This is a genomic window from Pseudomonas sp. Leaf129 (assembly GCF_001423465.1).
Taxonomy (GTDB): Bacteria; Pseudomonadota; Gammaproteobacteria; order Pseudomonadales; family Pseudomonadaceae; genus Aquipseudomonas; species Aquipseudomonas coleopterorum.
The window spans coordinates 569,061-625,903 of sequence record NZ_LMOC01000001.1; the positions used below are offsets into that span (position 1 = coordinate 569,061).

A 56,843-nucleotide genomic window follows, 5' to 3' on the forward strand; every position below is an offset into this window, starting at 1 on the left:
ACGTCATGCGTCGTTATAGCGAAGCCGATCGTTTCGTGCGGGCAGGCAAATGGACCCAAGGCAAGTTTCCGCTGGCCAGCAAGATCGGCGGCAAGAAGATCGGCATCGTCGGCCTGGGCAACATCGGCGAGTCCATCGCCAAACGCGCAGCCGCCTTCGACATGGAAGTGCTTTACCACAACCGCAAGCCCAAAGCCGGCGTCAGTTACCACTACTACGCCGATCTGGACGCGATGATCAGCGATTGCGACGTGTTGGTTCTGGCGGTACCAGGGGGCAAGTCGACGGAGGGGCTGATCGATGCCAAACGTATCGGCTTGTTGGGCAGCAAGGGGTTCCTGGTCAATATCGCCCGAGGCAGCGTTGTCGATCAGCCGGCCTTGATCCAGGCGTTGCAGGAGAAACGTATCGCCGGTGCGGGTCTGGATGTCTACGAGGACGAGCCCAACGTGCCGCAGGCGCTGATCGACCTGCCCAACGTCGTACTGCTGCCACACCTGGCCAGCGGTACCCACGAGACGCGCCAGGCCATGGGTGATCTGGTGTGGGGCAACATCCAGGGTTATTTCCACGACGAGCGCAAGGTACTGACCCCGGTGGGTTGACCTCGGCGAACCCTGCGGCAGGCATGCAATGTGACCTGCCGCGATTCTCTCCTGCATGCGTCGAGCGCCTGATCGCGCTGCTCGACGCGAGCCGGGTCGCAGGTCAGGCAGCGCCCGCCGTTTCACTGGGCTTGCTCGCCGCACGGCGCAAGGCGATGGGCGCACTGGGCAGGTGGATGTCCGGATTCGCCACGCCACTGGGCGACAGTTCATGGGTCATCTCGAACTCGGCCCGCACTGACCAACCACAGATTTCGTTCGTGCATTGCAGGTAAGCCACGCGCAGGAACACATGCGTACCTTCGCTGGTGCGGATGCGCATTCTGTTCTTGCAGTGGGGGCATACCATCTTGTAAGTGCTCATTTTTCAAACCTTATGATCCGCGCGTGCTCTTGAAACCGAGACGTGCGAGTCAACTACAAAATTTAAGTAAGTCTTCCCTGAATGAATTGCTGATGCTGCCTGCGTCTTGCCATTGCACAATGAGCGGATAAAAGGCTTTGAGTCCAAGTCACCGCGTCATGTAGGAAATTTCGTTATGATGGATGTAAGCTGTAGGACTGCATCTTGAATATCCTTGATTTGAGAACTAGGGTTAATATTTATATTCAATTCGAATAAATTAATATACTCAAATTGAGTGGGTCAAGCGGAACTTATCAACGTGTGTACCTCTGAAGCAACCCAAGTGCTGGACCGGCTCAAGCACTTAATGGCAGCCCCCAACGATGCAGCACTGGCAAAGGCATTGGGTATCAGCCCGCAAACGCTGGGGAGTTGGCGCGCACGCGCCAGCATTCCCTATGCTGTGTGCATGGATCTGGCACGCGCCGATGGCATCTCTCTGGACTGGCTGTTATTGGGCCGTGGCGCCATGCTCTGCGAACCGCAAACCGTGGTGGAAGACGATGCGCTGATTGCGATTCTGACCACATTGCAGGGACTCGACGCCCAGGACCAACAGCACGTTCACAAGGTTGCACTGGATCGGAAGTTGCTTCGCCAACTTCAACGCGAAGTTGCCAGGCTGCGTAATCACAGCTGACTCACGGACCTTTCAAACGACGCAAGATCTGTTCGATGTCGAGTCGCCGAACCCAGCTTCTCAACTTCAGGCTCAGGGGAATCACCAGCAACGCGCAGCCGAAAGCGGCAATGCCGCAGGTGAGCTGGGGGATGTGGGCCTCTGCCATTGGCGCAAAAAGCAGGCCGACACCGATCGCCATCAACAGATCGCACAGCCTTCGCTCAGCGCTCCTGGCTCGCTGCTGGCTGACCACCAGGCAGGCGCCGAGTACCGCGCCTACCACGTGATCCAAGGACATCCACAAAGCGGATACGCCCAGAGCAAGCTCCGATAATGCCGCAGCATCAGCGGCCAGCGTTTCAAGATTCATGATCCGGCCGTACGCGCGTCGATTCCCTGGGCCGATGACCCATGGCAATGGAACGCTCCTTATTCTTCAAGCACATGGCACTGCTCCTCAGGTCTCGAGCCGCGACCGGCGGCGTTGAAACCATCCTCACTCGATGCCTCTCAAGGCTCAAGAACGCGGCCTTGTAGGAAAGCCGCGCAGAGGTGCGGTGCTGGACAGCAGTGTTGTGTCTGACGCAGGTGCAGCGGGCTCAGGCGATAGTGACGGCCGCGTGAGCCCGTTCCAGCAGGCGCTGGTTACGCGCAGACAGCTGACGAAGTTGCAGCTGCTTGCCGAACTTGCCGTAGCGCGCTGCCAGGTTTTCCATGGCGGCGATGGCCGAATGGTCGACCATGTGCAGGTGACGACAGTCGATATAGACCTGGTCCGGGTCGTTCTGCGGATCGAACAGCGCCTGGAAATGCGTGGTCGAGGCGAAGAACAGGGTGCCATGGGGCGTGTAGACGCGGGCGTCGTCGCTGTCATGGACATCGCTGCGCATGTCGCGCGAATGCTGCCAGGCAAAGGCCAGCGCGGCGATGAGGATGCCGCACAGCACGGCGGTTGCCAGGTCAGTGAAGACGGTGATGATGGTCACCGCCACGATGACCACGGCATCGTTGGCGGGCACTTTGCCCAGCACTCTCACCGAACCCCAGGCGAACGTCTGCTGGGCAACCACGAACATCACCCCGGCCAGCGCGGCCAGCGGAATGCGCTCGATCAGCGGCGACAGGAACAGGATGAACAGCAGAATCATCACGCCACTGACCACCCCGGACAGGCGCCCGCGCCCGCCGGAGCTGAGGTTGATCACGGTTTGCCCGATCATCGCGCAACCGCCCATGCCGCCGAACAGGCCGGAGGTGATGTTGGCCACGCCCAAGGCCACGCACTCCCGATTGGGCTGACCGCGGGTCTCGGTGATCTCGTCGGCGAGGTTGAAAGTCAGCAGTGTTTCCAGCAGTCCAACCATGGCCATCAGGGCGGCATAGGGTGCGATGATCTTCAGCGTCGCCAGGTCCAGCGGCACGCTGGGCCACGTGAAGCTGGGCAGGCCGCCGGCGATGGTCGCCATGTCGGCCAGGGTTCGCGTAGGCAGGTGCAGCCACTGCACCAGCAGGCTCACGCCGATGATCGCCACCAGGGCGCCAGGCACCGCTTTGGTCAGGCGCGGCAGCAGGTACACCACGGCCATGGTCAGCAGCACCAGGCCGGCCATCACGCCCAATTCATTCATCGGCAGCCATTGACCGTCGTGGGTCTTGAAGTGTTCGAGCTGCGACAGGGCGATGACGATCGCCAGCCCGTTTACGAACCCCAGCATGACCGGGTGCGGCACCATGCGCACCAGCTTACCGAGCCGCAGCAAGCCGAAGAGCGCCATGATCAAACCGCTGAGCACTACCGTGGCCAACAGGTATTGCACGCCGTGCTGCACCACCAGCGCGACGATGACCACGGCCATCGACCCGGCAGCACCGGAAATCATCGCGGGTCGCCCGCCGAGCAAGGCGGTGAGGGTACAGATGATGAATGCGCCATAAAGGCCCATCAACGGATTGACCTGGGCCACCAGTGCAAAGGCGATACATTCGGGCACCAGCGCGAAAGAGGAGGTGAGACCTGCAAGAACGTTGCGACGTATATCGGTTAAGGACATGCAATACCTTTCAGCACAAAAACACCCCAAGGCAGGAAGCCATGGGGTGTGTCTATCGATTTTTTGGAAGGCGATCAGTTTAACAGCTGTTGCGGAGTGTGTCTGTCATGCGCCCATGTCGAAGGTGTCTGGGTTGGGGCCCAGACGACCGGTTTGCGGGATATGGGCAATGGCTTGCAGGTCCTGATCGTCCAAAGTGAAATCGAACACATCCAGGTTCTGCGCGATGCGCTCCGGGTTGCTCGAGCGTGGAATCACGATGTGTTGATTCTGCGTATGCCAGCGCAGGATCACCTGAGCCGGTGTCTTGCCGTGCTTCTCGGCGATCTGCGACAGCACCGGCTGCGAGAGCAGGGCACCGCCCTGGCCCAAAGGGCTCCACGATTCGGTGACGATGTTCAGGCCTTTGCAGAACTTGACCAGCTCGACCTGAGAGAAATCCGGATGCAGCTCGATCTGATTCACCGACGGTGTGACGCCGGTGTCGTCGATGATGTGCTGCAGGTGGTCGGGATGGAAGTTGGACACGCCGATGGAGCGCACCCGGCCTTCTTCCTGCAGACGCACGAAGGCCTTCCAGGTGTCGCGATAGGCATTCTTCTTGGGCAGTGCCCAGTGGATCAGGTAGAGGTCGAGCTGCTCCAGGCCGAGTTTGGCCATGCTCGCATCGAAGGCGCGCAGGGTACTGTCGTAGCCCTGATCGGTGTTCCACAGCTTGGTGGTGATGAAGATCTCGTCGCGATCCAGTTCGCTTTCGGCCACGGCGCGGCCCACGCCGGCTTCGTTGCCGTAGATCATGGCGGTGTCGATGTGGCGGTAGCCCGCTTTCAGGGCGGCGACACTGGAGTCATAGGCCTGGTCGTCGTCGAGCTGCCAGACGCCCAGACCCAGTTGTGGGATCTGGATACCGTCGTTGAGGGTGATCAATGGCGCATGTGGCATGAGGTAGCTCCTGGTAGCGGTGAGTCGATGGGATGTCGACCCGCCGCTACCGGGCATAGTTCATGTCAACGGATCAGACGAAGAGCATCGCCGGTTGCTCCAGCAAACGCCTCACTGCCTGGATGAAGCGCGCCGCATCCATACCATCGACCACGCGGTGGTCGAAGGAGCTGGAGAGGTTCATCATCTGCCGGATCGCGATCTGCCCATTGACCACCATGGGCCGCTCGACCACTCGGTTGACCCCGACGATGGCCACCTCGGGGCGGTTGATCACCGGTGTCGAGGCGATGCCGCCCAGTGCGCCCAGGCTGGTCAGGGTGATGGTCGAGCCGGACAGCTCGTTGCGCGCCGCCTTGCCGCTGCGCGCGGCGTGCGCCAAACGGTTGATCTCGCCTGCGGTGAACCACAGGTCGGCAGCCTCGGCGTGCCGCAACACCGGCACCATCAAGCCATTGTCGCTCTGGGTAGCGATGCCCATGTGCACCGCACCGTAGCGCGTGATGACCTGCTGCTGATCGTCGTAGTGCGCGTTGATCTGAGGAAAATCACGCAACGCCACTACCAGGGCACGAATCAACAGGGGCAGCAGCGTCAGCTTGCCGCGGGTGTCGCCGAACTGGGCATTGAGGTCGGCGCGCAAAGACAGCAGGGCGGTGACGTCGATTTCTTCGACATAACTGAAGTGTGCCACCTGCCGGGTGGCTTCCTGCATGCGCTGGGCGATCTTGCGGCGCAGGCCGATGACGGCGATGCGCTCTTCGTCGGTGCGAGGTGCGCCGGTCGTCGCGGCCTGTGCCGTGCGGCTGCCGCTGAGGAAGGCGTCCAGGTCGGCGTGACGAATGCGCCCGGCCGGACCGGTGCCGCGCAGCAGGGCAAGGTCGATGCCTTCGTCACGTGCCCGCTGACGCACGGCGGGCGAGGCGAGCGGACGGGCGCTGGCCTCGAAGGTGGGTTTGCCTGAGGCGGCGGTGGCCTGTACTTCGGCTTTGGCCGGCGTTGCGCTTGGCGGCGCCGCAGGCGCGGCTGCGAACTCGACGGAAATGTCGGGTTCGGCCGCGACCACGGGCGTATCGGCCTGGTGATGATTGCCGCTGCCGTGCACCTCGATGCGGATCAGCTCCGCCCCGACTGCCATCACCTCGCCCGGCACGCCACCCAGAGCGACCACGGTGCCCGCTACCGAGCTGGGAATCTCTACCGTCGCCTTGTCGGTCATGACGTCGGCCAAGACCTGGTCTTCACTGACGGCATCGCCGACCTTGACGAACCACTCCACCAGCTCGACCTGCGCGATGCCTTCGCCGATGTCCGGCATACGAATCACATGCGTGCCCATTCAGACCTCCATCACACGTTGCAAGGCAGCGCCGACACGCGTCGGGCCAGGGAAATAGGCCCATTCCTGGGCATGCGGATAGGGTGTATCCCAGCCGGTGACGCGCTCGATGGGCGCCTCCAGGTGGTGGAAACAGTGCTCCTGCACAAGGGCCACCAGTTCGGCGCCGAAGCCGCAGGTGCGGGTCGCTTCGTGGACCACCACGCAGCGCCCGGTTTTCTTCACCGAGGCGACGATGGTGTCCAGGTCCAGCGGCCACAGGCTGCGCAGGTCTATCACCTCGGCGTCGATGCCGGTTTCCTCGGCGGCGGTAACCGCCACGTAGACGGTGGTGCCGTAGGTCAGCACCGTGACATCGCTGCCCGGCCGGACGATGGCGGCGCTGTCCAGTGGCACGGTGTAGTAGCCCTCGGGCACGGCGCTGGCGGCGTGCTTGGACCACGGCGTGACCGGCCGGTCGTGATGACCGTCGAAGGGGCCGTTGTACAGGCGCTTGGGCTCCAGGAAAATCACCGGGTCGTCGTTCTCGATGGCCGCGATCAACAGGCCCTTGGCGTCGTAGGGGTTGGACGGCATCACGGTGCGCAGGCCGCACACCTGAGTGAAGATCGCCTCCGGACTCTGGCTGTGGGTCTGTCCGCCATAGATACCGCCGCCGCAGGGCATGCGCACGGTCATTGGCGCGGTGAACTGCCCGGCCGAACGAAAGCGCAAGCGTGCGGCTTCCGACGCCAGTTGGTCGTAGGCCGGGTAGACGTAGTCGGCGAACTGGATCTCCGCCACCGGGCGCAAGCCATAGGCGCCCATGCCCACGGCGATGCCGACGATGCCGCTTTCCGAAATCGGCGTGTCGAACACCCGGGAGCGTCCGTATTTGGCCTGCAGCCCTTCGGTGCAGCGGAAGACCCCACCGAAGTAGCCGATGTCCTGACCGAAGGCGACTACCTTGGGGTCTCGTTCGAGCATGACGTCCATGGCCGATCGGATAGCCTGCACCATGCTCATGATGGCCGTACTGTTGTGCTGCTCGATGCGTGTTTCTGTAGGCATGTTCATGGTGTCAGACTCCCATCTGCTGACGTTGCCGACGCAGGTGCTCGGGCATGTCCTTGTAGACGTCTTCGAAAATCGTCGCGGCGCTGGCCACCCGACCGCTGACCAGAGTGCCGAACTGCTCGGCCGCTTTCAGCGCGGCGCTCACCTGGGCTTCTATCTCCCCATGCAGCGCGGTGTGCTGATCCTCGCTCCACACACCTCTGACGATCAGGTGCTGCTTGAGCCGTGCGATCGGATCGCCCAGCGGAAAGTGCTGGCCATCGTCGGCAGGGCGGTACTTGGAAGGATCGTCGGAGGTCGAGTGCGGGCCAGCACGGTAGGTGACCCATTCGATCAGGGTCGGGCCATGATTGCGTCGGGCGCGTTCGGCGGCCCAGCGCGAGGCGGCGAACACGGCGAGGAAATCGTTGCCGTCCACCCGCAGCGAGGCAATCCCGCAGCCCACGCCGCGGCCGGCGAAGGTGGTCGCTTCACCGCCGGCGATGCCCTGGAACGAGGAGATCGCCCACTGATTGTTGACCACGTTGAGAATCACCGGCGCGCGGTACACGTGGGCGAAGGTCAAGGCGGTATGGAAGTCGGCCTCGGCGGTGGAGCCGTCCCCGATCCACGCCGAGGCGATGCGCGTGTCGCCCTGGATGGCCGAGGCCATGGCCCAGCCTACGGCCTGCACGAACTGGGTCGCCAGGTTGCCGGAGATGCTGAAGAAACCTTCGTCCTTGTAGGAATACATGACCGGCAGTTGGCGGCCCTTGAGCGGGTCTTTCTCATTGGAGAACAGCTGACAGATCATGTCGACCAGCGGCAGCTTGCGCGCCATCAGGATGCTCTGCTGGCGGTAGGTGGGAAAACACATGTCGTCGTTACGCAGCGCCAGCGCATGGGCGCTGCCGATGGCTTCCTCGCCTAGGCTCTGTATATAGAAGGACATTTTCTTCTGGCGCTGGGCGGTGACCATCCGCGTGTCGTAGATACGGGTGGTCAGCATCGCCCGCAAGCCGTCGTGCAGCACCTGCTCGGGGATGTCCTCGGACCACGGACCCTGGGCCTGGCCGTGTTCGTCGAGGACCCGCACCAGGCTCGCGGCCAGGTCGGCCGTGGCCTGCGGCTCTATGTCGACAGAAGGTTTGCGCACGGCGCCCGCAGCGCTGAGTTGCAGGTAGGAGAAATCGGTCTTGCAGCCGGGGCGGCCGCTGGGTTCAGGCACATGCAGCCTGAGGGGAAGATAGTCGTTCACGTCGTCACTACCCTTGATCTTGTTGTTGTGGGTGCAGCGCTAGGGTTGAGTCTAGTCGGCCTTGGAAGGCCGCTCGGAACTTATGCTACGGCGCGGCGATGGCGAAATCATGTCCAAAACGCGGCTTGGCAGCGCACGTCTTGCATGAATCATGCGTCGCGGTCAGACATTCAAGAGAGTTCATGCGCAATCCCTGCAAGTGCGTTGCGCAGCCCGGAAACGCAAAAACCCGCCGAAGCGGGTTTTTGTGATGAAGCGGGCAGGGCGTCAGCCCAGAACGGCTTCCGCGCCAGCGAACAGCGGCTGCGCGGCGGAACGACCGGTCACCAGGGACAGGTCGTCGACCAGAATGCGCGGCCCCTTGCGCTGCTGCATAACGATGTCCAGCGCACGGCTAGGCTGCAGCTCGACGTCGTCGAAGGTGATCATCTGACCTGGCTCCACGGCGCGCTTCATGATGGCATGGCTCATGAGGCCGATCGGAACATGATCTTCGTGACGGTCGATGATCACGCTCTCGCCGCGCAGCTGGAAACCGCCGATGCCACGGCTGATCAGCTCGCCCGCCGGCATGGCATGCTTGGCGATGGCCGCGACGCCCACGGTGGGGTTGGTCGAGTTGTTCAGCAGGATGCCGCCACCGTTGAGTACCCGACGCAGGGTCTTGCCCACTTCCAGCGAGCACAGGTGGAACGGGCGCAGCAGTGCGTAGTAGGGACCGGCGCCCAGTTTCAGGTACTGCAGGGCCTGGCTCTGGATGCGGTCGTGGCGACCGACCAGGAACACACCGCCGGCGGCGTAGCCGCTGGGGATGACGTAGTCGACGATCGATTGACCCAGGCCGTCGGCCAAGGCGCCGAGCACGGCGGCGCTTTCATCGAGGTTGGTCGATGGCAGACCTTCCATGCCCTGGCGGGTGATGGTGGCGCCGAAACCGTTGGCGACCAGCGCCTGTTCGATCTGTACTTTGGTGCCGTCGGTGAAGGAGGTGGTCTGCTCGATGCTGATGCCCTGGCGCGAAGACCAGTAGGCCATGTCCGCGTGGGTCGGATTGTGGTTCAGATAACCCTTCATGTTGCCGTACACCAGCGGTTCGAAGCCCATCATGATGGCCTCTTCACGCAGCGCAGCCAAAGAGCCGGGCTGATCGCCTTCGGCTTCGGTGATGAAACCCTGGCCAGCCAGGTAGGAACCCGTCGTTACCTGCAGTTCGGCGTTCACCGTGATGACCCGCAGACCGGCACTGAACGCACGCTCGATCACCACCGTCCCGTGGCACACATCGCCGCTGCACTCGATCACCAGGTCGCTGTGGTCGATCAAATCGTCGAGCGAATTGGTGAGGACGCCGTCCAACGGAAAATTCGCCAACTCCCGTACCGGGCGACGGGTCAGGACCCGCGTCACCTGTACGTCCTTGTAATGCTTGGCCAGAAGCAGGACCAGGGCGCGTGCAATCATGCCGGTTCCGCTCACACCAATTCTGGTAACAGTCGTTTTGTCCATGGGGCGTACTCTCGAATAGTTGAACAGCAGGAAACGGCTAGGCACAACAGGCCGTCCGCGATCCCTGGTCGGGGACGGCGCCTGGGGTGTGCAGGTCCATCAGGGCACAGCAAAATCAGGTACAGGCAGCATCAGCGCAGCGGGAACGTCGAACTCATGCCCAGCTTCGAGTTCTCGCCGTCATGAATGGCCCGCTGCAGCAGTGCCAGGCGATCCTGAGCATTGCGACGACGGGCGAAATAAGTCAGTAGCGAATTGAAGATCTTGCGGTTCAGGCGGTACATCCAAGGCGATGCCAGCCACACGTGTTTATCGAACCAGGCCTGGTTGCGCGCCGAGTAGTAGGCGCGGAAATCCGAGTTTCCTAGCAGGAACGACTCATAGATGTTGCGAGTGTTGGCCTTGTTGTTCCAGGAGTCCTCCAACTCGTCGATGACCGCATCGGTAAGCAGGTACAGGTGTCCGCCGTTGGCAGTGATGCGCCGGGTGTACTCGGTGTCGTCGACATACAGGACCAGCTCGCGGCGCGGCACGCCGATGCTTTCGTACAGGCTGCGGTGGCCGAGCATGCCGCCGTAGGGTGCGAAAGGCAGGCTGAGCATGGCCGCCGGTTTGCTGCCGCGCTTGCCCCAGGGGCGACGACGCCACAGCTTGTAGGGAATCTGCGCGACGTGGAAACCGAAGTAGCTCGACGGCCGCTGGGTGGCGAAACGCAGTGGCACGCCTTGGGCGATGTCTTCCTGCTGGCCGGGGCGAAAGCCCAGCACCGCGACCTGGGCGCTGCCGTGTACGCCTTCCAGGCGCTTGAGCTCGGCGTGCAGCAACTCGACGGCGGCCGGTGTCGGGGTATTGTCGTCGTCCATCATCCAGATGTATTCGGCGCCATTGGCCAGTGCAGCTTCTATACCCACCGCGTAGCCATTGGCCGAGCCGCTGTTTTCCGCCAGCTGGATCACCCGTACCCGGCCGGGCCAGCGTTCGGCCAGCTCGTCCACGGGGGCGGTCGCGGCATTGCTGACGATCAGCACTTCGTCGATTTGAGCGAAGCTCAAGGCGTCGGCAACCAATTGTTCGAGGTAACCCAGGCGATCGCCATAGGTCACCGTGACAATGGTCGTACCCTCTCTTGGGCAGGGCTGCTCTCCAGAAAACACTTCGAGGTAAGAGTAGCCATCGATGAGGATCGTCGAGTGTTGTTGATGTGTATCGACCATGTGGATGCCTTCGCTTGAAAAGAGGAGGGGGTTTGCACCGCCTAGGGGTTAACGCTGTTTTCCGCGTGTTGCAGCGGAACGCATTGAAACGAATTCCAAGCGAGGCAATAACACTGCATGTTCTGTACTTGCACTCAACGACACGTCTGACACTGTTCTCGATACACCGCACCCACGCGATACCGGACTTAACTTCTCGCTATCGAAAGTTAAAGCTACCGCCGGTCCATGCCTAAGCAGTGGGTCAACTCATTCATGTGCCTAAACGGCGCTTTCGCCAGAACGGCTAAACGCTCTTCTTGCCTTCGAAAAGTCTCTGGAGCGAGGTTTTACGGGCGTTGAAGCGAATTTAAGGTGGCGTTGCCATGTAAGTCAATGCGCGGTGTCGCGATTTTTGACAAAAATTTTACATTTGACCTTATATTTTCATAAGTCATTGATTTATAAGGCAGTCAATGTTTTGTCGTGGCGATCTGTCAATAATCCGCGCGCCAAATCGGCCGCGTCAAAAAACTAATTGGCGGTATTTAAATAATTTTCCGGCGGTGCTGTAAGTAAATAATCAGGTACTTTCACGAGGACTTGCACGGCGCCAAAGTTTGAGAGATGCTTATTTCCGTTCGTCAGAGGCAGTGAACTTTTTTCGCGCCTTGCACATGACTGCGTTTGTACGTGATCCACTTCCTGGCGTGGCCATTGGCACCCCAAGAGCGTGGGGCGCCTGGCTGTGTGCACCGTGAGCGAGCACCGAACTTCAAAAGACTTATCAATCGTCGCGCCATGCCGCGGGGTCATACCGATGTTGTTCAACTCGATGGTATTCATTGCCGGTTTTCTACCCGTGGTCCTGCTGGGGTTCGTGATGCTGGCCGGGACCGGGCGCAGGCGCCTGGCGGCGGTATGGCTGACCCTCGCCTCGCTGGTGTTCTACGGCTGGTGGAATCCGGCCAATGTCCCCCTGCTGTTGGGGAGCATCGTGTTCAACTACGTACTGGCGGGGCAATTATTGCGCACCCGTTCCAAGGCACTGCTTATCCTGGGGGTAAGCGCCAACCTGTCGCTGTTGCTGTACTTCAAGTACACCGGTTTTCTGTTCGGCAGCCTCAACGAAGCGTTCGGCCTGGGCTGGACATTGCACAACATCACGCTGCCGCTGGCGATCTCGTTCTTCACCTTTCAGCAGATTGCCTATCTGGTGGACACCCATGACGGCGAGGTGGTCGAGCACGACTTCGTCAACTACTGCCTGTTCATCACCTTTTTTCCGCACCTCATCGCTGGGCCCATTACCCACCACAGGGAAATGCTCGAGCAATTCCGCGACGGCGACAACTTCCGGCCGCGACTGGTCAATCTGTCCATCGGCGCAACTGTTTTCTTCATGGGCTTGTTCAAGAAAGTGATCATGGCCGACCCCATGGGCGAGAAGGCTGCCCCGGTATTTGCCATGGCCGCCGACGGTACGTTGCCTGCTCTGCATGATGCCTGGATCGGGGCGCTGAGCTACACCCTGCAGATCTACTTCGATTTTTCCGGCTATACCGACATGGCCATCGGGCTGGGGCTGCTGTTCGGCATCAGCCTGCCAGCCAACTTCAACAGCCCGTTCAAGGCGCGCAACGTGATCGACTATTGGTCGCGCTGGCACATGACGCTGACCCGCTTCCTCACCAGCTACATCTACAACCCGATCGTGCTGCGCATCACCCGTCGGCGCATGGCCGCCGGTTTGCCCATGCCCAAGCGCGGCAAGATGAGCCTGGGTACGTTCTGCATGGTGGTGGCTTATCCGACCGTGCTGACCATGTTCATTTCCGGTGTGTGGCACGGCGCGGGTTGGCAGTTCGTGGCCTTCGGCCTGGTGCACGGTTTCTACCTGGTGGTGGCCCATGGCTGGCGCGCCTGGAAAGCGCGTCGTGGCTGGGCGGTGGACAGCGATCGCTGGATCCATCGGGTACCGGCGGTGCTGTTGACGTTCGTCTGCGTGGTGGTGGCGATGGTGTTCTTCCGCGCGCCCAGCCTGACCGGCGCTTTGGCGGTGCTGGGCGGCATGCTGGGTATGAGCGAACTGCCCACCCAGTTGGCACCCCAGCACCTGCGCAGCTCGATCATGATCGCGGCCCTGCTGGCGTTCGTCTGGTCGCTGCCCAACCTCCAGCAGTGGATGGGGCATTTCCGCACGGCGCTCAATGCCAAGCCGGATCTGCACTGGCTGCAGCGCCGAGTGCCTGCCAGCGCCTGGCAGCCCAGCGCCGCGATCGGTGCTGGGATCGGCGTGCTGGCCTTTTTCGCGCTGGCCACCGCGTTTTCGGTGGCCCCCAGCGAGTTTCTCTACTTTCAGTTCTGACAGATCAAGGTGCCGACGATGGAACAGTTAGCCTGGCTTGCACAACACCCCGACCTGGGCGCGGCGATCACTTCCGCCAAATCATTGAGCGATCCTGTAGCGCGCCTGCGCGAAGCCGCCCGGCTGGCCGGCTATCGTCGCGATTTCACCCTGACCCTGCGCCTGGATCGCCTGGCCAGGGAGGGCATCGATCTGCTCGCTGGTGACGGGCAGTCGGCAGCGCCCGGTTTCACCGCGTTGCGCATGGCCGTGCTGGCGTCGCACACCGTTGACCACTTGCTGCCAGGGATCCGCGTCGCCGCGCTGCAACGTCAGGTCGGTGTGGCGCTGTACCTGGCGCCTTATGGTCAGTACCGCCAGGCGTTGCTCGGCGACGATCCGGCGTTGAAGGCTTTCGCTCCGCAAATCATCCTGCTGGCCCTGGATGCCCTCGACTCGCCTCCCGATTGCCCTCTGCATGCCAGTGCGCAAGAAGCTGAAAGCGCCGTGCAGGTGCGCGTCGCCGAATTGCGCGGGCTCTGGCGCAAGGCGCGCGAGCGCTACGCCGCTCAAGTCATCCAGCAGACAGGGGTGCCTGCCGGCCCGGCGCTGTTCGGACACTTCGACGCGCAGGTGCCGGGCTCGCCGCGGGCCTTGCTCGAGCGCCTGAACAGCGAGATTCGCCGCGCGGCCGCCGAGGATGGCGTATTGCTCATGGACCTGGCCTGGAGCGCCGCCTGCGGCCAGTACGGTGACGGCTTGGCCAACCCGGTGCGCTGGCATCAGGCCAAGCAGTTGGTCAGTCCGGTCTGGGCACCGCTGTATGGCGACCAGTTGGCGCGCATCGCCGCCGCCGTGGTCGGTCGGTCGCGCAAGTGCCTGGTGCTGGACCTGGACAACACCCTGTGGGGCGGCGTGGTCGGCGACGATGGCGTGGACGGTCTGTACCTGGGGCAGGGCAGCGCCACCGGCGAAGCCTTTCTGGCTTTCCAGCACTACGCGGTGCAACTGGCACGTCGCGGCGTGATTCTGGCGGTGTGCAGCAAGAACGACCAGCAGGTTGCCGAAGCGGCCTTCGATCACCCGGAAATGGCCCTCAAGCGCAGCGATATCGCGGTGTTCGTAGCCAACTGGGAAGACAAGGCGAGCAACCTGCGGCGCATTGCCGAGCAGTTGAACATTGGCCTGGACAGCCTAGTGTTCGTTGACGACAACCCGGCCGAACGTGACATCGTGCGCCGCGAGTTGCCTCAGGTGGCCGTTCCGGAACTGCCCGATGACGTCGCCGATTACCCGGCGCGGGTCGCGGCTGCGGGTTACTTCGAGGCTATCGCCTTCACCGCCGACGATGGTGCGCGCGTGCAGACCTACCGGGCCAACAGCGAGCGTCAGGCGGCCATGGCCGAGGCCACCGACATGGCCGGCTACCTCAAGGGCCTGCAGATGGTCATGCAGGCGCGGCCCATAGGCACTGCCGAGCGGGCCCGGGCCACGCAACTGATCAACAAGACCAATCAGTTCAATCTGACCACCCGGCGCTACAGCGAGGCAGAGGTGCAGCAATTGGCGGACAGCCCAGGCGCACTGGCGTTGAGCCTGCGCTTGACCGACAAGTTCGGTGATAACGGCCTGATCAGTGTGGTGCTGGCACGTGCCGATGCGGCCTGCGCCAGCGACGAATTGTTCATCGACACTTGGCTGATGAGTTGCCGCGTGCTGGGGCGCCAGGCTGAACAGGCGGCCTTGCAAGTGCTTGCCCACTACGCCACGACCGCTGGCTACAGCGCCTTGATCGGCGAGTATCGCCCGAGCGAGCGCAATGCGATGGTCGCCGAGCATTACCCGCAACTGGGTTTCGTTCACCAGCCGAACCCCGATCCTGCCTCGACCGCCACGTTCTGGCGTTACCCGCTGGTGACCCCACCTCACTTCAACCACCACATCGAGATACGTCATGACTGAAACCACTACCGTATTGCAGGAACTGACCGAGCTGTTCCGTGACCTGTTCGACGACGAAAACCTGGAGCTGAGCGACGACACCACGGCCGATCAGGTCGAGGGTTGGGACAGCCAGATGCACGTGATGCTGATCGTCGCCGCAGAGCAACGCTTCGGCATCAAGTTCCGCACGGCGGAGCTCGAGTCATTGCGCAACGTCGGACAATTCGTCCAGTTGATCGAAAGCAAGCGCTCCGGGAGTTGACCTATGCAGCCTACCGCACAGCCACAAGCGTCGCCCGCCGATCGGGCGGCCATGGGCCCTGCCTATTTGATCTGGATAGCGGTCGGGCTGTTCGGCAGTCTGGCGCTGTTCGCCAGCCTGATCATGGGTCTGCGCGTCACCGGCAACCTGCCGCCGCCGGCGTTCTCCAACAGCCTGTGCGCAGACGAAAAACTGGGGTTCATGCGTGAGCACCCGGTGCCGGCGCCCAACGTGCTGGTGATCGGCTCCTCGGTGGCCTGGCGTCACTTCGACGGGCAGACCGTGGCTGAACGAGCGCCCGGCGTGCGGCCACTCAATGGCGCGTTCTGTGGGCTGCACGCCAACCAGTCGGTGTACGTCGCCAACTGGCTGCTGGACCGCGAAACCACGGTCGAGCAGGTCCTGATGATCGTCGATCCGCTGGATTTCGCGGGGTGCAGCACGGTTGCGATTGCGGTTTTCGATCGCCGCGACGCCGATGCCTATGTGTATGGACAAGGCTCGGCGTGGCTGCCCTACATGCGTTATTTCACCCCCGGCTCGCTGCTGCGCAATGCCCGCACGGTCAAGGCCCAGCGTGCCGGGCAGGTCGAGTTCGATCCACTGGTGTTCAACCGCTATGGCGACGGCCCGCTCGACACGCAGAATTCCCGGGATTTGCTCTACGGTCAGCCCGAACCGCTGGACCCGACCTGCTTTGCGGCGCTGGACAGCCTGGCCCAGCGCTTGAAGCGTGAAGGGCGCCAGTTGACCGTGGTGGCGACGCCGCTGCATCCGCAGTGGAAAGCCGAACACGAAAGCCGCGGTCAGTTACTGGCCGAGTTCGACAGCCGATTGCGCCAGACCCTGGCGCACAGCGGCGCGCAGTTCTGGAACGCCGACACTGACCATCGGATCAGCGAGACAGCCTTCGTCGATGCCATCCACCTGCGCTGGAGTGCGGCCCAGGCACTGTCCGTCGATATTGCGGCGCGCCTGGCGCCGGCCTCACAGATGGCTGTGGTACAGCGCCAGTAGCCTTTGCTGCCGGCGCTTCGAGCGGCATGCAGGTCGCTGAAAAAATCCTTGCACAACCCGCCGAAACGTTAAAAACCTGTCACGGTTCGGCGCTGCTAGTCTGCCCGTACGCACCTTACGGGCAATTGCATCATGAAAGCTTGGGTCATTTCCCTGATCGCGCTGGGCTGCAGCGTTGCGCTCGATGTCCAAGCGCTGGCGTTGACTGACTCCGAGCGCGCCTGGATACGCGACAACCCGGTGGTGGAGTACGCGGTCGATCCGTATTGGCCCATCGAGTATGTAGAAAATGGCCAGCACCGCGGCTTGACCCGTGATTACATCGATCACATTCAGCGCACCACCGGCCTGCGCCTGGTTCGAGTGCCCAGCGCCAACTGGCAGGCGACCCAGCAGGCCTTGGCCACGGGACGATTGATGCTGGCCTCGGTCGTGTCCGAGCGGCTGCTGGGCGCGCAGCCCCGCAGCCAGATGCTGTTGACCCAGCCGTATTTCTTTGGCGCAACGGTGGCCATCACTCGCGCCAGCACGCCGATGCTGTTCACTGCCAGCCGCCTGGCCGGGCAGACCGTGGCGGTGAAGGGCGGGGGTGGCTATGAAAACTACCTTCGCCAGCACCATCCCGATGTTCACCTGCTGCTGATTGCCGATGCCGAGCAGGCCCTGGCCGCCGTGGCCGAGCAGCGCGCCGATGTGGCGATCGGCCTGGATGCAGTGCTGCAACCCATGCTGCGCCGCAAATATGCCGGTCGCCTGCACTTGGCGGGGGTGGTGACGGACATGCCTGTGGTGCTGGCCATGGGCGTGTCACCCAGCGAGCCGCTGTTGCTGAGCATTGTCGACAAGGCGCTGCAGAGCCTGACGTCCAAGGCTACCGACGACATCTACGAGCGCTGGTTGGTGCAGACCGATTTCGGCGCGCCGACCTGGCAGACGCTGGCCCAATACTACTGGCCGGAAATCGTCGCCGGTGTCCTGCTACTGCTGCTACTTGGGGCCTTGGCTCGCCGTGCTCGTTTGGCGCAACGCCGCGCGCAACGCAGCGAGCGACGCATGGCGGGTTTTCTGGCCATGCTCAGCCATGAGATCCGCACGCCGATGAACGCGGTGCTGTCGGCCATCGAATTGCTGTCGCGCAGCGCTCTGGGTACCCGCGAGCAGCAATGGGTCGGCCTGGCCAACGATTCGGCCGTGAACCTGCTCGAGCTGCTCGACGATGTGCTGGAGATCACCCGCCTGGATGCGGGCGCCGTGCGACTGGACCCGCAACCCACCGATCTCGTCGAATTGGGCCGCAGCGTCGCCGAACTGTATCGCCTGCAAGCACACCGCAAAGGCCTGACCCTCGAGTACCGCGCACGAGGGTTGGATCATGGGTCAGTCAGGATCGACCGGCTGCGGCTGCGCCAGATCCTGTCCAATCTGTTGTCCAACGCAGTGAAGTTCACCCACCAGGGTAAGGTCGGCCTGTCCCTGGACTGCAGAATGCTCGACAACGGCTCGGCCGCAGAGCTCACCATCGAGGTCAGCGACAGCGGGGTCGGTATCGCATCGGATCGCCAGAACGAGGTGTTCGATGCTTTCACCCAGGCCCACGACAGCACGGCCGAGCGCTACGGTGGTAGCGGGCTGGGCCTGGCCATCTGCAAAGAACTGGTGCAGCTCATGGGTGGCAGCATCGCGCTGCACAGCATCGTGGGCCGGGGTACCGAAATCACCTGCCGTCTGCCCGTGGTGCTGGAAGCGCTTGCACCGGTAGTGTCGCCAGCAGCGGCGCCGGCTTTGCAGGACGAGCCGCTGGCGTTGCGGCAGACGGTGCTGGTGGTGGAAGACCACGCACTCAACCAACACGTCATCGCCCAGCAACTGGAGACGCTCGGCTACCCGAGCACCGTGGCCGGGACCGGTGCACAGGCCCTGGCCGCCATCACCGAGCAGGACGAGCTCGGCCTGATATTACTGGATTGCCAACTGCCGGACATCGATGGCTACACCTTGGCTCGGCGGATCCGGCGACTGTCCGGAGCCAGTGCGCACTTGCCCATTGTCGCCATCTCCGGCGCCAGCGACCCCGAGCACGTCGAACGCTGCTACGCCAACGGCATGAACGATGTGTTGCTCAAACCCCTGCAACTGGCAGCTTTGGCGCGAGTGTGCAGTCAGTTTCTCACCCTGGACCCGCAATGGGCCGCTCCACCTGCATGGACACTCGATGCGACAACCCAGGCGGCCCTCGATCGACTGCTGGTTGTTACGTGCCGGGACGACTTGCGCGGGCTGACCCAGGCCTTGGAGAACCAGCAGTTGCCTCCGGCGTTTGCTTTGGCGCACCGCATGCAGGGCGCTGCACGCATGACCGGCGCCATGGACCTGGCCGAGGCCCTGCAGCGTCTGCAGCAACGCCTCGGGTCAATCGCGCTGCCGTCGATAGGCTGGCAGCCATGGATCGAGGAGGTGTACCAGGCGCTGGACGACCATGAGCGGTCGGCGCTGCGCTGAACGAATGGGCAGCGAACGTGCAGTCAAGTTGAACCCGCATGGAACCACTGGGCTCAGAACAGACACTGTTTCCCAAGATACGCTTTCCAATCCCACGGGTGATGCATGATCGAAATCAACAGCTATACCACTGTCAAACGTCGACCACGGGTACCGCACGACGTTTTCGCTCATTACTGGCGCGATGTGCACGGCCCTCTGTGCGCGCGCCTTCCAGGGCTGGGCTTGTACATTCAGCACCATCTTTCCCGCGAGCAGGATGCCCACTTGTGGCCCCTGGCCGAGGGCATCCAGGAAATCAGCGACTACGAACTCGACGGCGGCGTGGAAATCGGTTTTCTGTCTGCAGCGGATCAAAAGCAGTTCCAGGACGCCAGCTCGCTGCTGTTCAGCGACGAGCAGAACATGTTCGAGGAAACCCTGGCCTATGATCTGCCCGAAGGTTCGATCAATCTGGTCAACCGCACCGGCGATGAAGTGATGAATGGCCTGGACCAGGCGGATCGCATTCATCTGCACCTGAGCCCGCGCGGCACCCTGGAAAGCCTGCACAACTACCTGCGCGACGAGCTGGGCCCATTGCTGGCGGCCAGCGACGCGGTGCGCAAGGTGCGTCTGCACCTGTGCGCGCCCTTCAACAACGATGGTATGCATCCGCCGGCGCCGGATGTCGCCCACACCGCGACACCGGTACGTGAGCAACTGGCCGTGCTGGAGATCGCATTCATCAGTCCGCTGGCGCGTCGGAAGTTTTTCCTGAGCGATGAATTCCAGCAGTCGCAAGCGGCCCAGGCCCGGCATATCGCTCAACTCAAGGCCTTTGCGGTGTCCGGTGTGTATACCTATGTGTATGACGGCGAGATCACCACGGCTGGCCTGCGTGGCAGTCGCGCTGCCGAGCTGATCGACTACCTGGGCGCCAACAACCAGATCACCGCCGACATCAACGCGGTGTTCTCACCCGAGCGCAGCTGACCACTTGACTGGACTGGCACGAGGGCGTGCGCCTGCACGCCCTTGGCCGATCCTTCAGCTCTGCTTGGGCGGCGTCCCACGGAAGTGATCCAGGCCCGGCACCGGTTCCAGCTTCACTGGCTGACCAGTGCGTGCGCTTTCGTAGATCGCTTCCATCAGCTTGTGGTCCTGCACGCCTTCTTCCCCGGGCGTCCAGGGCTGCTGGTCGTGCAGCACGCATTGGGCCATATGGTCCAGCTCCTGGGCGAACTGGTTCTTGGGTTGCAGGGTCAGGCGACCGTTGCGGGTCGCGTCACCGTCGCGCTCGATGATGGACAACTGCTGGCCCTGATAGAGAAATGCATTGGGCATGTCGACGCAGGCGCTTTCCAGATTCAGGCGCTGGTACTTGTCGTCGCGCGCACCGTAGCTGGTGAGGCAGTTGGCGAAGGTGCCCGAGGGAAAGCGCAGGGTGAATTGAACGGTTTCCTCCACCTGCGCGTAGCGCGGGTCACCGGCCGGTGAGTACAGTTGCGCGAACACTTCGACCGGCTCTTCGCCGGTGATGAAGCGGGCGGTGTTCAGGCAATACAGACCGATGTCCGGCAGCGAACCGCCGCCGGCCATGTCCTTCTTGTGCCGCCACTGTCGCTCGCCGTCCGCGGCCACCGTCTGGGTGTTGGTCGCGGTGTAGGCAACCAGGCGACCGTGCTGCCTGTCCTGCACCAGTTTGCGCGCGCGCAGGTTGTAGGGTTCGTACTGAATTCGGTAGGCGACCATCAGCCTGACCTTGGCCTGACGGCAGGCTTCGACCATCGCCTGACCGTCCCTGGAAGACACCGACATCGGCTTTTCGGTCAGCACATGCTTGCCTGCGGCCGCAGCCCGCTCGCAGAACTGGCGGTGCATGGCATTGGGCAAGACGATGTACACCACCTTGATATCCGGATTGTCGGCGATCTGCTCGAAGTCCTCGTAGCTATAGCAGGCCTCGGGCTTGATGCCGTACTGGGTCGCGACCGCCTTGAGCTTGTCCGGGGTACCGGACACCAGCGCCACCGGCTTGGCGTACAGCGATTCACCGAAGGCGGGAAGAATTTCCTCGAGGGACAGTCGACCCAGACCGACGATGGCGAAACCGACGCGCTGCTCAGGTGGCAATGGGGTAGCCGGTTGCGAGGAGGGCGTATCGGCGGGACCGCGCCAAGGTGGAAAGGTCACGCTGCCGTTTTCGACCTTGCCCACGTCCACCACCGTAGGGGGCGTGAACCCCTCGGCCATGGCTTGAGGCGCGAGGGCCGCGGTGCCTGCCGCTGCAGCAAGCAGCTTGCACAGTGAGCGACGGTTGAATTCGGGGGGGTTGAGTCCCGTGGGACGGTCGGGCGGGACGGAAGTCATGCAGCTTCTCCTTGAAGGCGACGGAACCGAGCGGTCGCTTGCGCACACGACCGCTACAGAACCGACCTTCGCGCCGCGGGTACGGTTTCCTCGCCTTGGGCGGGGACAGACCAACGGCGCCGGGCCTCAAGCCACGGGCTTTGGCTCCTGCACAGGCGCAGCGTCGACTTTGTCGTTGATCAGCAACATGCTCTGCGGCGCGGACAGCGCCACGCCCATGGTGCGCAAGCGGTCCAGAATGGTGAACAGCAGATCGCTGCGCGTGCCGCCGACCGAACGCGGGCTGTTGACGAAACCGCTGACGCTGATCAGCAAGCCAGCGCTGGTCAGGTCCTTGAAGGTCACTGAAGGTGCCGGGTCGGCGAGTACCGCTTCATGCTCGGTGTAGGCGGTCATCAGCAGTTCGCGGATCTTCAGCACGTCGGTGTCCAGGGGCAGGGTGAGGGTGATGCCCACCACACCCAAGGCGTTGCCCATGGTCACGTTGCGCACGTTCTGGGTGATGAACTGCGAGTTGGGCACGATCACCGTGGAACGGTCGCCCATTTGGATCTCCGTGGCGCGGACATTTATCCGGCGAATGTCGCCTTCCACACCGGCCAGGCTGACCCAGTCGCCCACCTTGACGGGCCGCTCGGTCAGCAGGATCAGGCCGGAGATGAAGTTCTGCACGATCGCCTGCAGGCCGAAGCCGATACCCACCGACAGCGCACTGACCACCCAGGTCAGGTTGGTCAGGCTGATGCGCAGTGTCGACAGCACGCCGATCCCCAGCAATACGAAGCCGATGTAGCCCACCAGCGTCACCAGCGAGGCGCGCATGCCGGCGTCCATGTTGGTTTCCGGCAGCAGGCGATCACCCAGCCAGTTCTTCAGGATGCGGATGCTCAGCAATCCACCGACCAGCAGCACCACGGCCAGGAGGATGTCGCCGGGAACGATATTCAGATCGCCAAGGGATTTGCTGCCCACGTCCAGGCGGGCGAAGCTGGCCAGCAGTTCGCTGGGGTTCGAACCGGATGGCATGAAGGCCAGGATCAGCGCAATGCACAGCAGCAAGGTCCGGCCGATGCCGGCGAGCAGGGTGCTGGCCTGGGCCTGGTGGCGTGGCGACAGCCCGAGCATGGCGCCCAGGGCCTGACCGCCCGCCTGCTTGGGCGACAGCAGGGTTTCGCAGATGTCGACGAAGAACACGGTCAGCAGGTAGGCCGTGGAGGTCACCAGGCCGATCCACAACAGCTTCACGGTCAGCACGTAGGCCAGGGTCAGATAGCCGCTGAGCAACCCCAGCAGGATGATGCCGACCCAGACTGCGAGAATGAACGGGATCAGCCCGACGAAGCCTGCGGTGCGCTCCAGCGCCAGGCGGCGCCGGGTCCGGCGCACGCGCACCAGGCCGTAGACGAAGATCAGCGCGACCAGCAGTGCGGTCAGGCCGTTCACCGCGACCGACAACGCAAGGCTGCTGGCGATCACGCTGTTGATGCGCTCGAACGTGCCGGTCACCATCAGGGACAGTGCCAGCACGGCCGGAAGACCACCGATGGCGGTGGCCACCGGGTCAGGAATGTTGGGCAGACGCCACGACGGATTGGGCAGCATCAGCAGGGCGCGGCCCATGCCCACCAGAAACGCGCAGAACAGGATCAGCGTCTGCACCTGATCGATCAGGTTGAGCACATTGGCGCTGGGCTGGGAGTGGCTGACGATGCCCCACTGCAGCAGCGAGGTCGCGGCGCTGATGGTCAGCACCGTGGTCAATCCCGTGGCCAGGGCCAGGGTACTGCGGCGCAATCGACCCTCGGGAAACCAGCGGATCATGGCCCGCACGAGCAGTCGTTCGATCAGGCGCCGGGCCACCACCCACACCAGCATGGCAGACAGCAGGATCATTATGAAGGTCCCGCGCGTGCCGGGCGCCATGGCGGTGTCGAAGACTTGCTTGACGTCCTGCCACAAGCCACCGAGCTTCCTCACGTCCTCTTCGGTGGGCCGAATCAGGCTGGACCAGAAGGCAGAACTCAATGGACTGGCCGAGCGCGTGCTGATCTGGGTGTCAAGCAGGTTGCGGCGCAAATTGAGGATCTGCGCGGCCAGGTCGCTGGCCGAGGTGCTCAGGGCAGTGGTGTCGGTCTGGTCGGTGGTCAGCGCTTTTTTCTGGTTGACCAGGGTCCGACGCTGCGCGGTCAGGGTCTGCGGCTCGTCGGGCTGGGCGGCGCCGAGCACATTGAGCTGGTCGTCCAGATGGCCCATGTCCACGCTCTGGCGGGCGAGCAGGGCTTCGGCCTGACGCTGCACCTGCAGGGCGGCCTGGCGCAGACTGGCGAGCAGGTCGTCATTGGCGGCGGTGGACACTTTCTGCCGGATCTGGTCGAGCTGGTCGCTGAGCTGCGCCGGCGTGGCGAGGACTTCGACCGGCGCGCTGTCGGTGCTGGCCGCGGGGGCCGGCGCGGGTTCGGCAAGGGCGGGCACACTGGCCCATAGGCACAAGGCCAGCAAGCCCATACACCAACGATTGATCATGGATTGCCGCATCTTTCGATTCTCTTTGAGCGGAGGTCCGCGCGCGCGGACCTCGGAAACGTGAAAACACCGATTGCCCTTGCCTGACTACCGAGGATGGACACGCAAGGGCCGGGGGAGGTTACAACATGTGAATGAGATTGAGGCCCCCGTTTTGCGCGAATTCGACTGCACCGGTCGTCGGATTCATCAAACCGTCACAAAAGCTGTGCACAGTTCCGTTGCCCTTTATCTCAGTGAGTTTCTTAGATGAAAAGTTTGATGAAGTCTGCCGCGCTCGCCGTTGCCGTTTCCCTCAGCGCCAGCTCTATGGCCTTCGCTGCTGAAAGCGTCCGGCTGACCGGCTCCGGCGCCAGCTTTCCGGCCCCGATCTACCTCACCTGGTTCAAGGACTTCAGCAAGAAATCCGATGGCGTGACCGTCGACTACCAGTCCAAGGGGAGCGGTGCGGGCGTACAGGACTTCTTGAACAAGACCGTCGATTTCGCCGCCAGCGACTCGGCCATGAAAGATGAAGACATCGCCAAGGTCGCGGAAGGCGCCCAGCTGCTGCCGATGACTGCGGGCGAGATCGTTCTTGCCTACAACCTGCCGGGCAGCCCCAAGGGCCTGAAACTGCCGCGCGACGTCTACTCCAACATCTTCCTGGGCAAGATCACCAAGTGGAACGATCCGCAGATCGTGGCCGCCAACCCGGACCTGAAACTCACCGATATGCCGATCACCGTGGTCGTGCGTGCCGACTCCAGCGGCACCACCGCGGTGTTCACCAAGCACCTGGCTACCATCAACCCGGCGTTCAAGGCTGACCTGGGCGAGGGCAACACCGTCAACTGGCCTGCCAGCGACAAGTTCATCAAGTCGCCCAAGAACGATGGCGTGACTGCCACCGTGCGCCAGACCCCGGGCGCGATCGGCTACATCGAATACGGCTTCGCCAAACTGGCCAAGGTCGACTTCGCCGTGCTGCAGAACAAGGCTGGCAAGTACGTGGTACCGAACGCCGAGAGCGGCGCCGAGGCCCTGGCCGCGGTGAAGATGCCGGAAAACCTGGTGGCCTGGCTGCCGGACCCCGAGGGCGAGAAGTCCTACCCGATCACCACCTACACCTGGATGATCTTCCGCAAAGACAACGGCAACCCGGCCAAGGCCAAGGCCATGCGCGACATGATCGAGTACAGCCTGACCGAAGGCCAGAAGATCGCCGACTCGATGGGCTACATCCCGCTGCCGCCGTCGGTTGTCGAGCAGGTTCGCAAAGCCAGCGCCAACATTCAGTGACAGACGCGGGACCTCGCTCGGCAACGGCTTGACGGCCCTGGCCGGCGAGGTCTTCTTCCACACCCCGGAACTTATCGATGAACAGCCCTTTCGTTGTACCGGATAACCCGGACTCAGCCTGCCAGCCGCCTTCGACGAAGGACTTTCTGGTCGACCGCACGTTTCGTGCGCTTGCGCGCGTCGGTGTGGTACTGATTCTGGCCGTGGTATTTGCCCTGATTTTCGAAGTAGGGCGCAAGGCACTGCCCGGCATGGAAAAACATGGCTTCGACGTGCTGTTCGGCAGCGTGTGGGACGTCAACCAGGGCAAGTACGGCATTCTGCCGGCCATCTGGGGTACGCTCTACAGCGCCTTCATCGCACTGGTCATCGCCGGTATCTTCGGCATCAGCATGGCGATCTTCCTGACCCAGGATTTCCTTCCAACCAAGCTGGCTTCCGTGTTTCGTACCATCGTCGAGCTCCTCGCTGCCATTCCCAGCGTGGTCTACGGCCTGTGGGGCATCTATGTGGTGATCCCGGCCATTCGTCCGCTGACCACCTGGCTGCACACCGAACTGAGCTGGATCCCCTTTTTCGGCACATCGCTGAGCGGACCGGGCCTGCTGCCCGCCGCGCTGGTGCTGGCCATCATGATTCTACCGACCATCGCTGCCGTCTCTCAGGATGCCCTGACCGCCGTGCCGATGAAAACCAAGCAAGCGGCCTACGGCATGGGCACCACCCACTGGGAAGCGATCCTCAAGGTCATGGTGCCGTCTGCCGCGACGGGCATTTTCGGCTCGCTGGTGCTGGGCCTGGGCCGGGCCCTGGGTGAAACCATGGCCCTGGCGATGCTGGTGGGCAATGCCAACAACATCTCGCTGTCGCTGTTCGCACCGGCCAACACGCTGGCCGCACTGCTGGCGCTGAACTTCCCGGAAGCCGGGCCGGGCGAGATCGAAGTGCTGATGTACGCAGCCCTGGTGCTGATGCTGATCACCCTGATCGTCAACGTCATCGGCTCCATGCTCATGGTCTACGCACAACGGGGGACTAAATGATGAACAGCCTGAGCACGCCCACCGCCGCCTTGCCCAGTCTGCAACGCAAGTTCGAAGGCCGCGCCCTGCGCAGTCTGGTGCTGACGACTCTGGTCTGGGCGGGCGCGCTGATTGCCAGCGTGCCGCTGCTGTCGGTGCTGTACATGCTGATCACCCGCGGTGGGGCGCGTTTGAGCCTCGAGGTGTTCACCGAACTGCCACCGACCGGTTTCGAAACCGGCGGTGGCTTCGGCAACGCCATGGCCGGTACCTTCGTGATGGTCGGCATCGCTGCGGCGATCGCCGTGCCGGTCGGCATCATGGCGGCGGTGTTCCTCGCCGAACTGGGTCCCGACAGCAAGCTGGCCAACGCTGCGCGCTTCGCGGCGAAGATGCTCACCGGGCTGCCGTCGATCCTGGCCGGGGTATTCGCCTATGCGCTGGTGGTGATGACCACTGGTACCTATTCGGCCCCTGCGGGCGGTGTGGCCCTGGCGGTGTTGATGCTGCCGATCGTGGTGCTGACCGCCGAAGAGTCGATGAAGATGGTGCCCAAGGTGATGAAAGACGCCGCCTATGGCATGGGCTGCACGCGCTCCCAGGTAATCTGGAAGATCATTCTGCCCACCGGCATGCCAGCGATTCTTACCGGGGTCATGCTCGCCGTGGCACGCGCCGCCGGGGAAACCGCGCCGCTGTTGTTCACCGCGCTGTTCAGCAACTACTGGATCTACCACGACGGCAGCCTGGCGGTCATGAACCCCACCGCTTCCCTGGCCGTACTGATCTACAACTTTTCCGGCATGCCCTTCGACAACCAGTTGGAGCTCGCCTGGGCGGCCTCCCTCGTGTTGGTGATGATCGTGCTGTTTGTGAACATTGTCAGTCGTGTTTTCGGCAAGCCCAAGTTCTGAGAATGGGAGCACCTATATTGTGAGTGTACTATCCGTGCAAAAAGCCGTCCCGTTCGCGACCCAGGCACCTGTGGTCATGGACTGCAAGCTCGACAAGATTTTCTACGGCAACTTCATGGCCGTGCGTGACAGCCACGTGCCCATCGAGAAGAACAAGATCACCGGCTTCATCGGCCCCTCGGGCTGTGGCAAGAGCACCGTGCTGCGCAGTTTGAACCGCATGAACGACCTGGTGAAAGGCTTTCGCTTCGAAGGCCACGTGCACTTCCTGGGTCAGGACGTGTACGGCAAGGGCGTGGACCCGGTGGTGGTGCGCCGTTACATCGGCATGGTGTTCCAGCAGCCCAACCCGTTTTCCATGAGCATCTTCGACAACGTCGCCTTCGGCCTGCGGCTGAACCGCTACAAGGGCGACCTGGGCGATCGGGTCAAGCACGCGCTGCAGGGTGCCGCGCTGTGGGACGAGGTCAAGGACAAGCTCAAGGTCAGCGGCCTGTCGCTGTCCGGCGGCCAGCAACAGCGTCTGTGCATCGCCCGCGCCATTGCCACCGAGCCCGAGGTGCTGCTGCTCGACGAGCCGTGTTCGGCGCTCGATCCGATCGCCACGCGCCGGGTCGAGGAACTGATGGTGGAGCTCAAGAAGGACTACACAATCGCCCTGGTCACCCACAACATGCAGCAGGCCATCCGCGTCGCCGACACGACCGCGTTTTTCTCGGTGGACATCTCCCAGGGCACGCGCACTGGATACCTGGTGGAAATGGGCCCGACCGCGCAGATCTTCGAGAACCCGCGCGAACAGATGACCGGTGATTACATCAGCGGCAAGTTCAGCTGACCGATGGCAGGAAGCCCTCGTTTTGTCTCACTCCTCAAGGATTCAGGATCATTCATGTCGGTAACCCGTCGTCTTGATTTGGCCGCGATCGAACGAGCCCTGCGTGAAGTGCAGGGCCGCTTCGCCGAGCTCAGCAAGCACTTCACCGAGCAGCGTGATCCGTTGACCGACGAGGTGGTGGAGAACGTCCTGGCCGGCTACGCCCTGGTCGACGACTACGTGGCGCAGGGAGTAGACCTGTTCGATCTGCAACAGGTCAACCTCATGCTGGAGATCAACGCCACCGTGCTCTGCGGGCGTGATCCGGCGCGCCGCGTCGAGTTCGCCCAGCACCTGGCCGCCACGGAAGAGCATTTCTTCAACAACACCGAAGGCGGCATCAAGGACCTCTACAACTGGTACTGCACCTACCGCAGCGAGTCGGTCTGGAAGCGTGCGGCAGGTGTATACGTGCGCATTCTGAGCAAGCCGCAGCTGTTCATCGAAGGCAACAACCGTACCGGCTCGCTGATCGTCAGCTACCTGCTGATCCGCGCAGGGCTACCACCTTTCGTGCTCTCGGTGGATAATGCGCCGGGCTATTTCAACCCCTCGTCGGTGATCCGCAATTCCGCCAAGCATGGCGTCAAGGCGCTTTACGAATTGCCCAAGATCAAGAAGAAGTACGCCGCCTTTCTCGAAGAACAGGCGCCGGACCCGAAAAAGTTCTTCCTCACTCACAAGCAGCTGGCGCTGCATGAGGGCAGGGGACGATGAATCCGACACTCGACAAACGTGGCTCAAACCGATGTGGCAAGCGATCACAGGTCTTATTCCGATGAATCCGTTCAACCGTCCGCGCGTGCGTATTTCATTCGACATCGACGACACCCTGGCATGCCTGCCCCATCACAGTGAAGCCGAGCGCAGCTGGCTGCCGGGCTTCGTTCACCGCTGGCTGGGTGAGCCACTGCGTATCGGCACCCGCTCGTTGACCCGTGAACTGCGCCGTCAGGGTTGCAGCATCTGGGTGTACACCTCGTCGGGCCGCACGCCGGCCTACATCAAGCGCTGGCTGCTGCTGCACGGCATTCGGGTGGATGGCGTGGTCAACAGCGAGGTCCACAGCCGGGCCCTGGCCAGCCATGGCATGAGCCTGTCGCCCTCGAAGTTTCCGCCGGCCTTCGATATCGACCTGCACGTCGACGACTCCGAAGGCGTGGAAAGCGAGGGCCACGAGCACGGCTTTCGCGTGGTCGTGGTCCGTCCCGATGACGAACGCTGGACGCACCGCGTGCTGGATGCGGTGGCCGTGGTCCAGGCGCAACTGACCCGTCAGCAGCAGCCTGTACGCCAAGCCCAGCCGGTCCGCCAGCGCGTCCAGGTCTATACCCGAAGCCCCAGGCTAGCCCTACACCGATGATTCCTGCGGCCCGTAAAGACGTGTCGCAGCGAAGGCCTCCGCGTCTGTTTCCTGATACTTCTTCATGCGCCGCCACAGGGTCGTGGTGCTGATCTGCAACAGCCGCGCCGCCTGTTCGCGGTTGCCTCGCACGCTCTGCAACGTGTCGAGCAGCACCTGCTGCTCGCTGCGGGCAATTCCAGGGGTGGCTGGGGCGGGCGGGGGCAAGTCTTCCAGTGCTTCTTCCACCCAGGCGCCGCTCATGTCGCGGCCCTGGCTCATGACCGCCAGACGTTCGACGATATTGCCCAGTTGACGAATGTTGCCCGGCCATTCGTGGGCGCTCAGCCGCGCCAGTAGCTGCGGCCCAGGGTGCGCAGCGGGGATGCCAGAGCTGGCCAGCAGGTGCGTGACCAGTTCCGGAATGTCCTGCCGGCGTTCGCGCAGGGCAGGCAGTTGCAGTTTGAGCACGCAGATGCGGTAGAAGAAGTCCTCGCGAAACAACCCCTGGGCGACCAACTGCGGCAGGCGTTTGTTGCTGGCGGTGATGATGCGAATGTCCACCGGCGTGATCTTGTCGTCGCCGATTCGCACCACCTTGCGCTCCTGCAGCGTGCGCAGCAGTTTGAGCTGGATTTCCGCCGATGTTTCGCTGATCTCGTCGAGAAAGATCGTGCCGGTGTGAGCCAGTTCGAACACGCCGGCCTTGCCCTCGGCCAGGGCACCGGTGAAAGCGCCTTTCACGTAGCCGAACAGCTCGCTCTCCAGCACGCCAGGCGCGAAGGCTGCGCAGTTGATCGCCACGAACGGGCCGTGGCGGCGTTTCGAGGCGTTGTGAATGCTCTGGGCAAACAGCTCTTTGCCGGTCCCGGTTTCGCCTTCGATCATCACCGTGCTGTCCACGGCAGCAAAGGTCTGCGCCAGCCGCTTGGCCTTGGCCAGTGCCGGACTGCTACCGATGATCGAAGCGAAGGTGTTTTCAGCCACGTGCTGGCGCGCCAGTTGCCGGCGCATTTTCTGCTCGATGGCTTTGATTTCAGTCTGCTTCTGCAGGGTTGCGACGGCGCCGATCACCTGTTGGCCGAGGGTGATCGGCGCGATGCTCAGGGTCAGCGACAGGCGCCCCAGATTGATCAGGGCGCCACGCACCGCCTCGCCCTTGTCCAGCACCCGGGCGAAGTAATCCTGGGGCAGCAGACCGGCCACCTTGTCGCCGCAGCCGACGGCTCCCAGGTACTGGGTGGCGACGTTGTTCATGTTGGTGATGACCCCGTCGCTGTCGATGCTGAAAATGCCTTCGGACACGCAGTCGAGGATCGAGCGAATCAGCTCGTAGCGGCCCTGCAGTTCCAGGCGCTTGTGCAGACGCTCCTGCTCGATGCGCAGCAGGTGCAGGGCTTCGTCGATGGCATCGAAAGCGGCGTCGGCATCGGCCTCGGACATCACGTAGCGCAGGCCGCGTGCCCTGACGGCCGGCTCCAGCGACAGACCACCGATGGCCACTTCGATGCCTTCGGCCTGCAGACGGTCGAGTTGCATGTCGGTGCTCTGGGCGCTGCCGAACGGGTCGATCGAGCAGATGGTCACCGCCGGCATGAAAGGCCGGGCCTTTTCCAGGATGGCGGCGTAACCGTCCGAAGTGGCGAGGAAGGCGATTCGCTGCGACACCTTCAGCGCCTGGTGGTAGGCATTGATGCAATCGAAAAAGGTATGACGCACCTCCACGATCGGCACCGGGAAGCGCTCGCGCAGCACGCTGGCGGTCTTGCCGCGGCTGATCAGCACACTGGCCCCCGCGTCGAGCGCCTGCTGCGCCATCAATACCGCCTGGTGCTGCGCGGCCTCCACCACGGCCACGGTCAGGCCTCGTCGTTCCAATACCTGGTTCATCACGGCGGTGAGGGTGGAGGACGGTGAGATGACAGCCAGTTTGCCCTGCATGGGAGGCGTCCTTCTTGTTGGAGTTGTCATGGATCGATGGCGCGCATTGCACGTTAGGGGCTGATGAAAGCTTTTGCAATCAACTGAAATGACTCAGCAGGCGAGCGGACTGCAGTCTTGTATTCCCGCCGAACTTAACTCACTGATCCTGCTGGATAAAAACTCCACCAGCGAAGTTTGGCACATGCCTTGCTCCCACTCCTTCAATAACAATACAAAGAAGGAACACACGGATGAAACTGGTCTTCATCGGGTTTGGCGAAGCCGCCTACCACCTGGCCACCGGTCTGCACACCCAAGCCGATCTGCAACTCGGCGCCTACGATGCCCACGCAGACGATCCCCAGCGCGGCGCGGCGATCCGCCAGCGTGCCGAGCACACCCGAGTCACACTCTTCGACTCTCTGGAAAACGCCTGCCAAGGCGCCCGCTTCATCCTCTGTCTGACCAGCGCCAGCAGCGCCCTGGCAGTGGCCGAGCGCATCCTGCCGCTGCTCGTAGCCGGGCAAACCTATGTCGACATGAACTCGGCCGCGCCCACCGTCAAGCAGGCCATCGACGCATTGCCCAGGGCGGAAGGCGTGGCGTTCTGCGACGCCGCGGTCATGGGCACGGTGCCCGGCAACAATCACCGCGTGCCCATGTTGCTGGCAGGTGAGGGCGCATCGGTTTTTGCCGAAACGTTCACGCCCCACGGCATGCGTCTGACCGTGCTCGACGCCGAGGCGGGCGCCGCGTCGGCGATCAAGATGCTCAAAAGCGTGGTGATGAAAGGCCTGCCGCAACTGCTGATCGAAGCCTTTCAGGCGGGGGAGAAGTTCGGCGTGCTCGACACCCTGGTCGAGTCGCTGGGCGAATCCCTCGATGGTAAGACCGTCGAGCAACTGGCCAACACCTTTACCGCCCGCACCCTGATCCACGCCAAGCGCCGTAGCGCCGAAATGGACGATGTGGTCGCCACCCTCGAAGACGCCGGGGTTGACGCCACCATGTCCCGGGCCAGCCATCGCCAGCTGGAAAAGCTCGCCGCCACCGACTGGCACACGCAACTGGGCGAGAACGGCAGCGAACTGGACTACCGCGCCGCCATTCGCCACCTGGTCAACCATCGCTGAGGACAATTCCATGAATACCGAACACTATCTGCCCCTGCCTGAACGGATCCCTCAAGACCTGCTCGACCGATTCCGCAAGCTCAGTCCCGCCCAATTGTGCGATGGCATGGCCAAGCTGGGCATCGCCCGCAACGGCGCCATGGACGCCGACCTGATGCCGCTCGACGAGCGCAAGATCATGCTTGGCACCGCGTACACCGTCGACACCGAAGACGGCGACAACTTTCCGATTCACGTGGCCGTGTATCAGGGGCAGCCGGGCTACGTGCTGGTGGTGGCCGGCAAGGGCTACCCGGGGCGGGCCTACATCGGCGACCTGATGGCGGGCGCTGCGCAGGCCGTCGGCCTCACCGGGCTGGTCATCGATGGCTGCGTGCGCGACAAGGTGCCGCTCGCAGAGCTGGACATCCCCGTCTACGCCAAAGGCTTCATGCAGCGCAGTCCGGGCAAGCAGGGGCCCGGCAAGATCAACACCACCGTGACCTGCGCCGGCGTCGAGGTCGCAGCGGGCGATCTGGTGTTCGGCGATTACGACGGCGTTACCGTGGTGCCGCGGGCACGCCTGCTGGAAGTGCTCGAAGCATCGGAAAAGAAGAGCGCCTACGAAGAGCAGCGCCGTGAAGTGATCGACCACTACGTGCGCTGCCGCGATAGTGGCGAGCCGCTGCCCGAGCTGGCACCGGACTGGGTCACTCAATTGCTGCAGGGCCGCTGAGGCCAGTCAGGCTCGGCGGCCAAGGCCGGGCCTGCGCAACAGACGCTGCTTCTCACGATAAAAATAATAGGTGGAGACGTTCGGATGCTGACCATTCTGGGCTATACGTTGATCACGTCGTTCCTGCTGCTGGTGATCAAGCAGAAACTTTCGCCTTTCACTGGCTTGATCGTCGTCTCACTGGCGGTCGGGGTGCTGGTGTGCCTGCTCAGCGGTGTGCCGCTGGAGATGATCATCAAGTGGATCAGGGAGGGCCTGTTCTATTCCCAGGGCGCAGACGGCAAGGTCTCCCTGGGCACCGTGAACCCGACGGTGATGATTCTGTTCGCCGTGCTGTATTTCAGCCTGATGATGAACGTGGGGCTGTTCGACCCGCTGTGCACCTATCTCATCCGCAAGGCCAACGGCGACCCGCTGAAGATCATCCTGGTGACGGCATTCACGTCCTCGGTGGTGACCCTGGACGGTGACGGCACCACCACCATCCTGATCATCACCACCGCGTTCCTGCCGCTGTACAAGCAGATGGGCATGAAGCTGTCCAACCTGGCCATGCTGATCATCCTGCCGTGCGGGCTGGGCAACTGCCTGCCCTGGGGCGGCCCGTTGGCACGGGCAGCGGCGGTGCTCAACCTGGAGGTCAACACGCTGTTCGTGGCGATCCTGCCGATTCTGGGGGTGTCGTTCATCTACGTGTTCGGCATGGCGTATCTGATGGGCATCAAGGAGCGCAAGCGCCTAGGCTTCGTTGCCGGTGAAAAGGTCATTGTCACCGCCGAGCAGATCGCCGACATGGTCACGGTCATCGAAGACCACGACAAGGAACTGAAGCGGCCCAAGCTGTTTCTGTTCAACCTGGCACTGACGGTAGCCATGCTGGTGATCCTCATCGCCGGCTGGGCCAGTGGCGCGGTGGTGTTCATGCTGGGCACGGCGCTGGCACTGACCGTCAACTACACCGCGGTGGAGCAGCGCGAGCGCATCACCGCGAACGGCGGCGATGCCGTGGCGGTGGCATCGATCATTCTGGCGGCGGGCTGCTTTCTCGGCATCTTCAACGGCAGCGGCATGGCCGGCGCGGTGGCCGAGCACATGGCCAGCCTGATTCCCGAGTCGATGGGCAGCCACACGGCGCTGATCTTCGCTTTCCTCGGCGCGCTGGCCTGCTATGCCCTGCCGGTGGACGCCTACTATTTCGGCATCCTGCCGGTGGTCGCGCCGATCGCATACAGCTTTGGCATCACCCCCACCGAAATCGGCGTCGCTTCGTTCATGGGCCAGGCGCTGCGCTACGCCAGCCCCACCGTGGCCTGGCTGTTCCTGCTGATGAACCGCACCGAGATGACCTTCGGTGAATACCAGAAGGAGTTCTTCAAGTGGTCGCTGCCGATGTTCGGGATCTTTCTGGTCACGGCCATCGTGACCGGCGAACTGCCGATCGGTTGAGTTCATTGGTTGGAGTTAATCGTGCCTGCGGTGAATTTCGACCAAGCGGCCGAGGGGCGAACCGGTCTATCCCTGTACAGCGAGTGCAGGGATACCCCCTGCGCCATCGTCGAGGGCAAAACGTGAACCCCGTATTCTAATTGACTGAAGCCGCCGACGCGCTGGGCTGCTGAATAGACGGCGTCGGCGGCTTCGCGGCCATGGACCGCTCCTACGGTGATATGCAGCCCTCCCGTAGGAGCGGTCCGTGGCCGCGAAGGGTTCAGCGCGATTCACCTGAACGCGCCAAGAGCTGTTCGACTTCTTCACGATTGGGTGCATAAGCGCCCGCATTGGCGCACGACACCGAAGCACATGCCGCAGAGAAGGCCAGGCGCGCCTGCGCCGCTTCGATGCCCAACAGGCCCGAAGCCAGCCAGCCTGCCATGCTCGCGTCGCCGGCACCCACGGTGTCGGCCACCTCGACGGCGATAGCTGCCTGCTCGACCTTGCTGCCCAGGGTGAACAACACCATGCCATCGGCGCCACGGGTGAACAGTACCTGAGCGTTCGCGTTCATCTCGCGCAGCCGCTGCAGGGCCTGTTCTTCGCTCAGGCCGGGATAGATCTGACGCAGGTCTTCATCCGACAGCTTGATGATGTCCGCCAGTTCCACCATGGCCGGAAAGGTCACCTCACGGTAACGGCTGTCCATCAGGTTGCGCCAATTGGGGTCGTAGCTGATCAGCTTGCCGTGTCGCTTCACCTGCCGAGCCACCTCCACCAGTCTGTCACCCAGTGGCTGGCGCGCCAGGCTGATGCAGCTGAAATGGCAGAGCTGCGCAGCTTCCAGCCAGCCCGCCGGCAGAAGCTGAACGTCGAAATGCAGATCGGCCTCGCCAGCGAAAAAATAACGGGGAGGGTGGCTGGAGGGCACGATCGCCACCAACGGATCGACGTCGATACGCTGCAGGAAACGCATGTCCAGGCCTGCGGCTTCGGACTGCTTGAACAGCTCATCCCCCAGCGAATCGGTACTGATCGAACCGGCGAACGCCGTCGATACCCCGAGGCGACTCATCGCCCGCGCCACGTTCCACGGCGCGCCACCCGGATAGCCCTGCCAGCGCCCAGGTGCGTGTTGGACCAGATCGGTGAGTGCTTCACCAAACACCACGACTGCGGGTAGTTGCCTGTTCATCCAGCTTCCTCTTGTTATGTGGGGCGTCGCTCGAATGGATCGAACGCGGAGCCGGGCAACATCGCCGCGGGCATCCGCAAAGTTTCGGCAACATACTCTGAAAGGCCGGGGCGCTGGTAGCCTGGTTTTTGCACGGTGTTGATACTTTTTTGCCAGCGGGTTCAGTCGCGTACACCGCTGCGGCTGCAGCGTCGGCCCGGTTGCAGCGTCCGTCAGCGCTCATAGATCATTTTCCCAGTGTGCGCTTTATCCACTCGTACAGTTTGCTGCCCTCGACCGACAGCTCGCCACCCGTGCGGCGGCACAGATAGTACGCGCGCCCATCGTCGATTTCCCGCGGCGACAGCCTGATCAGTTCGCCCGAGGCCTCCAGGTGCGCCACCATCGGCGCCCGCAACAGGCCGCAACCCAAGCCCGTGAGCGTTGCGGTCAGCGTCAGTTGGCCGTCTTCGAACAGCATGCCTTGCAGTGCGCCAGGGTGTTTGGTACCGCCTTCGGCAAACCACTGCGCCCAGGTGCCGCGCTCTTCATCGTGCAGCAGCGGCACCTGGCGCAGATCTTCCAGGCTGTCCAGTGGGCCACGGGCGGCGTGAAAATCCCGGCTGCAATAGGGGGTGAGCGCGCCGCTGAGCAGCAGCTCGCTATGGTAGCCAGGCCAGTGCCCGGTACCGAATCGGATCGACAGGTCCGCCGCATCGCTGGGATAACTGCGGTGGTTCGCGTACGTCACGTTGATGTCCAGCCCCGGGTTCTCCTGAAGGAACATCGGCAGGCGTGGAATGAACAGGTTGAAGCCGAACATGGGAATCATGCTGATGGTGATCTGCCGCAGTGCGGATTTTTCGCGCACATGTTCAGTGGCGCTGCGCAGCACCGCAAACGCGGAGCGGATGGCCCGGTAGTATTCGCGGCCCTCTTCGGTCAGCACCAGGTTGCGCCCCTGACGTATGGTCAGTGGCTGTTGCAGGAAGGTTTCCAACAAGCGCAACTGATGACTGACCGCAGAGGGTGAAATGTCCAGTTCGCGTGCGGCGGAATTGACCCCACCGTGACGGGCGAAGGCTTCGAACGTGCGCACGGCACGCAGCGGGGGATCGTTGGGTAATTGTTCTAAAATATTCATGTATTGAATTTAGCACGTCTTCGAAATGTGTGGAAACCCCTGATTTTATTCATCTATTGAGCTGTACATTGCGTTAAATCAGATGGAATAAGCTTAGTAGAATTAGAGAGTTGATAAAAACAGAATAGATTATTACTGTGCCGCGGTCGTCGTCTTCGGAATGGTTCAACACCATGGATACCTTCATCCAGCAGGTGCTCAACGGGCTCTTGCTCGGCAGCCTGTATGCCTTGATCGCCCTGGGCTACACCATGGTCTACGGGATCTTGCGTATCATCAACTTCGCCCACGGCGATCTGCTCATGGTCGGTGCCCTGGTGGGCCTGTCTTCACTGCAGGGGTTGCAGGCTGCACTGCCTGACTTGCCTGGCGTGGTCCAGCTACTGCTGGCAACGCTCCTGGCCATGGCCAGCTGCGCGGTACTGGCCATCGTGATCGAACGCGTAGCCTACCGCCGCCTGCGGCAGGCGCCACGGTTGGCGCCGCTGATCAGTGGAATCGGCGTGTCATTGCTGCTGCAAACCGTGGCCATGCTCATATGGTCGCGCAATCCACTGATGTTTCCCCAACTGCTGCCGCTCGACCCCATCCAGGTAACACCCGGCCCCACGGGCGCGATCACCAATGCGACCGCGCTGACGAGCATCGCTGTTGCCTTGGCGGTGATGGCTGGTTTGTGGCTGCTGGTTGAACGCACCCGGCTGGGCCGGGCCATGCGCGCGGTGGCGGAGAACCCGCAGGTGGCAAGCCTGATGGGCATCGATCCCGATCGCGTTATCGTCATCACCTTTGCCGTAGGCGGCGCGTTGGCAGCATTGGCTGGCGTGATGATGGCCAGCAACTACGGAAGCGCCAACTTCTATATGGGGTTTCTGCCGGGCATCAAGGCGTTCACCGCAGCCGTGCTGGGAGGCATCGGCAACCTGCGCGGCGCCATGCTTGGTGGCATCTTGCTGGGTCTGATCGAAGCGCTGGGCACCGGTTATCTGGGGCAGGCCACGGGTGGCGTGCTGGGCAGCAACTATCAGGACGTGTTCGCGTTTCTGGTGTTGATCGCGGTGCTGGTCCTGCGGCCCTCGGGCATCCTGGGCGAACGTCTGGCCAGCCGCGCATGAACGGTCTATCGATAGGATCCGTTGCCAAGGCACGAGCCGGAGGGCTGTTGCTGGCCGTGGCCGTCTTGCTGGCACCCTGGGTAGTGGGGCAGGCCGGTGGCAATTCCTGGGTGCGGACCCTGGACTTTGCGCTGCTCTACCTGATGCTGGCGCTGGGGCTGAACATCGTCGTGGGCTATGCCGGTCTGTTGGACATGGGGTTTATCGCGTTCTACGCGGTGGGCGCCTACTTGACTGCGCTGTTGGCCTCGCCGCATCTGACGATGCACTTCGCCTTGCTGGCGGACTGGTTCGGACCGGGGCTGCATGTCGGCATCGGTTGGCTGGTGCCGTTGGCCGCACTGCTGGCAGCCGGCGTCGGTGTACTTCTGGGCGCGCCGACCCTGCGCTTGCGCGGTGACTACCTGGCCATCGTTACCTTGGGCTTCGGTGAAATCATTCGTGTACTGATGCGCAACCTGGATCGCCCGGTGAACATCACCAACGGTGCCAAAGGTATTTCCTCGGTGGATCCGGTCAGCCTGTTCGGTTTCAGCCTGGCGCGAACCCAGGATGTATTGGGTCTGCGCCTGCCCTCGGTCTACCTCTACTATTACCTGTTCGCCGCCTTGGCGTTGGCGATCGTATTCATCTGCATGCGCCTGGAGAATTCGCGTATCGGCCGCGCCTGGGTCGCGATTCGGGAGGACGAAGACGCCGCCAAGGCCATGGGTATCGACACCGTGCGTTTCAAATTGCTGGCCTTTGCCATGGGCGCTGCATTCGGTGGCGTGAGCGGCGCCATGTTTGCTTCGTTTCAGGGTTTCGTGTCGCCGGAGTCGTTCAGCCTCAACGAATCCATCGTGGTATTGGCCATGGTGGTGCTGGGCGGTATGGGCCACATTCCGGGCGTGGTGTTGGGCTGCCTGTTGCTGGCGGCATTGCCCGAACTGCTGCGCGCCAGTCTGGCACCGCTGCAACAGGCCCTGTTCGGTTATGTGCCGGTCGATCCAGAGATCATCCGCCAGTTGATCTACGGCCTAGCCCTCATCCTGGCGATGCTGTACCGACCGGCCGGGCTGTGGCCGGCATCGGGAGGTGGACGATGAGCGCACCTGTATTGCAGATCGAACAGGTCAGCATGCGCTTCGGCGGAGTACTCGCGCTCGACGACGTCAGCCTGAACATCACGCCAGGTCATGTGCATGGATTGATCGGGCCCAACGGGGCGGGCAAGACCACCTTCTTCAATGTGATCACCGGGCTGTACCAGGCCGAGCAAGGGCGCTTCCTGCTCGACGGCGTTGCCTACCGGCCGACGCAGGTGCACAAGGTGGCACAGGCTGGAATCGCCCGTACGTTCCAGAACATTCGCCTGTTCAAAGGCATGACGGTCCTGGAAAACGTCATGGTCGGGCGCCATGTGCGCACCCACAACGGCCTGTGGGCTGCCCTGACACGGCACCGCCGCGCGCGTGACGAAGAGCGCGAAACCCGCGACACGGCGCAGGAGCTGCTGGATTACGTCGGCATTGGCCAATGGGCCGACAGCCCAGCCGATTCACTTTCATATGGGCATCAGCGTCGTCTGGAAATCGCCCGTGCGCTGGCCACCGGACCCAGGTTGCTGGCGCTCGATGAGCCAGCAGCCGGCATGAACGCCACCGAGAAGCTTCAGCTGCGCAGCCTGCTGGAGAGAATTCGCGATGACGGACACACCGTGCTGCTGATCGAGCATGACGTGAAACTGGTGATGGGCATCTGCGACCGCATCAGCGTCCTGGACTACGGTCGGGTGATTGCCGAGGGCGCGCCCGATGAGGTCCGTCGACACCCGGCTGTGATCCAGGCCTACCTGGGAGGAGGCGCTCATGTCTGACGTGCTGCTGGATATTCGCGACCTGCGCGTGCGGTACGGCGCCATCGAAGCGGTGAAAGGCATCGATCTGCACGTCAATGCCGGCGAGCGCGTCACTCTCATCGGCGCCAACGGCGCAGGCAAGACGTCGACCCTCAAGGCGTTGGCCGGCCTGTTGCCCATGGCCTCTGGCGACATCCGATTCGACGGTCATTCCATTCGCGCGGTTCCGGCCCACCGCCTGCCCCGGCAGGGCATTGCCCTGGTGCCGGAGGGGCGCGGCATCTTTGCCCGCATGAGCGTGCTGGAGAATCTTCAGGCTGGCGCCTACCTGAGGCGTGACCGCGAGCGAGTCGATGAAGACATGGAAGGGCTGTTCGAGCATTTTCCGCGTCTGCGCGAGCGCCTGGGTCAGTCCGCCGGGCTGTTGTCCGGCGGCGAGCAACAGATGTTGGCCCTGGCTCGAGCGCTGCTGTCACGTCCACGGCTGCTGATTCTGGATGAACCGTCGATGGGCCTTGCGCCCATCATGGTCGAGAAGATCTTCGCGGTGATAGACGCGGTGTGCCAGGCCGGCATGACGCTGCTGTTGGTGGAGCAGAACGCTCGCCTGGCGCTGCAGGTGACCGACCGCGCCTATGTAATGGACAGCGGTCGCATCCATCTCACTGGCAACAGTGCTGCACTGCTCAATGATCCCGGCATCCGCGAGGCCTATCTGGGTGAATGAACGCTCGATCGGATGACGATGGCGCAGGTGTTCCTCCCCGATCTTTTTTCGAACTTTGCTGCACCTTCGACGCTACCGGACGGCCGGCGTGTTCCGACCCGCGTATGACTGGCATCGCCAGCCCGAGAACCACAGGAAATCGACATGAAACGTTCTACTCCATTCAAACGCGCCGCCGTCATCGGACTGGCCCTCAGCGGCCTGGCCAGCGCCATCGCCCAGGCCGATCAGGAAGTACTGATTGGCCTGGCCGGCCCCCTGACCGGTCCCTCTGCCCGTATCGGCAAAGATCTGGAAAACGGCGCACGCCTGGCCATCAGTGACGCCAATGCGCGGCACATCAAGATTGGTGGCCAAGCCGTTACCTTCAAACTGTTGAGCGAAGATGACCAGTCCGACCCGCGCACTGCGGTGACCGTGGCCCAGCGTCTGGTAGACGCCGGCGTCGTTGGCGTAGTGGGGCACTGGAACACAGGCACCAGCATTCCGGCGGCACGGGTCTACCACGATGCCGGTATTGCCCAGGTAGCACCGGTCGCCACCGGCCATGCGTACACCCAGCAGGGCTTCGATACCAGTTTCCGCATCATGGGCCATGACGACGACGGCGGTCAGGTAGCGGGCGATTACGCGCTCAAGACGCTGAAAGCGCAGCGTATTGCCGTCATCGATGACCGTACCGCCTTCGGACAAGGTTTGGCTGACCAGTTCGTCAAGTCGGTCGACAACCACGCAGGCCACGTTGTCGCCCGCGAATACGTGGACGACAAGACCGTCGATTTCAGCCCGGTGCTGACGACGCTCAAGGCGCAGAATCCGGACCTGATCTTCTTCGGCGGCGTCGATGCTCAGGCGGCTCCTTTGGCACGTCGCATCAAGCAACTGGGCATCAATGCCACGTTGATGGGCGCCGGTGGTTTCGTCAGCCAGACGTTCCTGGAACTGGCGCAGAAAGACGGAGAAGGCGTAACGGCACTGGAGCCGGGCCTGGCGGTGTCGCAGATGCCGGGTGGCAAGGCTTTCGAACAGGCCTACCGCGAGCGTTTCAAGGCGCCCATCGAATTGCACGCGCCGTTTGCTTACGACGGTGTCGGCGTCCTGATCGCCGCCCTGGAAAAAGCCGACTCGGTGGATCCGGCCAAGTACTTGCCGGTCTTGCGTGCAAGTCAGTATTCAGGAGTCACCGGCACCATCGCCTTCGACGCTCAGGGCAACCTCAAGGACCCTTCGTTCACGGTGTACCAGGTCAAGGCCAATCAATGGCAGCCGGTCAGCGTGGCTCACGGCGAACAACAGTAACCAGAATGGCGCGGGCCAACCCGCGCCTTTGCAGGAGAAAGAGCATGAGCAGTCATGACGGTGAGTTGGGCATTCTGGCCCGTCGGCGCATCGAAGCCGAAATCATCAAGCCGATCTACGAGATTCTCAAACGCGAACACGGCCAGGCCCACGCCGCTGCGGTGATCGGCGAGGCCGTGGGCAACGCCGCGATCGAAGCAGGCCGACACTTCGCCGCACGTGAGCCTGAGGGTGCCGACCTGCAAAGTTTCGTCGAACTGCAGGTACTGTGGGAGAAGGACGATGCCCTGAAAGTCGAAGTCATCGCCAGCGATGCCCAACATTATGACTATGACGTGCAGCGTTGCCGCTATGCCGAGATGTACCACGAAATGGGCCTGGGCGAGATCGGCCATCTGCTCTCATGCAATCGCGACGAATTGTTCATCGTGGGCTATAACCCCGACATCGAGTTGACCCGTACCCAAACCATCATGGGCGGTGCGCCGCGCTGTGATTTTCGCTATCGCGCCAAGCCTCAGGAGGCTGGGTCATGAGCGCGGCGCTGCGAGTCGACGGCGAGCGTCTATGGGAATCGCTGATGACCATGGCCCAGCATGGCGCCACATCCGCTGGCGGCGTCTCGCGCCTGGCATTGAGCGATGAGGACCGCCTGGGCCGCGATCTTTTCGTGCAATGGGCGCGCGCGGCCGGCTGCAGCATTCGTGTCGACACCATGGGTAACATCTTCGCGCGCCGTGAAGGCACTGACCCCACCCTGGCGCCTGTACTGACCGGCTCACACGGCGACTCCCAGCCGGCTGGCGGCAAGTTCGATGGCATCTATGGCGTGCTGGCTGGCCTGGAAGTGCTGCGCACCCTCAACGATCAAGGTGTTCAGACGCGGCGGGCCATTGAGGTGGTCAACTGGACCAACGAGGAGGGTTCGCGCTTCGCCCCGGCGATGATCGCTTCCGGGGTCTATACCGGTGTCTTCGACCTGGCCTATGGTTTGTCGCGTACAGACGCGCAAGGCGTGAGCCTTGGGCAGGCGCTGGAGCACATCGGCTACGCGGGTAGCCATCCCTGCCAGGCCGGGCCGGTGCATGCGGCGTTCGAGTTGCACATCGAGCAGGGGCCGATCCTGGAGGCGCAGGATTTCACCATTGGCGTCGTAACCGGGGCGCAGGGGCAGCGCTGGTATGAAGTCGACCTGATCGGACGCAGCGCTCACGCCGGTACCACGCCAATGGACCATCGCCTGGATGCCCTGTTGGGATTTGCGCGAGTCGTGGAAGCGGTGAACGGCCTCGGTCTCGCCCATGGCGACGAAGGCCGCGCCACGGTGGGCATGGCGCAGATCCATCCCAACTCACGCAACGTGGTGCCGGGGCGGGTGCATTTCAGCGTTGAATTCCGTCATCCCGATGAGTACGCACTGGAGCAACTCGATGGCCTATTACGCACGGCGGTACGTGACATCGCCGAGGCCATAGGTCTGCACTGGCAAGTCGAGCAGATTTTCCAGTATGCCCCCATCGCGTTCGATGCCGACTGTGTGGATGTGGTCCGCAGCGCCAGTGAACAGCTGGGCTATCGCAGTCGTTCGATCATCTCCGGTGCCGGGCATGACGCCTGTTACCTGAACCGGGTGGCGCCCACCGCCATGATCTTCGTTCCCTGCGTGGATGGCCTGAGCCATAACGAGGCAGAGCACATCCACCCGCACTGGGCCGAAGCCGGCGCGAACGTGTTGTTGCAGGCGGTGTTGGGCAAGGCTGGGTGAGGGAAGGGGACTGGCCCGTATCCAATCATTCTGTTTGCAGCAATCTCATGACTCACGGACTGACCGGAGAAACCTTTAAAAACCTATACAGTTTTCCAGTTCTGTGACGATACAGGTGGCGAGGTGCCATGGATCAGGCCCGCCACCTGTATAGAGCTCTGTTCATGCCTGTCCTGTTTCCTTTGCGCCGCGATCGGCGCGCCTTGCAACAATTGCTGTCCGCCCTCACTCAGGGTACCGAACCTCAGCTGCGAGGGTGTGCCGCCGCCCCGGCGGTCAATCGCGCGCTGGAGGCCGTCAATCAATCCCGCAGCCACGCCGAAACACGGATTGCCGCCCTCGAAGCGGAACTTGAAACCGCCCGCGAACTGTTGCGCGAAACCGAACAGGCGGCTCGTGCCCACGAGGTCAGATTCGACCTGGTCAACCGCGCCTCCAGCGAAGGCTTGTGGGACATGGAGGTGGTGGCCGGCGACCCGGTCAATCCCAACAATCGCTTCTGGTGGTCGCAGCAGCTGCGCAACCTGCTGGGTTTCAATGACGAGCGTGATTTCCCCAACGTGCTGGCCAGTTGGGCAGATCGCCTGCATCCGCAGGACAAACAAGCGACGCTGGATGCCTTCGCACGTCACCTCAACGACAAGTCAGGCCACACGCCATACAAGGTGAAGAATCGCCTGGCGATGAAAGACGGCAGCTACCGCTGGTTCTACGCCCATGGCGAGACCCTGCGCGATGCCCAGGGCCGGCCTGTGCGGGTCGCCGGCTCGTTGCGCGACATTCACGATGAGCTGCAACGGGACCATGAGCACGAAGTGATCATCACGCGGTTCGAGCTGGCTCGGGAGATGCTGTCCGATGGCCTCTGGGACATGGAGGTGATCGCTGGGGATCCGGTCAACCCGAAGAATCCCTTCTGGTGGTCGACGCAATTTCGCAGGCTGCTGGGCTTCGAAACCGTCGAAGAGTTCCCCGATGTACTCGACAGCTGGGCCTCCAGACTGCACCCCGAGGACAAGGAACGCAGCCTGGCTGCTTTCGGCAGCCACCTGAACGATCGCTCGGGCAAGACGCCGTTCGACATCGAGTACCGGCTGAAGATGAAAACCGGCGAGTACCGCTGGTTCCGCGCTCGCGGCCAGACTCGTCGGGATGCGCAGGGCGCACCCCTGCGCGTGGTCGGCGCGCTGGTGGACGTCAATCTGCTGCACGAGCAGCAGGCGTTGCGCGAAGCGGAGGTGGAGCACCAGCGCACCCTGGAAGACAACATTGCGCAGCTGTCGCAGATCGTGTCCACCATCCAGAGCATCGCCAATCAGACCAACCTGCTGGCGCTGAACGCGGCCATCGAAGCAGCGCGCGCGGGCGAAGCCGGGCGCGGGTTCGCCGTGGTCGCGGACGAGGTGCGCAAGCTGGCTACGCGCACGACCGAAGCGACTGAGCAGGCGGCCGGGATGATTTCGCGGTAAAACCTCGTGGCCGGGCGCCTGTGCAAGGCGTCCGAGACGATCTCGGGTTGATAACATCATGACAAGGCGTGGGGTTTGGGTGTCCGACCCCTCTGTTCGTCTTCGTGATCACTGCGCCGAATACACCTTGATCTGCGATCTGCCCGCGCGCTTGGCCTGGTACAGCGCCTCATCCGCATGGCGCAGCAGCGTGTGCACGTCCTCGCCCGCTTCGGGGTAGAACGCGATGCCTATCGATGAGGTGGTGTGGATTTCCTGGCCCTTCACGTTCCACCGGTGGCTCAGGGATTCGCACAGGCGGCTGGCAACCTGAAGCGCCTGTGCCTGATCGGTGTGCGGTAGAAACGCAACGAACTCGTCGCCACCGATGCGACCGAACAGATCGCTTTCGCGCAGGCAGAGGCGGGTGCGTCGGGCGAAAGCGATCAGCAATTCGTCGCCGAGTTCGTGACCCCGCTGGTCGTTGATCAGCTTGAAGCGATCCAGGTCCATGTAGATGAGTGCCGAAGGCAGTGGGGTGCTGGCAGGCGTCGTGGTTTGAGCCAATGCATGGGCGATCAGATCGAGAATCCCCCTGCGGTTGGATATACCGGTCAAGGCATCCAGGTGGGCGAGGTTCTTGAAGCGTTCTTCGCTGGCTTGGAGGGCCTTCTCGGCAAGCTTGCGTTCGGTGATGTTGCGGCTGACGATCAGCAGCCGGTAGCGCGTGCCGTCGGCATTGAAGGAGGGCGTCTTGATGACCTCCCAGGTATTGATGCGGTTATCCTGACCCATGAAGGATTTTTCGACGATCGTTGCGCGGCGGTTGCGCCAGGCCAACTCGTCTGTCTCGATGTTGCGCGCGAAACCCTCGGCAAACTTCGGCTGCAAGGTGAGCAGTTCGGCATCGGTTATGCCGACGTAGTCGAAGCTGCTCATTTCGTAGGCGGCAAGGGCCGTCTTGTTGCAGAACAGCCATCGTCCGGCGCCGTCCTTGACGACGATGAACTCCTGAATGGCGTTCAGGAGGGACAGAAAATCTACGTGATCGGCATTCGGAGGCATGGTGGGGTGTTACCAGCGGGGCAGGGTAGCTTGATGAAAGGGTATCGGCTGCGGCTATGGGGTCTGAAGACCGGCTGTCGAAGGCTCGGCTCAGACTTCAGCCAGCAATTGCGCCAGCCGAGCATGCTCCCAGGTGCTCAAGAGTTCGATAGGATCGGTGCCGTACCGCTGGGCCGAGTCGAAGGCATACAGTCGGCCTTCAGGACTCTGGCAACGCTCGCAGTGGAAGCGAGCGTCGTCATGCTGATGGAAGGTAATGAGCCACCCATCGGCGCCGACCGTCAGCGTTGAGTCGAGGGTGTTGGCCCAGCACGCGTCGCCCAGACGGTATAACGTGCGAGTCCCCAAGGCGATGTCTCGAAGCAACTGGCAGGTTTCGCGTGCGGTGAGAGGAGTTACGGACACCAGAAGGCTGCCACTTGAAAAAAAGAAGGGCATGTTACAGGACTTTGGCGTATTGAACGGCTCATCACATCGAGAAAGGACAGCATGCCGATTCACTATTCAAGAAAGCTGACCGGCAGAGACCGCAGCAAGGCTGGCAACACGCAATTGGGATGTATCCTCGCGTTCGTTGCCGGAGCCATCAACGCAGGTGGATTTCTGGCCGTGCAGCAATACACGTCGCATATGACCGGTATCGTGTCGGCGATGGCCGATCATCTCGCTCTGGGTGCTTACGAGGTGGCCCTGGCAGGAATCGGAGCATTGTTTTCGTTTCTCGTTGGGGCGGCATGCTCAGCCATCATGGTGAACTTCGCTCGTCGTCATGACCTGCACAGCGAATACGCGTTGCCCCTTCTGGTAGAGGCCGGATTGTTGCTGTGCTTTGGTCTGCTGGGTGCTCGGCTCGCGGGGGTCGACGGCCTGTTCGTTTCCCTGACGGTGATGCTGCTGTGTTTCATCATGGGGCTGCAAAACGCGCTCATCACCAAACTCTCTGGAGCGGAGATACGCACGACTCATATCACGGGCATCGTGACCGATATCGGTATCGAGATAGGGAAGTTGCTGTATTGGAACGGCTCCAGTCCAATCAATCCGTTGAAGGTATCGGCAAACCTGCCGCGCCTGATGACTTTGACTTCGCTCCTGGGTTTTTTCTTTCTGGGGGGGCTGATCGGGGCACTGGGGTTCAAGACTATTGGCTATGTTGCAACGATTCCGCTGGCGTTGACGCTGATGTTGCTGGTTCTGGTGCCTGTTGCCGACGACCTGAATCGGTTTGCGAGAAACCGAAGCCGGTAAAATGTTCCCGTCATTGCTGCAAAACATCAGAGCCGAACGCCACCTGCGCCGAGGAACACCGCCGATGACTCCAGTCTCATCGGCGGATGACTTCACTGTCCGTTCTTGACCCGGCTCCACACCCGTGTGCGCAGACGGTCGTTTTCCAGAGGCATTGCCTCCAACACGAAGAGCTTCTTCATCACGCTCTCAGGCGGGTACACCATCGGATCGTCGAGGATAGCCTTGTCGGTCAGGGCCTCGGCAGCGGTATTGCCATTGGCGTAGTGCACGTGGTTGCTGATACCGGCCATCACTTTGGGTTCGAGCAGGTAGTTCAGAAACGCATAGCCGGCGGCCTCGTCAGGCGCATCGGCGGGCATGGCGACCATGTCGAACCACATCGGTGAGCCTTCCTTGGGAATGGCGTAGGCAATCTGCTGGCCATTCCCGGCTTCGCTAGCTCGGGCGGCGGCTTGCATCACGTCGCCGGAGAAGCCGACCACCAGGCACACGTCGCCGGTCGCAAGATCGCTGGTGTATTTGGAGTTATGGAAGTAACTCACATACGGACGCACCTTGAGCAGTAAGGCCTGCGCTTTCTCGTAGTCGGCCTTGTTTTTGCTGTGATGCGGCAGGCCAAGGTAGTTCAGGGCAATAGGCAGGATCTCGGGACCATTGTCGAGCATGGCCACGCCGCATTGGGCGAGTTTCTTCATGTTCTCGGGCTTGAACACGATATCCCACGAATCGATCGGCACGTCGCCCAGGACCGCCTTGACTTTGGCCACGTTGTAGCCGATGCCGGTGCTGCCCCACAGGTAGGGAAAACCGTAGCGGTTGCCAGGGTCGTTGGCCTCGAGCACCTTCATCAGGGTCGGGTTGAGGTTCTGCCAGTTAGGGAGCTTGCTTCGGTCCAGGGGTTTCAGCGCGCCGGCGGTGATCTGCCGGGCCATGAAGTGGTTGGAAGGAAATACCACATCGTAGCCGGAATGGCCGGCCATCAACTTGGCATCGAGCACCTCGTTGCTGTCGTACAGATCATACTGCGTCGGGTGTCCGGTCTGAGCCGTGAAGTTCTTCAGGGTGTCCGGGGCGATGTAACTGCTCCAGTTGTAGATCCTGACGGTATCGGCTGCCTGAGCGGTAGACGCGATCAACACTAATGGAACGATCGACTTCAACATACAAGACCTCAACCTTTGTTCTAGGCGTTATGGATGAAGGCAGTTCAGAAAATCAGCACATAACTTTTGCGGACGGTTTCTTGTACGTCCCAGATGCCCGTCGTGTTCGCGGGGAACATCAACGCGTCGCCGGCCTGGATATGAAGAGACTCACCGCCATCGGCAGTGAAGGTGCAGCGCCCCTGGATGAAATGGCAGAACTCCCGCTGCGCGATCTGGCGCCGCCAGCGACCGGGCGTGCACTCCCAGACGCCGGCCTCGACACCGTCATCACGCTCCACGTTCGTCGTGGCAACCTGTGAACATGGCTCGCCCAGTGGTACGGCCACAGCACCCGGCTCGCCCAAGGACAAGCGGGCAGTGTCGCGAAAGTGATCGATCTTCATGCAAACGGCTCCTTGGACTTCATCAGACGTTCCATGCAACCGGCCAGGCCTTCAGCCATCTGGCGCCGCCACCGAGGTGCATGGAGATTGGCCAATACCTGATCCTCGTGAACGAAGCTCTGGATAATGGCGTTGTAACCCAGCCAGCGCAGCGGCTCGGGCTCCCAGCGAGGCAGGGCGGTCAGGGGCCGATCATCCAGTACCCAGGGCTGACGAGTCAGTTCGTTGTCCCGACCCAGAATCAGCGCCGCGACCGTGCGGCCACCCAGGTTGCTGGCACCCACGCCTTCGCCGCCATAGCCTCCCGCCAGTGCGACCTGCTGGCTGCGATCGGCGAGCATGTGCGGGTGAAAACGCCGGGCGACGCCCAGGTTGCCGCCCCAGGCATGTGTCAGCCGCACGTTGCGCAGCATTGGAAACAGTTCACCAAACAGATGCTGACGCAACTCCCGTTCCGTCTGGGTGAGGTTGAAATCACTGCGCAGGCGGCCCCCGAAGCGGTAGCCTCCGCGGGCGCCAAACACCAGGCGGTCATCTCGGCTGCGCTGACCGTAGGTGACCTGGCGGCTGTTTTCGCTGAAAGCCTGCCCCCGGTTCAGACCGATTTCGGCCCAGACATCGGCCGGCAAGGGTTCGGTCGCGACGATCAGGCTTTGTGCGGCCACCTGGTATTTGTTCAGCGGGGGCAGGGCGCTGGCATAACCTTCGACTGCCGGCACGACCCAAGCGGCCTTCACCCGACCGAGTTCGGTTCGAACCTGGCCCGGCTTCCAGTCGAGCACTGTGCTTTGCTCGAAGATGCGTACACCCAGACGTTCCACGGCCTCGGCGAGCCCCCTGACCAGCCGTGCAGGTTGGATGGTCGCGCAGTGCGGTGAATACAGGGCGCCGTAGGCCTGGGCCACGTTCAGTTGCTCACGCAAGGCCTGTGGGCTCAACCAGCGGTAGTCTTCTTCACCCAAGCCTTGAGCACGGGCGGCCTCGAGCTGTTCGCGCAGACGCCGTTCCTGCTCTGGATATCGTGCTGCGCAATACAGCACGCCGCCTTTGCGCAGCCCGCAATCAATGCCTTCGACCCGACATACCCGCGCCACTTCGTCGGGAATCCCATGCAGCAGGTCATAGCCGGCTTGGCGCTGCGCCGCCGACAGCGGCCCAAGCAACCGGTCTTCGCCCAGCAGATTGCCCATCAACCAGCCGCCATTGCGTCCAGAGGCGCCAAAGCCGGCAATCTGAGCTTCCACGATAACGACGTTCAGGTGGGGTGCCTGTTGTTTGAGGTAGTAGGCCGTCCAGAGGCCGCTGTAGCCGGCGCCGATGATCACGACGTCTGCGTCCAGATCCTCACGCAACGCCGGGCGCGGCGTCAGTGCCTCACCCAGCTGTTCCATCCACAAGCTCACGCCAGCCCAGCCCGCCATCACATGCTCCGTCGGTTGATTGCCGATGCAGATTAATGCGCTGGGGCAGGGGAGATGTTATCTGCGGGCACGCACGCAATGGGTTTTGAGCCAGGCCTTGGGCGTACAGCCGGTATGGCTGCGGAAAGCCTTGTAGAACGCCGAAGTGGAATTGAACCCGGCACGCTCCGCCAAGGCGTCGATGGGCGCGTCTTCACCATGACGGGCCAGGTGTTCAAGCAGGTACGCCAGGCGTGCCTGGGTGACGTAGCGGTAGAAGCTTTGCCCCAGTACTTGATTGAGCAGGTAGGACAACTGGTTGCGGCTGTAGCCGGTAGCGCTGGCGATTCGCGCAAGGTCCAGGTCGGGGTCCAGAAAGGGCTGCTGTCGGGCGAAATAGTCGACCAGGTCCCGTGCCATGAACCCCAATTGGCGTGTCGAGAGCCCCAGCTTGCTGATGGCAGGGGCCTGACGCCCGGCCTGCGGTTCGCCGTCGCGGACCAGCGATGCGTATTCATTTATCCGCAGGATCAGGCCATCACAGACCGTGATCGCTTCGCTGGTGCGAAACACCACACGCTCGCCACTGCCTTTCAAGGCCGTCTGGTACTGAATGAACGCGGTGCAGCCGTCCGCTCGGATGCGGTCGTTGTGCTCGAGATACTCATCGGGATGACGCGGCAGGGTGCTGGAGACGTAAGCGCGCAACTCGGCCAGGCCCATGCTGCGATTCTGAAAGAAATCGTTGTACTGCACCTGAGGATGGTAGATCGCAAGAATCGCCTCAAGATCACGACGCTTCCACGCTAAGTGGTAGCGCAGCACCACCTCAAGGGTGAGCGCTGTCTGTTCGGCAGTGTCGGGCGGGACGATGGACATGAGTTGAGGGGCCTGATGGCAGGGCAGGCTAGTTTAGCCATTAAGAATCAAGCGCAGCACATGGCACGTCAATCGGTGAGCAGTAATAACATCATGGTAGGCAGCCTAGCGTCTTCAATCTACTCTTCGCGTGCCGTGAGCATAGAAGGGGCCGTCATCGCGCTTGGCTGAGATCCCGCGCTGCAATGATTACCTTGATCCAATAACAGTAACATCATGACATTGAGGCCGTTTTAGATGACCCACACACCGCGTTCACAGCCTAGTTAATAACAGAAAGCGCGCTTGAGTTCTGTTCCCACTTCAAACCTTTCTCAAGGCTCTTCCGACTTCCTGGGCATCGGTCCATACACACGATGTTCTTCCTTGTAGCGGAACAGGTTCATCGCTTCCACGTACGGATCATCCTCCAGCAATGCCAGGCGGGTGTTTTTCTTCACCAGGATCTTCGGCTCGTAACTTTGAAGCGGTTTGACCTTCGGCGCTGGCTGGCCTAGTTCGTAGACGAAGGGGACCGGTGCAATGATCGGCTTCACTTTCGCGTCTGCATTGCGAACCCGCGCGCGAATATGAGGCTGCACCAATCGACGAATCGCGACCTGTTCGCTCGGGTCGAGCTTGGCCAGCATGTCGATGCCGTAGAGCAGGGCGTTCTCGGCCGCAGCTTCCGAGAAGTGGTGCACGGTCGCTTGTTTGTCGCGGTATTGATCGAGCAACTCTTTCCATTCTTCAATCAAGTCGCCGGCCATCTTGCGTGCGCCGGAAGAGCCGGTGTCATCCCAGTAGAAGTTGATGACTTGGGGATCCGTAAGCACATGGGTCAAGCGCAAGGCCTGCTTGGGAACGATACCGTTCCCGCTACCCTTGAAGCGGCCCCAGACATTGCGGCGATCGTTGGTCTTTTCGATGGCCCCGATCAACTTGCCCAGTTCGCCACGGGTGGCGTTCGTCTGCAGGATCTTGTCGATGGCCGCGCGGGGCAGGGCGATCACACCGGGTACACGCAGCGTTTCCCGTGGGTGCTGGCCAACTTTGACCCAGATACTGGTGAGTGCTTCGAACGCCGCGTGTACGGCCTCATCGCCGTAGAGCGTACGAACTTCTATCGGTTCGTTGCGCACCGCATCCTCGGGCCGGAAATCCAGGCCGAACATGGCATCGACATGGGCTTGATCCCTGGAGGCCCGCAACACTTCGCCCAGCTCCATCAACTCGGACTGGAGCCGGTTGACCATGGCGATGGCCGCGCTCGTTTGGCTAAGATGCAGGTCCATGCGTTTGTCCAGGTGATGGGCAGATGGCGCATTCTAGCGAGGTACTGTGGTTTTATACAGCCTCTGATGATTTTCGTATCGGGATTTCGGTGCTGGTCGATGGAGACAGTGTTTGAAGAAGAGTGAACTACCGGTAAAGCACTGCGCCACATGCGGTCTGCCCTTCACCTGGCGCAAGAAATGGGAAAGATGCTGGGATGAAGTTCGTTATTGCTCGGAGCGGTGTCGACGGCAGAAAAAGTCCGCGCCTGCATCGAATCAATAACGGGCATCATCAGCCCGCTACCCGAGCGGTGCTCTGCCGGATCGTCAGCTGATAGGGCAAGGTCACGTGCCGTGCCGCCAGCGGGCGTTTCTCGATCAGGCTGATCAACATCTCTACCGCCTGCTGGCCGAACTGTTCGGCCGGCTGGGCGATGGTCGTCAGCGGCGGATCGCAGTAGGCGGCCAGTTCGATGTCGTCGAACCCGGCCAGTGAAACGTCTTGAGGTACGCGCAAGCCCATTTCCCTGATCCGTTTCAAGGCGCCGATGGCCATTTCATCGCTTTCGCAGAACAGTGCGGTGGGGCGCTCGGGCCCAGCCAGCAACTGCAGCGCACCGTCATAGCCGGCTTTCAGACTGAAATCGCCTGGGCAGATCATTGCCGGGTGGGGTGCGATGTCGGCTTCGCGCAGCGCCGCTTCGTAGCCCGCGCGGCGGTCGTGAGTCAGCGGGCTGTCGGCCGGTCCGTTGATCAAGCCGATGCGTCGGTGGCCCAGGTCGAGCAGGTGCTGGGTGACGGCTTTGGCCGCCGCTCGGTTATCCAGGCTGACGGTTGGATGACGACCGCTTTTCAGCACCTCGCAGGCGTTGACGATGGGAGGCACGTCCGAGAGCCCGCTGGTTGAAGCGAACGGGTCGTAGGCGCGCAACTGCAGAACCCCGTCGGCCTGATGGGCGTGTACCAGCTCGGCAAATTCCCGCTCGGTGGCTTCGCAACCCAGAGTGTCGCACAGCAACACGCGATAGCCGGCGGCCTGGGCGGCTTTCTGGGCGCCGCTGATGACGCGGGCAAAAAAACCGTTGGCAATGTTCGGCACCAGAACGACCAGGTTGAACGTGCGCCGCGAGCGAAACTGCACGGCCATCAGGTTGGGTCGGTAGCCGGCCTGTTCCACGGCGACGTTGACCCGGTCACGGGTCTCGGGCAGCACTCGCTCCGGGGACTTCAGGGTGCGCGATACCGTCGCCACCGAAACCCCGGCCAGGCGCGCCACTTCACGAATGTTCGACAAGCCCACCTCGTTTCTCGGGAATACCAAAGCGAAGCTTACCTCAGTTCGCGGAAGAGTCCGGGACCGATTTTCCGCGGCTGGCCGTTTGACAGAACACGGTTTGGCGCCTAGATTCGATGGAGGAATGTAACCGGTTACATAGACTGGTTGCGTATCGTACGTCAGACAGGTACCTGCTTTGAGGCTGGGTTTCATGCACAAGACAAGAATGGGGTTCGTCGGCGGTGGAGAAGGGTCTTTCATCGCCAAGGCACACCGTCAGGCCGCGGCGCTGGACGGGCGTTTCGAACTGGTGTGCGGCGCCTTCAGTCGCGATCCCTCGAATAACCAGCGGACGGGCAGTGCCTTGGGGCTTGAGTCAGCGCGGATTTATGCGGACTGGCAACAAATGATCGAGGCCGAATCACGCCTGCCCAGTGACCAGCGCATGGAGCTGGTGGTGAACGTCGCGCCGAATCATCTTCATGCCCCGGTCGCTCGGCAGGCGATCCAGGCTGGCTTTCACGTGTTCAGCGAAAAACCCGCCGCCTTGAACCTGGCCGAGTTGCAGGCGCTCGAACGCGTGCTTGGCGGCAGCGATCGCCTGTACGGTCTGGCCCACGTTTACCTGGGTTACCCCATGGTGTGGGAAGCCCGTGAGTTGGTGCGCAACGGTGTGATTGGCAAGGTGCGAAAAGTCATCGTCGAATACCCCCAAGGTTGGCTGAGCCAAGATATTGCCCGCGATGGCAACAAACAGGCCGACTGGCGTGACAACCCGGAACAGTCCGGCATCGGCGGCTGCATCGGCGACATCGGCACCCACGCGTTCAGTCTTGCCGAGTTCATCGCCGATCAGCAGGTGCAATCCCTGAACGCCATGCTCGGCTCCCACATCGAGGGCCGCCGGCTGGACGACGATGCCAGCATGCTGTTCAAGATGAACGGCGGTGCGAGCGGCGTGCTCATTGCCAGCCAGGTCTGCGCCGGCGAGGAAAATCCGCTGAAAATCCGCATCTACGGCGAGCGGGGCGGACTGGAATGGCGTCAGGAAGAGCCGTCCAGCCTGATCCATCGCTCGCTGGATCAGCCCATGCGGGTGCTGCGCTCGGGCCTCGGACAGCCGTGGCTCAGCGCTGCGGCCACACGACGGATGCGTCTGCCGGCCGGTCATCCCGAGGGTTACCTGGAGGCGATGGCCAATCTCTACGTGGATTTCGCCGATGCCATCCAGGCCAGTGGCGGCGGCAACCATGCGCCGGGCGTGCCGGGCATGGAGGTGGGTCTGCGTGGAATGGCCTTCATCGAAACCGCCATCGCCAGCCACCGCAGCGATGCCAAGTGGACCGAGTTGGTCTGTCCTGTGCACTCACGGAGCCTTTCATGATGAACGTTGCAACCGAACACGGCCTGCGTGGACCGGGCATATTTCTGGCCCAGTTCATGTCGGACCAAGCGCCTTTCGACAGCCTACCCAACATCGCCAGCTGGGCCGCATCCCAGGGGTACAAGGCCATTCAATTGCCCACGCTGGGCACTCGTTACATTGATCTGGAACGAGCCGCGGACAGTCAGACGTACTGCGACGAACTCAACGCCATTTGCGCAAACGCCGGCGTGCAGATCAGTGAGCTGTCCACCCACCTGCAAGGTCAACTGGTGGCGGTGCATCCGGCTTTCGATGCGGTGTTCGACGAGTTTGCGCCTGCCCACGTGCGCGGTCGGCCCGAGGCCCGAACGCAATGGGCCAGCGACCAGCTCAAGCTTGCCGCCCGCGCCAGCCAGCGGCTGGGGCTGAAAGCCCACGCGACCTTTTCCGGTGCGCTGCTGTGGCCCTATGTCTACCCGTGGCCGCAGCGGCCAAAGGGTCTGGTCGAACAAGGGTTCGCCGAACTCGCCAGGCGCTGGCTGCCCATCCTCGACTGCTTCGAAGACGCTGGCGTCGACCTGTGCTACGAGATCCACCCCGGCGAAGATCTGCATGATGGCGCTTCGTTCGAGCGTTTTCTGCAGGCGGTCGAACACCATCCGCGGGCCGCCATTCTCTACGACCCCAGCCACCTGCTGTTGCAGCAGATGGACTATCTGGGTTTCATCGACCGCTATCACGCGCGCATCCGCATGTTCCATGTCAAGGATGCCGAGTTTCGTCCCGATGCCCGGGCGGGTGTCTACGGAGGTTATCAGGATTGGATCGACCGGCCTGGACGCTTCCGCTCCCTGGGCGACGGTCAGGTGGATTTCAAATCGATCTTCAGCAAATTGACCCAATACGGTTTCAACGGCTGGGCCGTGCTGGAGTGGGAATGCTGCCTGAAGGATTCGGCGCAAGGCGCGGGTGAGGGCGCTGCGTTCATCGAGCGCCACATGATCACACGTACCCAACGGGCCTTCGACGATTTCGCCGGGGTGTCTGCCGATGTTCATTCCAACCGGCGATTACTGGGTCTGCCTGAAGACTGAAATCTGCGAGCCTTCGACCGACACCTGCCATAACAATAAAACGGTGAGTGCAATGAAAACCATGAACGCGCGATTGAGCGTGATGATGTTCCTGCAGTTCTTCATCTGGGGTGGCTGGTTCGTCACCCTGGGCACCTTTCTGGCGACGGGACTGGGGGCGAGCGGCGGCCAGATCGGCCTTGCGTTCTCCACGCAATCGTGGGGAGCGATCATTGCGCCGTTCGTCATCGGCCTGATCGCCGACCGCTGGTTCAACGCCGAGCGCATCCTGGCCGTGCTTCACCTGCTGGGCGCGGTGCTGTTGTATCAGCTGTATCGAGCAGCGGATTTCGCCACGTTCTATCCCTATGTCCTGGCCTACATGATTGCCTACATGCCCACCCTGGCCCTGGTGAACTCGGTCGCCTTCCGGCAGATGCAGAACCCGGCGCGGGAATTTTCCCGCATCCGAGTGTGGGGCACGATCGGCTGGATCGTGGCCGGTCTGGTTATCAGCATGGTGTTCGCATGGGATTCGGCGCCAGGCATCGCGGGCGGAGCACTGCGCAACACCTTCCTGATGTCGGCCATCGCCTCCCTACTGCTCGGTCTCTACAGCTTCACTCTGCCCGCCACCGCACCCCTGCAAGCCAGCGGCGAGCGCCAGGGACTGCGTC

The 56,843-nt window shown here is 62.4% G+C and carries 51 protein-coding genes and 2 pseudogenes (2 of these 53 cut by a window edge); 31 read left to right on the top strand and 22 right to left on the bottom strand.

Annotation, left to right across the window (positions count from 1 at the left end; all coding sequences use genetic code 11):
- Positions 1-605: the 3' portion of a 2-hydroxyacid dehydrogenase gene (locus ASF66_RS02505; RefSeq protein WP_056842585.1), read on the top strand. 355 nt of this gene lie to the left of the window's left edge; the window shows 605 of its 960 coding nt (coding positions 356-960); its start codon lies off the left edge, out of view; the stop codon is at positions 603-605.
- 103 nt (positions 606-708) lie between these two features.
- On the opposite strand, the gene ASF66_RS02510 is transcribed toward ASF66_RS02505, so the two are convergent.
- Complete coding sequence (locus ASF66_RS02510; RefSeq protein WP_049859757.1) at positions 709-969, bottom strand: ogr/Delta-like zinc finger family protein; 261 nt, start codon at positions 967-969, stop codon at positions 709-711.
- 325 nt (positions 970-1,294) lie between these two features.
- Between ASF66_RS02510 and ASF66_RS02515 the strand changes: the two genes are divergently transcribed.
- Positions 1,295-1,651: a helix-turn-helix domain-containing protein gene (locus tag ASF66_RS02515; RefSeq protein WP_201782757.1), complete on the top strand. Its 357-nt coding sequence runs from the start codon at positions 1,295-1,297 to the stop codon at positions 1,649-1,651.
- Between the two features lies 1 nt (position 1,652).
- Here ASF66_RS02515 and ASF66_RS02520 read toward each other — a convergent pair whose 3' ends face one another.
- The 8 genes from ASF66_RS02520 to ASF66_RS02555 all read right to left on the bottom strand — a co-directional run bounded on the left by ASF66_RS02520 (position 1,653) and on the right by ASF66_RS02555 (position 10,978).
- Positions 1,653-2,003: a hypothetical protein gene (locus tag ASF66_RS02520; RefSeq protein WP_156463113.1), complete on the bottom strand. Its 351-nt coding sequence runs from the start codon at positions 2,001-2,003 to the stop codon at positions 1,653-1,655.
- Between the two features lie 229 nt (positions 2,004-2,232).
- Positions 2,233-3,684, bottom strand: coding sequence for a SulP family inorganic anion transporter (locus tag ASF66_RS02525; protein ID WP_056842588.1), 1,452 nt, complete (start codon positions 3,682-3,684; stop codon positions 2,233-2,235).
- Positions 3,685-3,789: 105 nt separating this feature from the next.
- On the bottom strand, positions 3,790-4,626 hold the full coding sequence (locus tag ASF66_RS02530; RefSeq protein ID WP_056842589.1) for an aldo/keto reductase: 837 nt from the start codon (positions 4,624-4,626) through the stop codon (positions 3,790-3,792).
- A 73-nt stretch (positions 4,627-4,699) separates the two neighbouring features.
- The gene (locus tag ASF66_RS02535) at positions 4,700-5,965 is read right to left on the bottom strand and encodes a dihydrolipoamide acetyltransferase family protein (RefSeq protein WP_056842590.1); all 1,266 of its coding nucleotides are present in this window, start codon (positions 5,963-5,965) and stop codon (positions 4,700-4,702) included.
- Positions 5,966-7,015 carry an alpha-ketoacid dehydrogenase subunit beta gene (locus ASF66_RS02540; RefSeq protein ID WP_156463150.1) on the bottom strand — a complete coding sequence of 350 codons (1,050 nt, stop codon included), beginning with the start codon at positions 7,013-7,015 and terminating at the stop codon, positions 5,966-5,968.
- A gap of 10 nt (positions 7,016-7,025) precedes the next feature.
- Positions 7,026-8,258, bottom strand: a complete 1,233-nt coding sequence (locus ASF66_RS02545) for a 3-methyl-2-oxobutanoate dehydrogenase (2-methylpropanoyl-transferring) subunit alpha (protein WP_056842592.1) — start codon at positions 8,256-8,258, stop codon at positions 7,026-7,028.
- 267 nt (positions 8,259-8,525) lie between these two features.
- On the bottom strand, positions 8,526-9,719 hold the full coding sequence (locus ASF66_RS02550) for an NAD(P)-dependent oxidoreductase (protein WP_049859749.1): 1,194 nt from the start codon (positions 9,717-9,719) through the stop codon (positions 8,526-8,528).
- Positions 9,720-9,895: 176 nt separating this feature from the next.
- Positions 9,896-10,978 (bottom strand): glycosyltransferase, encoded by a 1,083-nt coding sequence (locus ASF66_RS02555; RefSeq protein WP_082223583.1) that lies wholly within the window; start codon positions 10,976-10,978, stop codon positions 9,896-9,898.
- Between the two features lie 799 nt (positions 10,979-11,777).
- Here ASF66_RS02555 and ASF66_RS02560 point away from each other — a divergent pair.
- From ASF66_RS02560 to ASF66_RS02585, 6 genes are all read left to right on the top strand, one after another.
- Positions 11,778-13,325: an MBOAT family O-acyltransferase gene (locus ASF66_RS02560; RefSeq protein ID WP_056842593.1), complete on the top strand. Its 1,548-nt coding sequence runs from the start codon at positions 11,778-11,780 to the stop codon at positions 13,323-13,325.
- An 18-nt stretch (positions 13,326-13,343) separates the two neighbouring features.
- Positions 13,344-15,266, top strand: a complete 1,923-nt coding sequence (locus ASF66_RS02565; protein WP_056842594.1) for an HAD-IIIC family phosphatase — start codon at positions 13,344-13,346, stop codon at positions 15,264-15,266.
- Positions 15,259-15,510, top strand: coding sequence for an acyl carrier protein (locus ASF66_RS02570; RefSeq protein ID WP_056842595.1), 252 nt, complete (start codon positions 15,259-15,261; stop codon positions 15,508-15,510). Before ASF66_RS02565 ends, ASF66_RS02570 begins: the two co-directional genes overlap by 8 nt.
- A 3-nt stretch (positions 15,511-15,513) precedes the next feature.
- A complete protein-coding gene (locus ASF66_RS02575; RefSeq protein WP_156463114.1) occupies positions 15,514-16,527 on the top strand; it encodes a hypothetical protein in 1,014 nt (337 codons plus the stop codon).
- Positions 16,528-16,659: 132 nt separating this feature from the next.
- Positions 16,660-19,026, top strand: coding sequence for an ATP-binding protein (locus tag ASF66_RS02580; RefSeq protein WP_056842596.1), 2,367 nt, complete (start codon positions 16,660-16,662; stop codon positions 19,024-19,026).
- A 105-nt stretch (positions 19,027-19,131) separates the two neighbouring features.
- Positions 19,132-20,001 (top strand): EthD domain-containing protein, encoded by an 870-nt coding sequence (locus ASF66_RS02585; protein WP_056842597.1) that lies wholly within the window; start codon positions 19,132-19,134, stop codon positions 19,999-20,001.
- A 54-nt stretch (positions 20,002-20,055) separates the two neighbouring features.
- Here ASF66_RS02585 and ASF66_RS02590 read toward each other — a convergent pair whose 3' ends face one another.
- Positions 20,056-21,378, bottom strand: coding sequence for a Gfo/Idh/MocA family protein (locus tag ASF66_RS02590; protein WP_056842598.1), 1,323 nt, complete (start codon positions 21,376-21,378; stop codon positions 20,056-20,058).
- Positions 21,379-21,504: 126 nt separating this feature from the next.
- Positions 21,505-23,901, bottom strand: coding sequence for a DUF3772 domain-containing protein (locus ASF66_RS02595; protein WP_442962735.1), 2,397 nt, complete (start codon positions 23,899-23,901; stop codon positions 21,505-21,507).
- A 249-nt stretch (positions 23,902-24,150) separates the two neighbouring features.
- Here ASF66_RS02595 and pstS point away from each other — a divergent pair, with 249 nt between their 5' ends.
- The 6 genes from pstS (at position 24,151) to ASF66_RS02625 (ending at position 29,358) form a co-directional block, all read left to right on the top strand.
- Positions 24,151-25,182, top strand: a complete 1,032-nt coding sequence (gene pstS, locus ASF66_RS02600) for a phosphate ABC transporter substrate-binding protein PstS (protein ID WP_056842600.1) — start codon at positions 24,151-24,153, stop codon at positions 25,180-25,182.
- A gap of 77 nt (positions 25,183-25,259) precedes the next feature.
- The gene (gene pstC / locus ASF66_RS02605) at positions 25,260-26,225 is read left to right on the top strand and encodes a phosphate ABC transporter permease subunit PstC (RefSeq protein WP_056842601.1); all 966 of its coding nucleotides are present in this window, start codon (positions 25,260-25,262) and stop codon (positions 26,223-26,225) included.
- Positions 26,225-27,118, top strand: a complete 894-nt coding sequence (gene pstA / locus ASF66_RS02610) for a phosphate ABC transporter permease PstA (protein ID WP_049859738.1) — start codon at positions 26,225-26,227, stop codon at positions 27,116-27,118. Before pstC ends, pstA begins: the two co-directional genes overlap by 1 nt.
- Positions 27,119-27,194: 76 nt before the next feature.
- Positions 27,195-27,956 (top strand): phosphate ABC transporter ATP-binding protein PstB, encoded by a 762-nt coding sequence (gene pstB / locus ASF66_RS02615; RefSeq protein ID WP_010210300.1) that lies wholly within the window; start codon positions 27,195-27,197, stop codon positions 27,954-27,956.
- 54 nt (positions 27,957-28,010) lie between these two features.
- Positions 28,011-28,712 carry a hypothetical protein gene (locus tag ASF66_RS02620; protein WP_049859737.1) on the top strand — a complete coding sequence of 234 codons (702 nt, stop codon included), beginning with the start codon at positions 28,011-28,013 and terminating at the stop codon, positions 28,710-28,712.
- Positions 28,713-28,773: 61 nt separating this feature from the next.
- Positions 28,774-29,358, top strand: coding sequence for a hypothetical protein (locus ASF66_RS02625; RefSeq protein ID WP_236707037.1), 585 nt, complete (start codon positions 28,774-28,776; stop codon positions 29,356-29,358).
- Here ASF66_RS02625 and ASF66_RS02630 read toward each other — a convergent pair.
- On the bottom strand, positions 29,347-31,278 hold the full coding sequence (locus ASF66_RS02630) for a sigma 54-interacting transcriptional regulator (protein WP_056842603.1): 1,932 nt from the start codon (positions 31,276-31,278) through the stop codon (positions 29,347-29,349). The two genes, ASF66_RS02625 and ASF66_RS02630, sit on opposite strands and share 12 nt — an antisense overlap.
- Before the next feature lie 233 nt (positions 31,279-31,511).
- On the opposite strand from ASF66_RS02630, the gene ASF66_RS02635 reads away from it, so the two are divergent.
- From ASF66_RS02635 to ASF66_RS02645, 3 genes are all read left to right on the top strand, one after another.
- Entirely contained in the window at positions 31,512-32,393 is an 882-nt protein-coding gene (locus ASF66_RS02635) for a DUF1932 domain-containing protein (RefSeq protein ID WP_056842604.1), read from the top strand.
- Between the two features lie 10 nt (positions 32,394-32,403).
- Complete coding sequence (locus tag ASF66_RS02640; protein ID WP_056842605.1) at positions 32,404-33,108, top strand: RraA family protein; 705 nt, start codon at positions 32,404-32,406, stop codon at positions 33,106-33,108.
- An 84-nt stretch (positions 33,109-33,192) separates the two neighbouring features.
- Positions 33,193-34,554, top strand: coding sequence for a CitMHS family transporter (locus tag ASF66_RS02645; protein WP_056842606.1), 1,362 nt, complete (start codon positions 33,193-33,195; stop codon positions 34,552-34,554).
- A gap of 262 nt (positions 34,555-34,816) precedes the next feature.
- Here ASF66_RS02645 and ASF66_RS02650 read toward each other — a convergent pair whose 3' ends face one another.
- Together ASF66_RS02650 and ASF66_RS02655 are read right to left on the bottom strand one after the other, a co-directional pair.
- Positions 34,817-35,734: a carbohydrate kinase family protein gene (locus tag ASF66_RS02650; protein ID WP_056842607.1), complete on the bottom strand. Its 918-nt coding sequence runs from the start codon at positions 35,732-35,734 to the stop codon at positions 34,817-34,819.
- 226 nt (positions 35,735-35,960) lie between these two features.
- Positions 35,961-36,857 carry a LysR substrate-binding domain-containing protein gene (locus ASF66_RS02655; protein WP_056842608.1) on the bottom strand — a complete coding sequence of 299 codons (897 nt, stop codon included), beginning with the start codon at positions 36,855-36,857 and terminating at the stop codon, positions 35,961-35,963.
- Between the two features lie 173 nt (positions 36,858-37,030).
- On the opposite strand from ASF66_RS02655, the gene ASF66_RS02660 reads away from it, so the two are divergent.
- The 9 genes and pseudogenes from ASF66_RS02660 to ASF66_RS23135 form a co-directional block, all read left to right on the top strand.
- On the top strand, positions 37,031-37,972 hold the full coding sequence (locus tag ASF66_RS02660; protein WP_056842609.1) for a branched-chain amino acid ABC transporter permease: 942 nt from the start codon (positions 37,031-37,033) through the stop codon (positions 37,970-37,972).
- A complete protein-coding gene (locus ASF66_RS02665; protein ID WP_056842610.1) occupies positions 37,969-39,060 on the top strand; it encodes a branched-chain amino acid ABC transporter permease in 1,092 nt (363 codons plus the stop codon). The genes ASF66_RS02660 and ASF66_RS02665 overlap by 4 nt, the downstream gene beginning before the upstream one ends.
- A complete protein-coding gene (locus tag ASF66_RS02670; RefSeq protein ID WP_056842611.1) occupies positions 39,057-39,830 on the top strand; it encodes an ABC transporter ATP-binding protein in 774 nt (257 codons plus the stop codon). Before ASF66_RS02665 ends, ASF66_RS02670 begins: the two co-directional genes overlap by 4 nt.
- Positions 39,823-40,539 (top strand): ABC transporter ATP-binding protein, encoded by a 717-nt coding sequence (locus ASF66_RS02675; RefSeq protein ID WP_056842612.1) that lies wholly within the window; start codon positions 39,823-39,825, stop codon positions 40,537-40,539. Before ASF66_RS02670 ends, ASF66_RS02675 begins: the two co-directional genes overlap by 8 nt.
- A 144-nt stretch (positions 40,540-40,683) precedes the next feature.
- The gene (locus tag ASF66_RS02680; RefSeq protein ID WP_056842613.1) at positions 40,684-41,838 is read left to right on the top strand and encodes a branched-chain amino acid ABC transporter substrate-binding protein; all 1,155 of its coding nucleotides are present in this window, start codon (positions 40,684-40,686) and stop codon (positions 41,836-41,838) included.
- A gap of 44 nt (positions 41,839-41,882) precedes the next feature.
- Positions 41,883-42,374 carry an L-2-amino-thiazoline-4-carboxylic acid hydrolase gene (locus tag ASF66_RS02685; RefSeq protein WP_049859724.1) on the top strand — a complete coding sequence of 164 codons (492 nt, stop codon included), beginning with the start codon at positions 41,883-41,885 and terminating at the stop codon, positions 42,372-42,374.
- Positions 42,371-43,603 (top strand): Zn-dependent hydrolase, encoded by a 1,233-nt coding sequence (locus tag ASF66_RS02690; RefSeq protein WP_056842614.1) that lies wholly within the window; start codon positions 42,371-42,373, stop codon positions 43,601-43,603. The genes ASF66_RS02685 and ASF66_RS02690 overlap by 4 nt, the downstream gene beginning before the upstream one ends.
- A 455-nt stretch (positions 43,604-44,058) precedes the next feature.
- Positions 44,059-44,778, top strand: a pseudogene (locus ASF66_RS23130) (PAS domain-containing protein); the annotation flags it as partial.
- 63 nt (positions 44,779-44,841) lie between these two features.
- Positions 44,842-45,066 (top strand): annotated as a pseudogene (locus tag ASF66_RS23135) (methyl-accepting chemotaxis protein); the annotation flags it as partial.
- Between the two features lie 114 nt (positions 45,067-45,180).
- Here the strand turns inward: ASF66_RS23135 and ASF66_RS02700 are convergent.
- Positions 45,181-46,116 (bottom strand): sensor domain-containing diguanylate cyclase, encoded by a 936-nt coding sequence (locus ASF66_RS02700; RefSeq protein ID WP_056842615.1) that lies wholly within the window; start codon positions 46,114-46,116, stop codon positions 45,181-45,183.
- A 90-nt stretch (positions 46,117-46,206) separates the two neighbouring features.
- The gene (locus ASF66_RS02705) at positions 46,207-46,521 is read right to left on the bottom strand and encodes a DUF7693 family protein (RefSeq protein WP_177331281.1); all 315 of its coding nucleotides are present in this window, start codon (positions 46,519-46,521) and stop codon (positions 46,207-46,209) included.
- Positions 46,522-46,605: 84 nt separating this feature from the next.
- Between ASF66_RS02705 and ASF66_RS02710 the strand changes: the two genes are divergently transcribed.
- Entirely contained in the window at positions 46,606-47,364 is a 759-nt protein-coding gene (locus ASF66_RS02710) for a YoaK family protein (RefSeq protein ID WP_056842617.1), read from the top strand.
- A gap of 92 nt (positions 47,365-47,456) precedes the next feature.
- Here the strand turns inward: ASF66_RS02710 and ASF66_RS02715 are convergent, their stop codons facing one another.
- From ASF66_RS02715 to ASF66_RS02735, 5 genes are all read right to left on the bottom strand, one after another.
- Positions 47,457-48,530 carry a polyamine ABC transporter substrate-binding protein gene (locus ASF66_RS02715; protein ID WP_056842618.1) on the bottom strand — a complete coding sequence of 358 codons (1,074 nt, stop codon included), beginning with the start codon at positions 48,528-48,530 and terminating at the stop codon, positions 47,457-47,459.
- 44 nt (positions 48,531-48,574) lie between these two features.
- Positions 48,575-48,916, bottom strand: a complete 342-nt coding sequence (locus tag ASF66_RS02720) for a cupin domain-containing protein (protein ID WP_056842619.1) — start codon at positions 48,914-48,916, stop codon at positions 48,575-48,577.
- The gene (locus ASF66_RS02725) at positions 48,913-50,337 is read right to left on the bottom strand and encodes an NAD(P)/FAD-dependent oxidoreductase (protein WP_056842620.1); all 1,425 of its coding nucleotides are present in this window, start codon (positions 50,335-50,337) and stop codon (positions 48,913-48,915) included. The genes ASF66_RS02720 and ASF66_RS02725 overlap by 4 nt, the downstream gene beginning before the upstream one ends.
- Before the next feature lie 57 nt (positions 50,338-50,394).
- Positions 50,395-51,195: an AraC family transcriptional regulator gene (locus tag ASF66_RS02730; protein ID WP_049859713.1), complete on the bottom strand. Its 801-nt coding sequence runs from the start codon at positions 51,193-51,195 to the stop codon at positions 50,395-50,397.
- A gap of 314 nt (positions 51,196-51,509) precedes the next feature.
- Positions 51,510-52,469 (bottom strand): DNA replication terminus site-binding protein, encoded by a 960-nt coding sequence (locus ASF66_RS02735; RefSeq protein ID WP_056842621.1) that lies wholly within the window; start codon positions 52,467-52,469, stop codon positions 51,510-51,512.
- Positions 52,470-52,581: 112 nt separating this feature from the next.
- Between ASF66_RS02735 and ASF66_RS21865 the strand changes: the two genes are divergently transcribed.
- Entirely contained in the window at positions 52,582-52,734 is a 153-nt protein-coding gene (locus tag ASF66_RS21865) for a DUF2256 domain-containing protein (RefSeq protein ID WP_082484398.1), read from the top strand.
- A 9-nt stretch (positions 52,735-52,743) separates the two neighbouring features.
- Here ASF66_RS21865 and ASF66_RS02740 read toward each other — a convergent pair whose 3' ends face one another.
- On the bottom strand, positions 52,744-53,745 hold the full coding sequence (locus ASF66_RS02740) for a LacI family DNA-binding transcriptional regulator (protein WP_049859711.1): 1,002 nt from the start codon (positions 53,743-53,745) through the stop codon (positions 52,744-52,746).
- A 193-nt stretch (positions 53,746-53,938) separates the two neighbouring features.
- On the opposite strand from ASF66_RS02740, the gene ASF66_RS02745 reads away from it, so the two are divergent.
- The 3 genes in view from ASF66_RS02745 to ASF66_RS02755 are tightly spaced (at most 52 nt apart) and all read left to right on the top strand, a layout consistent with a single transcriptional unit that may run on beyond the window.
- A complete protein-coding gene (locus ASF66_RS02745; RefSeq protein ID WP_056843405.1) occupies positions 53,939-55,111 on the top strand; it encodes a Gfo/Idh/MocA family protein in 1,173 nt (390 codons plus the stop codon).
- On the top strand, positions 55,108-56,187 hold the full coding sequence (locus ASF66_RS02750; protein ID WP_156463115.1) for a sugar phosphate isomerase/epimerase family protein: 1,080 nt from the start codon (positions 55,108-55,110) through the stop codon (positions 56,185-56,187). Before ASF66_RS02745 ends, ASF66_RS02750 begins: the two co-directional genes overlap by 4 nt.
- Before the next feature lie 52 nt (positions 56,188-56,239).
- Positions 56,240-56,843 carry the beginning of a nucleoside permease gene (locus ASF66_RS02755; RefSeq protein WP_056842622.1) on the top strand. The gene runs 620 nt beyond the window's last position, so only the first 604 of its 1,224 coding nucleotides appear in the window; the start codon lies at positions 56,240-56,242; the stop codon falls past the right edge of the window.

What these genes read in the sequence shown, in the direction of transcription:
- pstS (WP_056842600.1), top strand. Translation starts at nt 24,151, where the DNA reads ATGAAAAGTTTGATGAAGTCTGCCGCGCTCGCCGTTGCCGTTTCCCTC.
- ASF66_RS02645 (WP_056842606.1), top strand. Translation starts at nt 33,193, where the DNA reads ATGCTGACCATTCTGGGCTATACGTTGATCACGTCGTTCCTGCTGCTG.
- ASF66_RS02680 (WP_056842613.1), top strand. Translation starts at nt 40,684, where the DNA reads ATGAAACGTTCTACTCCATTCAAACGCGCCGCCGTCATCGGACTGGCC.
- pstB (WP_010210300.1), top strand. Translation starts at nt 27,195, where the DNA reads ATGGACTGCAAGCTCGACAAGATTTTCTACGGCAACTTCATGGCCGTG.
- ASF66_RS02730 (WP_049859713.1), bottom strand. Translation starts at nt 51,195, where the DNA reads ATGTCCATCGTCCCGCCCGACACTGCCGAACAGACAGCGCTCACCCTT.
- ASF66_RS02710 (WP_056842617.1), top strand. Translation starts at nt 46,606, where the DNA reads ATGCCGATTCACTATTCAAGAAAGCTGACCGGCAGAGACCGCAGCAAG.
- ASF66_RS02590 (WP_056842598.1), bottom strand. Translation starts at nt 21,378, where the DNA reads ATGACTTCCGTCCCGCCCGACCGTCCCACGGGACTCAACCCCCCCGAA.
- ASF66_RS02620 (WP_049859737.1), top strand. Translation starts at nt 28,011, where the DNA reads ATGTCGGTAACCCGTCGTCTTGATTTGGCCGCGATCGAACGAGCCCTG.
- ASF66_RS02595 (WP_442962735.1), bottom strand. Translation starts at nt 23,901, where the DNA reads ATGATCAATCGTTGGTGTATGGGCTTGCTGGCCTTGTGCCTATGGGCC.
- ASF66_RS02635 (WP_056842604.1), top strand. Translation starts at nt 31,512, where the DNA reads ATGAAACTGGTCTTCATCGGGTTTGGCGAAGCCGCCTACCACCTGGCC.
- ASF66_RS02535 (WP_056842590.1), bottom strand. Translation starts at nt 5,965, where the DNA reads ATGGGCACGCATGTGATTCGTATGCCGGACATCGGCGAAGGCATCGCG.
- ASF66_RS02670 (WP_056842611.1), top strand. Translation starts at nt 39,057, where the DNA reads ATGAGCGCACCTGTATTGCAGATCGAACAGGTCAGCATGCGCTTCGGC.
- ASF66_RS02570 (WP_056842595.1), top strand. Translation starts at nt 15,259, where the DNA reads ATGACTGAAACCACTACCGTATTGCAGGAACTGACCGAGCTGTTCCGT.
- ASF66_RS02660 (WP_056842609.1), top strand. Translation starts at nt 37,031, where the DNA reads ATGGATACCTTCATCCAGCAGGTGCTCAACGGGCTCTTGCTCGGCAGC.
- ASF66_RS02520 (WP_156463113.1), bottom strand. Translation starts at nt 2,003, where the DNA reads ATGAATCTTGAAACGCTGGCCGCTGATGCTGCGGCATTATCGGAGCTT.
- ASF66_RS02750 (WP_156463115.1), top strand. Translation starts at nt 55,108, where the DNA reads ATGATGAACGTTGCAACCGAACACGGCCTGCGTGGACCGGGCATATTT.
- ASF66_RS02690 (WP_056842614.1), top strand. Translation starts at nt 42,371, where the DNA reads ATGAGCGCGGCGCTGCGAGTCGACGGCGAGCGTCTATGGGAATCGCTG.
- ASF66_RS02640 (WP_056842605.1), top strand. Translation starts at nt 32,404, where the DNA reads ATGAATACCGAACACTATCTGCCCCTGCCTGAACGGATCCCTCAAGAC.
- ASF66_RS02575 (WP_156463114.1), top strand. Translation starts at nt 15,514, where the DNA reads ATGCAGCCTACCGCACAGCCACAAGCGTCGCCCGCCGATCGGGCGGCC.
- ASF66_RS02650 (WP_056842607.1), bottom strand. Translation starts at nt 35,734, where the DNA reads ATGAACAGGCAACTACCCGCAGTCGTGGTGTTTGGTGAAGCACTCACC.
- ASF66_RS02625 (WP_236707037.1), top strand. Translation starts at nt 28,774, where the DNA reads ATGAATCCGTTCAACCGTCCGCGCGTGCGTATTTCATTCGACATCGAC.
- ASF66_RS02560 (WP_056842593.1), top strand. Translation starts at nt 11,778, where the DNA reads ATGTTGTTCAACTCGATGGTATTCATTGCCGGTTTTCTACCCGTGGTC.
- ASF66_RS02580 (WP_056842596.1), top strand. Translation starts at nt 16,660, where the DNA reads ATGAAAGCTTGGGTCATTTCCCTGATCGCGCTGGGCTGCAGCGTTGCG.
- ASF66_RS02665 (WP_056842610.1), top strand. Translation starts at nt 37,969, where the DNA reads ATGAACGGTCTATCGATAGGATCCGTTGCCAAGGCACGAGCCGGAGGG.
- ASF66_RS02525 (WP_056842588.1), bottom strand. Translation starts at nt 3,684, where the DNA reads ATGTCCTTAACCGATATACGTCGCAACGTTCTTGCAGGTCTCACCTCC.
- ASF66_RS02675 (WP_056842612.1), top strand. Translation starts at nt 39,823, where the DNA reads ATGTCTGACGTGCTGCTGGATATTCGCGACCTGCGCGTGCGGTACGGC.
- ASF66_RS02540 (WP_156463150.1), bottom strand. Translation starts at nt 7,015, where the DNA reads ATGCCTACAGAAACACGCATCGAGCAGCACAACAGTACGGCCATCATG.
- ASF66_RS02585 (WP_056842597.1), top strand. Translation starts at nt 19,132, where the DNA reads ATGATCGAAATCAACAGCTATACCACTGTCAAACGTCGACCACGGGTA.
- ASF66_RS02745 (WP_056843405.1), top strand. Translation starts at nt 53,939, where the DNA reads ATGCACAAGACAAGAATGGGGTTCGTCGGCGGTGGAGAAGGGTCTTTC.
- ASF66_RS02735 (WP_056842621.1), bottom strand. Translation starts at nt 52,469, where the DNA reads ATGGACCTGCATCTTAGCCAAACGAGCGCGGCCATCGCCATGGTCAAC.
- ASF66_RS02555 (WP_082223583.1), bottom strand. Translation starts at nt 10,978, where the DNA reads ATGGTCGATACACATCAACAACACTCGACGATCCTCATCGATGGCTAC.
- ASF66_RS02720 (WP_056842619.1), bottom strand. Translation starts at nt 48,916, where the DNA reads ATGAAGATCGATCACTTTCGCGACACTGCCCGCTTGTCCTTGGGCGAG.
- pstA (WP_049859738.1), top strand. Translation starts at nt 26,225, where the DNA reads ATGAACAGCCTGAGCACGCCCACCGCCGCCTTGCCCAGTCTGCAACGC.
- ASF66_RS02700 (WP_056842615.1), bottom strand. Translation starts at nt 46,116, where the DNA reads ATGCCTCCGAATGCCGATCACGTAGATTTTCTGTCCCTCCTGAACGCC.
- ASF66_RS02685 (WP_049859724.1), top strand. Translation starts at nt 41,883, where the DNA reads ATGAGCAGTCATGACGGTGAGTTGGGCATTCTGGCCCGTCGGCGCATC.
- ASF66_RS02655 (WP_056842608.1), bottom strand. Translation starts at nt 36,857, where the DNA reads ATGAATATTTTAGAACAATTACCCAACGATCCCCCGCTGCGTGCCGTG.
- ASF66_RS02630 (WP_056842603.1), bottom strand. Translation starts at nt 31,278, where the DNA reads ATGCAGGGCAAACTGGCTGTCATCTCACCGTCCTCCACCCTCACCGCC.
- ASF66_RS02725 (WP_056842620.1), bottom strand. Translation starts at nt 50,337, where the DNA reads ATGGCGGGCTGGGCTGGCGTGAGCTTGTGGATGGAACAGCTGGGTGAG.
- ASF66_RS02510 (WP_049859757.1), bottom strand. Translation starts at nt 969, where the DNA reads ATGAGCACTTACAAGATGGTATGCCCCCACTGCAAGAACAGAATGCGC.
- ASF66_RS02565 (WP_056842594.1), top strand. Translation starts at nt 13,344, where the DNA reads ATGGAACAGTTAGCCTGGCTTGCACAACACCCCGACCTGGGCGCGGCG.
- ASF66_RS02550 (WP_049859749.1), bottom strand. Translation starts at nt 9,719, where the DNA reads ATGATTGCACGCGCCCTGGTCCTGCTTCTGGCCAAGCATTACAAGGAC.
- ASF66_RS02530 (WP_056842589.1), bottom strand. Translation starts at nt 4,626, where the DNA reads ATGCCACATGCGCCATTGATCACCCTCAACGACGGTATCCAGATCCCA.
- ASF66_RS02715 (WP_056842618.1), bottom strand. Translation starts at nt 48,530, where the DNA reads ATGTTGAAGTCGATCGTTCCATTAGTGTTGATCGCGTCTACCGCTCAG.
- pstC (WP_056842601.1), top strand. Translation starts at nt 25,260, where the DNA reads ATGAACAGCCCTTTCGTTGTACCGGATAACCCGGACTCAGCCTGCCAG.